Genomic DNA, 57,671 nt, shown 5'->3' on the forward strand with positions numbered 1-57,671 from the left:
CTGATTCCCTTGGGCTTGGGGGCCTTGGCCGTCGTTTTCCCGGCCGTGGCGGGATTTGCCCCAGGGATCATCCAAGGGTTTATCGCGACCCACGAATTCGAAATCGAACTGTTTGCGGTGGCATTGAGCTTCATCGCCTTCTGGCAAAACGCCAGGAAGCTCGCGCATGGCCCTGCTTGCACGATTCGATGATTGGCCTGCAAGAGGCCGTGATTCTAGGCGATTATCCGGGTTCGACCTTCGACGAGGGCCATTTGCCTGGCGCCATCAACATCGTATCGGGCGAGATCCCGACACGCTCACGCGTCGTCGGAGACCGCGGCGGTGCATCGCCCATGAGGGGGTGAGCCCTCAGCCCCGAATCAGCCGCAGGAATTCCGCGCGGGTATCCGGGTTGCTGCGGAACTGGCCGAGCATCACCGAGGTGGTCATGCTCGAATTCTGTTTCTCGACGCCGCGCATCATCATGCACAGGTGACGGGCTTCGACCACCACACCAACCCCGTTGGCGCCGGTGACGGCTTGCACCGCTTCGGCAATCTGGCGGGTCAGACCTTCCTGTATCTGTAGCCGCCGCGCGTACATATCGACGATGCGCGCGATCTTGGATAGCCCGAGCACCTTGCCATTGGGCAAATAGGCGACGTGCGCCTTGCCGATGAAGGGCAGCACATGATGCTCGCACAAAGAATACAGCTCCACGTCGCGCACCAGCACCATCTCGTCCATCTCGGATTCGAACAGGGCGCCGTTGACGACCTCCTCCAAGGTTTGGCGATAGCCGCGCGTCAGAAACTCGAAGGCCTTCGCGGCGCGTTGCGGTGTATCGCGGAGTCCATCACGGTCGAGCGGCTCGCCGGTGGTCGCGAGTATTTCCCGATAATTGGCCTCTAGATCTGTCAGGCTCATAGCTGGTTCTCCTGTCGACGGCATCATGCCGTCATCCGATCGCATAGTGGGCGCCGCCGCACGGGGCGTGGATTATACGCCGAGGTGTCGCTTATGGGTGACGGTCGGTATCTTGCTTGACAGCGGCGATTCCATTTGACTGCTAAACTGCGCTTTCCCATTTTTTCGAGTCCCGAGGATCACCCGTATGAGCAGCGATAAGCCACGCTGGCAGACGATCATCGAAAATCACACGCGCAACGCGGTTGGCAATACCGAGCGCGAGGAACGCCTTGCCCGCTATGCCGCCCGAGAAATGGCGCGTGCGGACCATTTGAGCAAGACCCTCGGCGAGGTGGTTGCCACGATCGACGGCAATCTCGGCAAAGATGCGGAGATGGACGAATTTCTTGGCAACATCAAGACCTACATCCTGCACAACATCAACACAGCCAATCAGGTTGCTTTCCGCGCCCAGCGCGAAGATAGCGACCCGGCCTCCAGCACCCACTAGCGCCAGTTCGCGCGTAGCTGCTCGCGGTTGAGCATCAGCCACTGCAGGGCGATGATGCTCATGGCATTGTCGATCAAGCCCCGCTGCATCTGATCGATGGCCTCATCGGCCGGCACGAGAAATGCTCTGATGTCCTCGCCCTCATCGGCGAGACCGAAGATACCGCCTTGGCCGCGACTCTCCATGCGGGCCGCGAACAGGCTGACCCGTTCGGTGCTCCCGCCGGGGCTCGAATAGTACTCGCAGATCGGCAGAATCTCCTGCAACGCGCAGCCGGCCTCCTCGAGCGCCTCGCGCCGAACCACCGCCTCCGCCTGCTCACCCGCCTCCACCAAGCCGGCGATGATTTCAACCAACCAGGGGCCATGCGGCGAATCGATCGCCCCAATACGAAACTGTTCGACCAGCATCACCTGATCCGTGATCGGGTCGTAGGGCAACACCGCCGCCGCGCGACCACGGACCATCAGCTCGCGCGTGATCGGTTTCCCCATGCCGCCGGCGAACAGGGCGTGGCGCACGCGGTAGCGGACCAGCTCGTAGAACCCCTTGAAGCACTGAACCTTGTCGAGAATTTCCCACTTCATCGCACAATCGCCTTGTCATCGAGAATCCGGGCCCGCCCGGAGGCGAGTTCACGTAAACTAGGCGGCCAATCAAGCACCACCAATATCACACAGCAACATGCCGGACCCGCAACCCACACCGCTCAGCCCGCGACAGCGCCTATGGGCCTACTGGCACGCATTGGTGCACGAGCATGGCTGGGTCCGTATTCTGCTGACCACCAACTACCATGCCGTCGGGCGCCGGGCCTTCCGCTCAGGGCAACTGCCACCCTGGACCCTGGTCAAGTGTATTCGGCGCGACGGCTTGCGCACGGTGGTCAACCTGCGCGGCCCCATCGATACCCCGACACTGGCACTCGAACGCGAGCTTTGCGCGCGCGAGGGCGTCAAGCATGTCGATCTGCGTCTGTTCTCGCGCGACACTCACCGCCCCGAGGCATTACTTGAGGTCAAACGACTGCTCGCCGAGATCGAATACCCGGCACTGTTTCACTGCATGTCCGGGGCCGACCGTGCCGGCTTCATGGCAACGCTATACCTGCACTGGATGGAAGACGTAGCGCTGACGCATACCCGGCAGCTTCGCTTCTGGCCATTCTGGCATTATCGCCATGCACGTACCGGCCTGCTCGACCACTTCTTCGAACGCTATGAACTGGCCCGTCGTATATCCGGCATCAGTCTGGAAGACTGGATTCGTACCGAGTATCGGCAGGAAGACATCCGTGCGAGCTTCCGCAGCAACCGCTGGTTCAATGCCCTCGTCGACCGCATTCTGCGACGTGAATAGCCTACGCAGCTCAGTACCAGTTTTCCTCGCCCTCCGGGCGGGTGCGAAATAGCTTCAACGTCCAAAGATAGTGCGCTGGATGGCGCGTAATCTGCGATTCCAGGGCCTCATTCATGCGCCTTGCATCGCGTGCCGGATCGCCGGTCGGAAAGTCTGCGAGGGGCGGGTCCAGAATCACGCGGTAACACGATGTCGCCGCATCGTAGACCGTCATCGTCGGCAGCACCACCGCGCCGCTCGCACCCGCAAGTCGGCCGATGATCGGCAGCGTGGCTTTGCTCTGGCCGAACAAGGGGACGAATACGGAACGTTCGCGGCCATAGTCCTCGTCCGCAAGGTAATACAACACACCGCCATCGCGCAGCGCGCGTAACAACCCGCGAAGGCCGGATTCACGGGAAATCGGGCGATTGCCGAAGCGGCTTCGCCCATGGCCGATCAGCCAATCCGCCAACACGTTGCCGAAGGGATTGTAGGGCCCGGCCATCGGCACCTCCATAGCCAACCGTGGCGGCGCGATGTCGAGCGCAGCGGTATGCGCCACCATCAGAATCACCGGGTGTCCCGCCTCACGCGCGGCCGTCAAATGCTCCAAACCTTCTATCGCAACCTCGCGTTCGAGGCGCCGACGGCTACCGAACCAGGCCAAGGGGTAGTCCCATATCCCCTGCCCCATCAGCTTGAAATGCTCGCGCAGCAACGCCTCGCGTGCCGTCGCATCGAGCGCTGGCCGGCAGCGTTCCAGGTTGATCAGTGCGACGCGACGCGGGGTGCGGTTGAAGTGCCAAGCCAGTGAGCCCAATCCTCGACCGACGATGCGGCGTAGCCGACGCGGCAGCAGCAGATGGCTGAACTGGATTAGGCCGACGAGGCACCAGCCAGCCCAGTAACGCGGCGCCAGCGGCGGCCGAGTCGGCTCAACCACGAGAATTCCGGACGAGTGCGTTGGCTGAATACACAGGAGTGATGAACATGGCGCGCGATGTTAGCACAGCGGCTCACGACGACAGGATAGCGGTCAATGCGGCTCGACGAAAATCAGGCGGACGCCGACCAGCACCAGCAGGCCGCCTAAGATGCGGCTGAACCAGATCCTGACGCGATGTCGGTGCAATCCCGCGCCCAGTCGGGCGACCGTGACCGCGACGCCGAGATTCCAGAGCGTGCCAGTAAGATTGAACAACAGTCCCAGGAATAGAAAGGCCAGCGCTTTGTGTGGCGCATTGGCCGCGACGAATTGGGGCAGAAATGCCAGAAAGAACAAGGCCACCTTGGGATTGAGTGCATTGGTCAGGCAACCTTGAACAAATACCCGCCATAGACTTGCCGGCGCGAGCCGCCGGCTCTGATCGGCGTCAGCCAGCACCGGCCCTCGCATCAGCCCGATACCCATGTAGATCAGATAACACGCGCCCAGAATCTTGACCACGGCGAAGGCGGTTGCGGACGCCGCTACCAGCGCGGACAGGCCTATCGCCGCGGCCGTCGTGTGTATCAGACAGCCCGCACTGACGCCGATCGACGCCATCGCGCCGGCGCGCCAGCCCTGTTGCAGGCTGCGACTGGTGATATACAGCGTGTCCGGTCCGGGCGTGATGTTCAGCAGCAGGCCGGAGAGCATGAACAACCCAAGATCGTGTATACCGAACATCCGGGCGCCTCGTCGCGTGAATTGCTTTCGGCCGCAACCAACTTTCAGACCGTTCAGGGCGTAGTGACCGCCAACGGCAGATCGAAATGGAAGGTGGCGCCTTGCCCCGGCGTGCTCTCAAAACCAATACGACCACCATGCCGCTCTACAATCTCCTTGGAAATCGCGAGACCCAGCCCGGTGCCGCCCTGCTGACGCGTATCGGAGGCATCTGCCTGGGAAAACTTCTCGAATACGTGCGGTTGATATTCGAGCGGCACGCCGGGGCCATCGTCGCTGACACTGACGCGGACGGCCTGTTCCTCCTCACGCACAGACACTCTCACCTGCCCACCTGCCGATGAATATTTGATCGCATTGGAAAGCAGGTTGGTCAACACCTGAATCAGGCGATTTTCGTCGCCGAATATACGGATCTCACCCAATGTATCGGGCACTCTGGCGAACTCGATGTTGGATTTATCCGCATAAGGCTGATTCGTGCGGAGCACTTTATCGATCAAATCATGCAGGGCGACAGGCGCCATTTTCAGCGACGCGCCCGTCAACTGAATTTTATTGATATCCAGTAAATCGTTCACCAGAAGCTCTAACCGCTGGGTATTCTCGCAAGCGATTCTGGCCATTTCTACGCCATTTTCGGTCAGCGTGCCCAGCTTGCCGCTCGCGATGAGACCGAGCGCACCCTTGATAGACGTCAATGGGGTACGCAGCTCGTGACTGACGACTGCGATGAATTCGTCCTTGAGTCGCTCGGTTTTCAGGCGTTCCGTCACGTCGTTGAAAATAACCACCGCGCCGACGAGCGTACCTTCCTTCCAGATCGGTGTTGTGACGTATTCGACGGGAAAGCTCGTGCCGTCCTTGCGCCAGAGCACCTCGCTATCGACACGACGAACACGCCCGTCGCGCAATGCCATAGACATGGGGCAATCCGCCACGGGATAAAGCGAGCCATCCGGGCGATGATGATGCGTCAGCTCATGCATCGAGCGCCCTAGCAGCTCAGAGGCTGCGAAGCCCAGCATGCTGCTTGTGGCCGGATTAACGAAGGTCGCACACCCATCCAGGTCCAACCCATAAATCCCCTCGCCGGCGGAGTCGAGCAGCAAACGGAGTTGACCCTCCGTGTCCGCCAAAATATCCGCCGTACGATTGATCTGCCAGGCCGCCAGCATCACGAAGGCCATGAGTACCGCCGCCAGCACCACCGCCATCGTCGCAGTCGAATAGGCCTCGGATTGCCAGCCGTCTTCTGTGAGGTAGGTGCCGGCAGCGATGATCAGGAAGGGTACGATCAACACAAAGGGCAGCGCCGAACGCGCAAATCGGCTACCAATGCCGGGAGCCACCAAGACCGCGTAAATCCCCGTTCGCGTCCTATCCACAAATAGCGCGAAGACTAACAAGGCCATCCCTACCAGGGTCTGCGGCGAGGTGCGAATTGTCGGAGATTGCCCGAATAAATGGCTGGCGTTGAACAGATAACCGGCCAAAATCACCAGCACCATGACCAATAACCCGCCAACACAGATATCCACGGCATAATTCAGCCACCGACTGGGATGCTTCTGAAACGCTAGCGGAAATCCCATGAATAGGAAAAACAGGGCGGTCTGCACGGACATGGAGCCAGGCACTGCCGCTGCGGTGTGCGTCATCAAGATCGTATTGATCCACAATGCCTTTCCATTCAAGTGGCCAAGCAGTGCGGCCAAGGCCAGCAAAACGATGAATGCGCTGCCGAATTTCGCATACAGCCGATGGCGATGCGATAAGGCGAGGACTGCCGCGCTCAACAACAAACCCAGCGCGGTATTGGCCTTCATCAGGGACCATGTCGCTGGTAGCCGATTGCCGATCTCCGTGACTTGCCAGGCGACCAGGATGACCGACGCAAGCAAGGCGGTCGTAACCACCGCGACGTGCCGCGCGACACACAAATAAGCCTCACGCCTGGATGAGGCACGAAGCGCTGAGGTGGCCGGCTGATCGGCAATAATCGTTGGCTCATCCATCTTGGTCGAATCCATCATCCCTTTAAGATAGCCAGTCCGTGCGAGGTCGTTACGGCATCGTGCCCCGACACCTCGTTGGTGACGCGATGTTCAGGACACAAGCACGGTTGCTTAGTCTCCGGCCACGCTGGGTGGCTCAAAAATCTCGCGGAATGTGAAGGCCTCGGCCGAGATCCCTTGCTCGCGCAGTAATCCTAATCGCTCCACCGCTTCAGCAACGTTCGGACGGTGGCCTTGCGGCACCCACCAAAGCACCATATAGGCCGCTTCCATGGACTCAAACCAATCACGCCGACGGCGCATGATCTCGGTGTGAGCGGAACGATAGACGAAATCCTTCAGCGCCCCGACATCTACCCATAGCGATAGATTGATCAACATTTGATCGCCCAGCGGCCGCAATGCCGTGGCATCCCCACCCTCGGTCTGCAGGCGCCACACGAAACCTGGCGATTGCTCGGCCAATGTGTTGATGCGGTCGAGATTGGCCACAAAATCGGTCATTTCTGGCGCGTCGAGTGGGGTTTTCATCCGGGCCACATTCAGTTGCGCGAGTATATGCGTCGTCATGGCTTTAACCTTATCTATCCGAACCGGAAGGATAGTGAATCAAATTGTGGAAAACGACCGGTTCAGCCACCATATTGCGATAACCGTGCGCTACGTCTCCGGCGAAGCGGACCGAATCGCCGCCACGCAACGAAACCCAGCCCCCGTCCAACAACAACGCCATTTCGCCAGAAATCACGGTGACGTGTTCGATCACACCGGCTTCGTGCGCCTCCGACAGGTGAGTCGTATCGGCCGGCAGAGTCAGTTCAAACCACTCAAAGCCCAGGCGTGCGTCGAAGCCAAACAATGTTCTGATCCGCATGCGCCCATCGGTCCAAACCGCATGAGTATCGCTGCGACCGATATCCGGCTGCTCAACCCTGAGCGGCGGTGCGATCAAGGCCGAAATCGATAGACTGAAACCCGTCGCGATCTTCCACAACGTGGCCAGCGTGGGACTCGATTCGCCGCGCTCGACCTGACCCAGCATGGCCTTGCTGACACCGGTCGCCTCCGCGGCGCGATCGAGACTCCAACTTCGCGCCAGACGTAGAGCCTTCAGACGCGCACCGATCGCTTCATGGGCCCCCGCCGTATCGGCATCGCTCACCCGACTGCTCATAGACCCATCTCCCGATACTAACCCGACTTTTCAGCATTGTACGTCATAACGCACAATGCTAGGCTGGCCCGAATATGCGTCATAACGCACGCCGTAATCGAGGTTGCCAGTGTCCAAACATTCTTCCATAACCCTGCCCGCTGTTTCGCATGTGAGCGCCGGTTTTGTCGCCGTGCTGGTCGGTTTCGCCAGTGCCGTGGTCATCGTCATCCAAGCCGCGCAGGTTACCGGTGCAAATTCCACCGAAATAGGCTCCTGGATACTGGCCTTGGGGCTTGGCATGGGGCTGACCAGCATCGGGTTATCGTTATATTACCGAGAGCCTGTACTCACTGCGTGGTCCACGCCTGGCGCTGCCCTGCTGGTAACCGGGCTTGGCGGCATCGGCCTTAGCGACGCGACTGGGGCATTTCTGTTCAGTGGATTGCTGATCGTGCTCGTCGGCGTCTCCGGGGTATTTGAGCGCCTGATGCATCATGTCCCCGGATCACTCGCATCGGCCATGCTCGCGGGTATTCTGCTGCAGTTCGGCTTGCAGGCATTCACCGCCATGCATCAGGATTTCAGCCTGGTCGCGCTGATGCTCCTCACATACCTCGTCGGCAAACGCTTGCGCCCCCGTTACGTCATACCCCTTGTACTGATCGTCGGTCTGCTCTATATCGCCTTCAGCGGGCAACTACACGGACACAGCGTTCACCTCGCGCTGGCACGACCGGTATTCACCTGGCCAAGTTTTTCTCTGCCGGTGCTCATCAGTGTGGGTGTTCCGCTGTTTATCGTGACCATGACCTCGCAGAACATCCCAGGCCTGGCGGTGTTACGCGCCAACGGTTACCAGACACCAATATCGCCATTGTTGACCGTGACCGGTTTGGCCACACTGATCCTTGCCCCCTTCGGCGGCTTCGCACTCAATCTTTCCGCGATCACCGCCGCGATCTGCCTGGGCGAAGAAGCCGGAGCCGAACGCAATACGCGCTACCTGGCCACAGTCGCCGGCGGTTTTTTCTATATTCTCATCGGATTGTTCGGCGCGACCATCGCCGCACTGTTCGCCGCACTGCCCCAAGCCTACGTGTTCGCCCTCGCAGGCCTCGCGTTGCTCGGCACGATCGGCAATAGCCTGCACGGCGCACTCAACGATGCCAAGGATCGCGAGGCCGCGCTCGTAACCTTCCTCGTCACCGCTTCTGGTTTGACCTTGCTCGGTATCGGCGGCGCGTTCTGGGGACTCGTTGCGCGTTCTGGGGACTCGTTGCGGGAGTCGCTACGCGGCTGATATTGAACGCGGGACGCACCGGCAGGTGACTAATATTGATTTATCGAAGCGCCACGTACCATTCTCTTTGGTGTTAGCTGAATATTAGTTTTACGATAAGAAATTTAATGAGCATCACCCTCACACTAGATCAAAAATCACCAGGCTGCTTCAGGCTGTACGCAAAATTTTGCCAACCCGAATTTAAAGAGGCCGCCTGAATCGCCACCTGCTCGCAGCCTTAATGTGTGGTTTTATTTGACTCGGCTGATGGTGAACTTGCCAACACTGACACCCAGATCGACACCGTGGCCTGAACCCGCAAGCGCCAGCGACACGGCACCCTTGGTCAGGACTTGCGCGGAACCCGATTTCCCTAGGCCGGCATTGGCCTCGCCCTGTGCGTACGAACCCAGCACATCGTCAATGTGATGCACATCCGTGAAGGTGCCCACGCCATTGTCGATATGGAACTTGCCAGCGGTGAGGCCGACGCCCCGCGCGGTAATTTTCACGTGCATGGAAGATCCGTCAGTGCAAGTCACCAAACCGCCTCCTTCCACGTGCTTGTAGATGGCAGACCAACTGGTGGTCTTGAAGTGCATTTTGCATTCCAGATTGGCTCCGGCGGCCAATGCATACTGCGGTATCACTGAGCTGATGGCGAATATGCTCAACAGGCTGAATAAAGGTAGATAACGTTTAGTCATGATCTGATCTCCATAATATGATTAAATTCATCCTGCTTTAGTATCGAACTCAGCGATCACCTGTAGGCGGATTTGCCTTCTTGTAGACATTCTGATTATTGCGTCGCTTGTCAGAACCGGGCTTTTCGTGTTTCTCAGATTCGTGTTTGTCGTGACGCAGTTTGAGCTTGTTGGATACATCGCGATTTGAATTCATTATGTCTTTGATTCCTTCGCTTCTGCCCTCGTTGTGAGGGCGGGAATGTTGCGCTGACCACAGCGCAGCCTCGTCACTTACGTGCAATTACTGCTACATGAATTGAATTAGGGGGCGTTGGGTCATTGCACCGTTATTTGGGGATATTGCGTCTACCTCGCAGATTCACGTAAACGCGCCTCTTGAATCGGTGCCATCCGCTGTTACAGTGAAGATTGTGCTTGCGCGGCAAGTGTGTCTGTGCGCTGGCGCACCCACCAATGCCTGTCGGGTGTGATGAGCTGAGATGGGCATCGAATGCCGTGCCGATGAATTTTGCCTTGCAATCAAGGTTAGTCGGTGCGCGGCGAGGCAGTTCAATCCGCTTATGGCGAGCATGCGTGGTCGGTTCTGGCTGCGCTTAGTGGATTGTTTTGCTAGAATATTTTCAGTTTCAAAAGCCAAGGGATAGACATGGTTACAGTGCAAGAGCTGATGCAGAACCTGCTGCTCGCGGCCCTGCCTGCGCAACAGTTGTCACAATGGCTGTCGCATCTGGAGCCTGTCAATATGCCCTTGGGCGAAGTGCTCTACGAGTCCGGTAGCAGTGTGACGCACGTCTATTTCCCGACGACGTCTATTGTGTCGCTCCTGTATGTCATGGAGGACGGCGCCTCAGCGGAGATCGCCGTGGTCGGAAACGAGGGCGTCGTCGGCATTTCGTTGTTCATGGGCGGCGAGTCGACCACCAGTCGAGCGGTCGTACAAAGTGCTGGCCAGGGTTTTCGAATTAATGCCCGCCTGCTGATGCTGGAGTTCTCCCGGGGTGGCCCGGTGTTGCATTTGCTACTGCGCTACACGCAGGCACTGATCACGCAAATGGGACAAACAGCGGTGTGCAACCGCCACCACTCGCTGGATCAGCAGCTATGTCGCTGGCTGTTGTTGAGCCTTGATCGATTGCAATCCAACAATCTGATGATGACGCAGGATTTGATCGCCAACATGCTCGGTGTGCGTCGCGAGGGCGTGACCGAAGCGGCGGGCAAATTGCAGCAAGCCGGACTGATCAAGTACCACCGCGGACACATCACCGTGCTGGATCGGGCTGCACTGGAGCAGCGCGTCTGCGAATGTTACGCGGTAGTCAAACGTGAATACGATAGGCTGCTGCCGCAACAGGGCTTGATCTGAGCGTGCAGGCATCAGGAAATAGGCCCAAATCGTCAACATTGTTCTGAATAATGCCTCAACCCTGATCACCCCGGCAGCGGTGAAGCCGAGAACCGAGCGAAAATGGAGTCACGGTGCAGAGCCAGTGCGGAATCATGATTCCGCCCCCTCCTCAGGTTTCGACTGGCCTTCCGGCTTGACATCAGTTTTTGATTTATCTATCCGATTCTGTCGCTCCGCCTGCTCCTGATCATCAACCGATCGACCCTCCCGTCGGCCCTACTCCTTCATCGAGGTCATGCGCCCGTGTGGCGATCTGCTGTGTCAGATCGGAAATCGTTTTGCCCTTGGCTTCAGCTTCCGGTTCGGCCGCAGATCTGGGTTTGGCACCCGACTCAGACTACAGGTCTTCAGTTCTGATTTCGGGTTTAGCCTCAGGTTTCGATTTGTCCCGGGCTACGGGCTTCATATCCGTTTTGGATTCGGACTTAACTTCGAGTTTGGAACCTTGGCCCCAGCTTTCACTGGATCAAGAAGCCGATAGGCGAGTAGTTTCACGGGGTCGGTCACGAGGAACCACAGCAGCGCATAACCCCACACGAACCCGGCCCAACCCCAGCCCAGTGGCGTCATGAATAACCCATAAACCGCGATCAAGGTCGCCACGATTTGGGTTCCAAGCACTGCTATCCATAAAACCCAGGCGGGTCGTATCGACCAAAATGGGCCGCGCGTGCGTGTCTGGAAAATCGTCAGATGTCCGGCGACCGATAGCATCAGATACATCATGGTCTGGAGATGCGGGTGGTCAAGGTGATAGACCCGATCACCCAGGAAAAACAGTCCGAACGCGGCGATGGGGCCGACAAGACCCAGCACCGTGGCAACCCCCAGCACCATGCGCATGTTCCAGGTCTCGGGCTGGTCCTTGTAGTGCACGTTGTCATAGGCAATGGACAGGATGGCGCCGTCGTTAAGTAAGGCAAGCATCACGATCATGACCGCCGTGACCGGATAGAAGTTGAAGATCAGGATCGAGAGCGTCATGAACAACAGCACGCGCAGCGTTTCGGCGATGCGGTAGATCGCATAGCTGTTCATCCGCTGGAAAATCTTCCGACTCTCCTTGATCGCGTCGATGATCACCGTCAGGCCTGGTGTCATCAATACGATGGCCGCTGCCGCGCGCGCTGCGTCAGTCGCGTCCGACACGGCGATGCCGCAGTCGGCTTTCTTCAGCGCGGGGGCATCGTTCACCCCGTCGCCGGTCATGCCGACGATGTGACCGCGTTTTTGTAGGACATCCACGATGTGGAACTTGTGTTCGGGAAACACCTGGGCGAAGCCGTCGGCCGTCTCGATGGACTCGGCCACCTCCGTGCTCTCCTCCTTTTTCGAGTCGTCCAGGCTGGAGGCATCAAGGATATTGGCGCCCATGTCCAGCTTTTTGGCGGTTTCCTTGGCGATGGCCAGCGCATCGCCCGTCACCATCTTGATCTTCACGCCCATCGCCAACGCGGTCGCGATGGTTGCCTTGGCATCTTCCCGCGGCGGATCGAACAGCGGCAATATGCCGACGAGCATCCACTTGCCTGCTTCATCTGTCCGGGCGACGCCGAGTGACCGAAAGCCGCTCGCCGCAAAGTCGTTGACCGCCTTGTCGACGGCAGATTTGATTTCATCGGCATTGGCGGCCAGCGCCAGGATTACCTGCGGTGCACCCTTGGTTAGCTTGAATTGTTTTCCGTCTGCGCCTTTGACGGTCGCTTCGGTGCGCTTGTGCACCGGGTCGAATGGCTGGAAATGCTTGACCTGATAGTCCTTCAGGGCCTTGTCATCTTTCAGGCCGCCCAGCACGGCCAGGTCGATGGTGTCCTTGTCGTCCGCACGCGACGCCAGCGCCGCATCAAGGATGACCTGCTCGGCAGAGACATTGTTCACGCTGAACGGATCGCCCAGTGTGAGTTTGTTCTGGGTCAGCGTGCCGGTTTTATCCGCACACAGCACATCCACGCCGGCCAATTCCTCAATGGCTACCAGACGACTGACGATCGCTTGCTTCTTGGCGAGCAGGCGCGCACCGACCGCCATGGTCACCGACAATACTGTGGGCATCGCCACCGGAATCGCGGCCACGGTCAGCACCAGGGCGAATTGCAAGGTGGTGAGAATCGGATCGCCGCGGAAAACGGCGACGGCAACGCTTGTAGCCACCAGTAATACCGCGAGCATGATCAGGTAGTTGCCGATCTTCAACACCGCCTTTTGAAAATGGCTGACGGTGTGCGCGTCCTGCACCAGTTCTGCGGTCTTACCGAAGTAAGTGTTCGCGCCCGTGGCGTACACCATTGCACTGCTCTCGCCCCGGCGGATGATAGAACCGGAAAACACTGCGTCGCCCGGTTTGCGTTCGACCGGCAAGGACTCTCCGGTCAGCGCAGACTGATCGATCGACGGGGATCGCTGTCCAGCAAACGCGCATCCGCCGGCACAATATCGCCCAAGCGCATACGAATGACATCCCCCGGCACCAGCTCGCGCGCCGCCGGATTGACCCACTTGCCGTCACGGATCACCCGGGCCTTGACCGCCAACTTAGCCTTAAGGGCATCGATGGCATTACCCGCCGAATATTCCTCCCAAAATCCGACCACGGCGTTGGCCAATAAGAGCACCAGGATGATGAAAAAATCCGGCCAGTGCCCGACCACCCCCGACAGGATCACGGCGGCTTCGATCATCCACGGGATCGGACCCCAGAAATAGCTGAGGAATTTCAGCAGCGGATTGGTCTTCCTTTCCGCTATCTCGTTGGGCCCATATTGGCTCAGCCGCTTTGCCGCCTCGGCCTGGGTGAGACCGTCCGGTGACGATCCTAATTGTTTTTCTACGTCCGCCAAGGGCAGGGATTTCAGATCGCCTTTTGAATCGGGCTTCGGAACTGACTTCGCTTCGAGCGTCTTGGACTGGCCGGTATCGGGTTTCATCAGAGGTATTCCTTCTGTTTTTACGCAACCCAAGGTTTCGTGTTTTTCCGCAAATTCGTTGGCATACCCAAGTCCCTACCCTCGCGGTATGAATCCATTACGTGGCAGCAGAAGCCGCTACGCTTCATCCAACCACATGCGCGTCGACCCAGAGGCGTCCGCGTGATCGAAGTCCAAACCAGCTTGCAGAACGCCGCCCTGCCTTATTGCCACTGTTTCCCCTACCATCGCGAGACGCCCGAGGTCAGCGTAGTGTTTAAGGCCGAACTCAGTGTCCTCTTATTCCGCGCGCGGGCTTCCCAGCCGTAAAAATCGGACATGTCGAACGGGATGCGTTTCCTTCCGTGCTGATGGATGAGTCGCTTGAATGCAGGCGCCTGTGTAACCGTCCTTTACCAGCTTCCCGCTGGCGTGAACGGCGAGCAGCTTGTGGCTGTTTTCTTCATTGCGCGGTATGGCAATTTGGTTCCTTTGGCTCACTTCAGGTAAAAGGACGATCCGCGCATCGAATGAGTGTCATGTAGCCTTTCAATGCAATGATGCTTTCCATTTCCAGTTACGAATCTCCGGCATATCCTCGCCATGCTTGTCGATGTAATGCTTGTGTTCGATGAGCTTGTCTTTGAGCTGCTGCTTCAGGTAGATACCCTTGTCTCCGGTCTGCGGCAGGCGGTCAATGACGTCCATCACTAAATGGAAACGATCCAGGTCGTTGAGCACCGTCATGTCGAAGGGCGTGGTGATGGTGCCCTCCTCCTTGTAACCACGCACATGGATGTTGTGGTGGTTGGTGCGTCGATAAGTCAACCGGTGGATCAGCCACGGGTAGGCGTGGTAGGCAAAAATTACGGGCTTGTCCTTGGTGAAGAGTTCGTCGAAGTCGGTGTCGCTCAAACCGTGCGGATGCTCGAGTTGCGGCTGTAACTTCATCAGATCGACGACATTGACGACGCGGATTTTCAGTTCGGGCAGATGTTCGCGCAGGATAGAGACGGCAGCCAGCGTCTCGAGCGTTGGCACGTCCCCACAACAGGCCATGACCACGTCGGGCGCAACGGCCTGGTCGTTGCTGGCCCACTGCCAGATACCGAGACCTTCGCTGCAGTGCTTGACGGCAGCATCCATGCTTAACCACTGAGGCGCCGGGTGTTTGCCCGCGACCACGACGTTAACGTAATGACGACTGCGCAGGCAGTGGTCCATCACCGACAGTAGGCAGTTGGCATCAGGCGGTAAGTAAACCCGAACCACCTCAGCTTTCTTGTTGACGACGTGGTCGATGAAACCGGGATCCTGATGCGTGAAGCCGTTGTGATCCTGGCGCCAGACATGTGAGGTCAGCAGGTAATTCAACGATGCAATTTTACGCCGCCACGGCAAATGCGCGGTGACCTTGAGCCACTTGGCGTGCTGATTGAACATCGAGTCGATGATGTGGATGAACGCCTCGTAGCAGTTGAACAGCCCATGCCGACCGGTGAGCAGGTAGCCCTCCAGCCAGCCTTCGCATTGGTGCTCGCTCAGCATCTCCATCACGCGGCCGGCGGGCGCAAGAAATTCGTCGTTCGACACGGTCGCGGCGTCCCATTGGCGCTGGGTCACCTCAAACAGCGCCTCTAAACCGTTGGAGACTGTCTCGTCGGGACCGAACACTCGAAAATTCCGCTGCTCACGGTTTAGCTTCGCCACATCGCGCAGGAACGGCCCGAGCAGATGCGTGTCACCGACGCCAGGTGCCCCCGGCACAGGCACATCGGCCGCATAGTCGCGGAAATCAGGCATGCGCAGATCGCGCATCAGCATGCCACCGTTGGCGTGCGGATTCGCGCCCATGCGTCGTTCGCCCCTGGGCGCGAGTTCGGCCAGTGCCGCTTTCAGGCGACCCTGTTCATCGAACAGTTCCTCTGGCCGGTAACTCCGCATCCAGTCTTCCAGCAGCTTGAGGTGTTCTGGTTTCTGGTGCGGATGGAGCGGCACCTGGTGTGCATGGAAGGTGCCTTCCACCTGCAGGCCATCGACCACCTTCGGCCCAGTCCAGCCCTTGGGTGATTTGAGGACGATCATCGGCCAGCGCGGACGCGTGGCGTCATTCTGGTTACGTGCATGGTTCTGAATGTGCTGAATCTCTTCAATGGCTTTATTCAGCGCGCCAGCCATGAGTTGATGCATCATTTCCGGCTCATCCCCTTCAACAAAATGGGGTGTCCAGCCGCAGCCGCGCAGAAATTGCTCCAGTTCCTCATGCTCGATGCGAGCCAGGACGGTGGGGTTGCTGATCTTGTAACCATTGAGGTGCAGGATCGGCAGCACCGCACCGTCGGTAATCGGATCAAGAAATTTATTGGACTGCCACGCCGTGGCCAGCGGTCCGGTTTCTGCCTCGCCATCACCGACGACGCAGGCCACGATCAGATCGGGATTGTCGAACACCGCACCGAATGAATGGCTGAGCGAATAACCCAGCTCGCCACCCTCGTGAATCGAACCCGGGCATTCCGGCGAAGCATGGCTGGGTATGCCGCCGGGGAACGAAAATTGAAGAAACAGCTTCTGTAACCCCGCCTCATCCTGGCTGATGTTCGGATAGATCTCGCTGTAAGTGCCCTCGAGATAGGTGTTGCCGACCACGGCCGGACCGCCGTGACCGGGGCCGGAAACGTAGATCATGTTGAGGTCGTATTGTTTAATAATCCGGTTCAAATGCGCGTAGATGAAGTTCTGCCCAGGCGTGGTGCCCCAGTGGCCGAGCAGCATCTTTTTCACATTCTCTATCTTAAGTGGCTGCCTGAGCAGTGGGTTGTCGTAGAGAAAAATCTGGCCAACCGACAGATAGTTCGCGGCGCGCCAGTAAGCGTCGATCTTGTGCAGCAGGTCAGGCGTGAGCGTGTTGGTCGTCATGGTCTATGTTTCCTTCGTTGATAGGACATGGACAACAGATTTGGCAATCATCAATGCCTCGTTGGTGTGGATGACTCGCACTTCGACGAGGCCATTGTCCGCTGAAATCAGCGCTGAGCTCTCTGCGTTTCGCTCATGGTTGAGTTCGATGCCGAGAAAGCCTAATCCGTCGCAAACCCGTTGCCGGACAAGCGACGCGTTTTCGCCAATACCACCAGCGAACACCAAGGTATCCAAACCGCCCAACACCGCTGCGTAGGCACCAATGTATTTCTTTACCTGGTAGCAAAACAGGTCAATCGCTTCCGCCGCACGTACATCCCGCCCTTCGCACGCCAACAGGTCACGCATATCAGAACTGGTCTCTGATACACCGAGCAGACCAGACTGAAAATTGACCATCTCGTTAAATTGCGTCGCACTCATATTCTCGCTGCGCGCCAGATAGCCAAACAGCCCCGGATCCAGATCGCCCGAGCGAGTGCTCATCGGTATCCCTGCAGTCGGGGTAAAAGCCATACTCGTGTCCACGCATTTTCCACCCCCTATCGCAGCCAAGCTCGCGCCATTGCCGAGGTGGGCGAGGATGACCCGCCCGTGCGCCGCTTCAGCTCCCGCCAAGCGGGCCAGCTCTTCCATCAGAAACGCATACGACAATCCATGGAACCCATAGCGCCTCACACCCTGCGCTTCGTAGCGGCGCGGGAGCGGCAACAGTTGCGCCACCCGCGGCAGGTCATGATGAAACGCTGTGTCGAAACACGCCACCTGGGGCAAATCTGGAAACCGATGATGAAACGCCTCGGTCAACATAATTTCTTCTGGCAGATGTTCGGGATCGAAAGGGCTGAGTTCTCTCAGTTCCTCAACCATTTCCGTGGTGATTCGCTGCGCCTCGCTGTATTTAGGCCCACCATGCACCACGCGATGTCCCACCGCGATCAAGGCATCACGACTGAGGCGTTGCTCGATCCAATCCATTAACACTTCCACTGCTGCCTTGTGATCTTGAGCCATCACCGACCGCGAAAAGTTATCCGCCGGCTCCACGCCCTTCACTCGCAAAATAGCCTCGGGCAATCCGATCCGCTCAATCCCGCCCTCCAGCATAAGTTCCAGCGGATCACCCGCCTCGAACAACGCGAACTTGATACTCGACGAGCCACCGTTGATCGTCAGAATCCGTGAATTCGCAGATTTCATAATGTCCTCAAGTGCTTTCCTGTACGCCAGTGTTCCTCAATTTGTTCCAGGGTTTTCCCCTTGGTTTCCGGCACCAGGAAAAACGCAAACAACCAGGCCCCGATGCTGATGGCGCCGTATAACCAAAACGTTGCGGCCTTACCTAGAACCTGCGTAAGTGTCAGGAACGATAAGGCCACCATCAGATTCGCCCCCAATTGACAATCGTGCCCACACTCATGGCCCGGCCACGGATGGCCAATGGATAGATTTCCGAGAGGATAAGCCAGAATATCGGGCCGAGCCCTACAGCAAACGAACCGACATACAACATCAGGCTGGTCACGGCGATCCAGCTCAGGCTGCCAGACAATTGCGGCAGCGAAAACGCCAAACCCAACACACCCAAGCTGATCGCCATGCCTGCCAGACTGATCAAAAGCAGTGGTCGACGGCCAACCCGGTCTATCAGTTGCATCGCCACCAGCGTCAGGACGACGTTGACGACGCCGACACCGACGCTGGCCAGAATCGCCGCCGATGCCGAAGACAACCCGGCGAACTTGAAAATCGTCGGGGCGTAATAGATGACCGTATTGATACCGGTGATTTGCTGTGCGATGGCCAGTCCCACGCCGACGACCATCGCCATGCGCAACAGCGGGCTGAACAATGCGGACCAGTTTCCCTTTTGCTTTTTCACGCTTTGCTGAATCTGATCCAACTCGCACTCGACTTCATCCGGGTCGCGAATCCGTTTCAGCACCGCTCGAGCCTGATCCTCGTGGCCACGAGCCGCTAGCCAGCGCGGGCTGTCGGGGATAAAAAACAGACCCATGCCAAACGCGGCGGCGGGAACCACCGCCATTGCAAACATCCAACGCCATGCCTGCGAAGCGGCGAAGGCGTAGTCCACCAAATAGGAAATGACAATGCCGCAGGTGATCGCGAGCTGATTGATCGAAACCAGTTTCCCGCGAATAGCGACTGGGGCAATCTCGGAAATGTAGAGCGGCGCAACAAATGAAGCGATGCCGATGGCGATACCGGCAATGATCCGGGCTGTAATCAACCACATCGTGCCCGGTGCCAGGGCCGCGCCGACGGCGCCCAGGCCGAAAACAATCGAAGTACCGATCAATAATCGACGGCGGCCCAAGTGGTCAGCCAAAATACCACCGGCTGCCGCGCCGGCCAGTGATCCCAGCAAGACGGAACTGACCACGATTTCTTCCATGCCCGCCGAAAGCGAAAAAGCTTTTTTGATGAACAGAATAGCCCCGGAGATGACGCCGATGTCATAACCGAACAGCATCCCACCTAACGCCGTAATTGCTGTGGCGAGATAGACAAAATATTCCCCATCCGTCCGCGCTTTATTTTCCATGGGTCCCATTCCTTTACGCCCGGTCCATGCCATCCCGGTGCCCCGTCGCAATACGAGCCTTTCAATCTTTACCTTACCAATGGCTGGCGCCCGGCCATTAGCGAGTGAATTTGATCTGTCCACCTGCAAGCACCGACTGGGTCGGAAGCTCGGCGAGAAAAATCCTAAACCATCATTAAGCGTCTTAAATGTCTTGACGCGTTCCCCAATCATCCACCGTCCAATAAATAATGGCTAAAGTTAGCGTTTCGCCGCGCAGAATATTTCAGAGTGGCAGCAACGCAGCTTATGCTTGAATCTCGAGATCAGGTGCAAGGAAAGCATTTTCTCCTTCAGATAGCATTGCATGAGATATCTGTAATTACATTGTCGATGACCGCGATCATGGCGCCCCCCCGGCCCTTTGACGATTTTCAGTTTGCCCAGCTTCCGGATGACAAACTTCTGCCAAGCATTGCCCCTTTTCAGCGACAGTGTGATGACGATGGCGGTAACGACGTACACCAGTGCCAGATAGTAAAGATTCATCCAGTTGCCGATGGCCTAGCCCGAGAGGCCGAAAGCTGAAACCATAAAATCCGGTGATCGGATTCATGGCAAAACCCTGCTAAAGAGGGTTGCAACCGTTAGAAGGTATCGATCGCGGCGAGTCATTACTGTGCGGCAGCGAACATACGAGGGATTACCAATCAGTCAGAGTTCGACACTCACATCAAACTGGACTCCTTGCTTAAACATGGGCATACGCCAAACGCGTAGTAAGGCAAAAAGTCTTCTCAAGACCTAAAGGCGTGATGAAAGCACCCGGTACGGATCAAATCAAACGTTGATGGAGGCCGAATTTGGATGCTGTCAAGATGACCCCTGATGAGCACGATGATTCCGCTGCATTTTCGGTCAGAGGAGGTGTTTAGATTTAATCGATTGATTTTTATAGCGCAAACGATGTCATCCATGATGATGAATCGTGTGCGGTTTCAGCCTGCATCGATACTCTGATGGGCTTGGGATCGACTGACTCACCCGAGCCTAAATGCTGGTCATCTTGAAGCCATTAGTGATTCTTGAGAATCGCGTGATCACCACTGTGTTCCAATTTCTCATTGAGAAGGCCGATTACCTCGGTAGCAACACCGACGATTTGGCTCGTTCCGAAACCACTTTCAGTCATCTCGCGGTAGATCGTCTTGGCGAGGATTTTGGCCAGATGCACGGGGTCCGGACTTAAAGGCGATACCGCCCTTCCCCCTTCTCTTCCAACGCCAGAGCCACCTGCATAAGGCGGGAACGCAGGACGTTCTGCAGTTGCGCGACATGAATGGATTTGCCTACAAATAAGGCAAAAATACTGAGCAAATCCAGATCGCGCCGAATGAAGACACGCTCGTCTAGCGGACTGGACACGTTAAATACACCGATCACCTTGTCGTTCAAAAAGATTGGGGTGGAGACAAGGCTACCTGGGCGATCATGGGCATGACGCGCCACGCTCATGAACGGGGAACGAGCGATATTTTCGATCAGCAACGGCTCGGCAGTCGCGGCAACATGACCAGAAATGCCTTCGTTGAGGCGGGTGAACTGTGCGTACGCCTCTTGCGGTAGCGCACCGTAGTGCGCGTATACACGTAAGCCTGGCTCGTACGGCATCCCATCTGCCACTTCCTCATCGCCAAGTAACATGATGGAGCACATACTCGCGCTCAACAGCTTGGCAGCCATCTCGGCTAACCCACCGAGGGCATCTTCAAGATTTCCGCGTCGCTCAATCAGCTCGGAAGCACCAATCAGACGGACGATAAAATCAGTGTCGTAAGCCATGTTGGACACCTGAGTACAATCGACGAGTTTCACCGAGCAGGTGACGTGCCGTCAGTAACAAAAACCTCTCGTTCATCATAGGCCAGTGACTACTGGCATGTTGAATGTTTTGATACCCACGTACTGGTTTCACGAAACCACGGCCAAGCAGAGCCCTCGGCGAGGATCATGGGATAGTGCCTCCTGGTCACTGCGCGATCGATATTTGCCCATTGGGAACCACAACTCAGACAGGTAGTGCCTTGGGTCTGCCCCGAGCACCTCGTCGTGGCTTGAACAGCGCACGCCGAAGCTAAATGACCCTGTTGCGGCGCACTAACGCTATAAATCACTGACCTGGGATAGCAGCTCGGAGATGGCGGATAACAGTCACTTCAACTTAGCCGATTTTTCCCCGAGCATACTCAGCCTTTTCGCAACAGCAGGATCAGCCCGATCAATAGCGCCAACAATGTCACCCACAGCGTGATGGCAATGCGCGTGGCTTTCACTGCCCGATCTGCCTCCCACCAGGTGGCCGGTCGAATGCCCTGCACTAGAAACGTCGTCACACCGGCAAGGTTCACGCAAACCAGGTTCAGCAGGAACAGCGACAACGCACCCATAGCCAACGCCGGATGCCCGCTGCCCAGCAGCAGCCCGAACGCCACCAGAGGCGGTAACAACGCCACCGCCACCATCACGCCGATCAACGTCGCAGACACACCCGTCGTGAATGCCAACGCCCCCGCCACACCCGACGCCAAGGCCACCACGATGTTGCCCAACCTTACCCCACCACGCGACGCAAGTTGTGGCGATGTCGGGTCCACATGCAGCAGCATGCCGATGATCACCGCCAAGACGATGGCCGTCGCAATTCCGGCCAGAGCTGTCAGGAGCGCGTGCCGAAGCAATGTCAGGTCGCCCAACGTCGTACTGAGTGCCAACGCCATATTCGGCCCGAGCAGGGGCGCAATCACCATCGCTCCGATGATGATTGCCACGCTGTTGTAATACAGACCGATGGCGGCCACGACGGTGGACAACGCCGCCATGGCAAGATAGACCCTCGAAAGCTGCGCGGCATCCTTGATGTCTTCGTACAATTCCTCCCGGCCAATCCGCCCCGGTGTTTTTTCCTCTGATGTCGGTTGCCCAGGCTGGGCCACCGACTCCGGCTCCGCTCGCGGTAAAGTCGCCTCGACAGGCAGAATCACCACCCGGTTACCCGCCTCACCGGTGTACCGTTTCCCCAATAGATCCAGCACAGCTTCGTTCTGTTCCGCATCCAACAAAATCCGCACCAATACTTCCCCGCCCGACAATCGAAGCTGACGATGTTCCAGCACAGATTGCTCTTTAAGAAGCTCGCGGACTTCTTCGCCGTCCTTCTCCTGCAACACCATCTCAATTAGCCGCAGCGCCATCGTGGTGTCACCCTTTTTATTTTCAATTACGGATTTCAGTCATGTCCTGACCGAGCTTGTCGGGCGTTACCCCGTTAACGCGAACACTACCTAGATGGCCGATCATGGCCAAAAAGGACTGTCATGTCCAAGCGAATAAAGTTCAGCAAAGCGTTAAAACGTGAGGTGGGCACGTTGGGTATCGTCCACCAAAGTGGCGAGACTGAAAACCACGGATGGGTGCTTTGGCTCGAAATTCAGCAAACCGCATTGAAGCAATTAGACGAACTCCGCACCCGATAAGGGTTGCAGGATTCATTCCCGTGTGAGCGGGTCCAGGTGCCGTATCTCGGCCTGGCCCGGGTCAGCGCTTTGCGGTTACGCGAGTGTTCAACTTCGTCGACTTCACCATGCTTGTGTATTCGTTGATAGGGGTGAGAATCGTTGCACCCGTCATCGGTTCGCCCACGCGCGTAGCAGCCGGGCACCAAAACGTGGGGGCCGCGTGCGCAGATAGGCTTCTCCTGCCATCTTGATCGCCTCGCCTTGCGTAGGATGCGCATGAACCACCGTGGCCAGTGTGCCCAAACCGATTCCGGCCACCATCGCCAGTGAAATGCCGTTGATCATTTCGCCAGCATGCCGGGCGACGATCGTGGCTCCAAGAATGGTATCTGTCCCTTCCCGGACGTGAATTTTCACAAATCCATTTTCTTCGCCATCGGTGATGGCGCGGTCGTTATCATGCATCGGGACCGTGAAGGTTTTCACTGGAATATTGCGTTCGCGCGCCTGTCGCACCGACATGCCAACGTGGGCGATTTCCGGGTCGGTGTAGGTGCACCATGGAATAGTCAAGCCACTCATGCGCTTGCGCCCAAAGAACAAGGCGTTTTGAACTGCGAGGCATGCCGATGCCTCGGCCATATTGCTGTATTTGTGTTCCAGGCAAACATCCCCAGCGGCGTAAATACGTGAATTGCTGGTGCGCAGAAAATCATCGACATGGACCCCTGTTTCCGGGTTGTAAACCACGCAGGCGGCTTCCAGCCTGAGTGCCCGCACTGCCGGCATGTGACCGATTCCAGTCAAAATTTCGTCGACATCGACGATGGTGACTTGACCGTCATTGACCAGTTCGACGCGTTTGCAGCCTCGTTCCATGCGGGCGCTGACGGCATCGCTATTCAGGTGGATCTCAACGCCATCACGTGCCAGCGCGTCAGACATCATCTGCGCCGCATCACGCTCTTCCTTCGGCAAAAACAAGGGGGCATTGTGGGCAATGATGGTTCTCACACCCAAGCGACTGAATGCCTGCGCCAATTCGCAGCCCAGCGGGCCGCCACCGATGACCAGTAGGCTGCGCGGCGTCGCCGTCAGGTTGAAGACCGATTCGTTGGTCAGGTAACCCACCTCAGTCAGACCCGGGATTTCGGGCACGATGGACCTCGATCCCGTAGCGATCAGCGCCTTCTTGAAGCGCAAACGCACGCCGTCGACTTCGATCGCATCAGCGCCGACAAAGTGTGCGGTGCCGAAATACAGATCAATGCCTTCAGCGCTCAGCCTGGTGGCTGAGTCCTCGCGGCTGATGCGGGCACGGATGCGTCGCAACCGCTCCATGGCCATCTGAAAATCAACCTCGACTGTCCGCGGCGGGACAGCGCCATAGTTTGGGGCGTCGCGCATGTCGGCATACAAACTCGCGGTTTGAATCATCGCCTTTGAAGGCACGCAACCGTAACTCAGCGAGCCGCCACCCAACCGGTGGCGTTCGATCAACGCCACTTTCACGCCAAGCGCTGCTGCGGTGCGTGCGGCGGCCATGCCACCCGGCCCGGCGCCGATGATGAGCAGGTGATAAACGCTGGGCGGCGTCGGGTTGACCCAGTCGGCTGGGCTGGTGTTAGCCAGAAGCGCTTGCTCGTGAGGATCTGCGTCCAGGTCTGTGCCCGCGCTCGTGAGGGGCGACGAGGTCATTTGCATGGCTGCATCGGCGTGGCGATCACAGCCACCCGCCCTTGAATCCGGCACGCCGTAAGCCGGTCTGGAGGATTTTGGACTGTCGGCCCAATTGCCATAAAAGACCGCTACGGTAGTTTTCAATCATCAACACGGTCATCCCCTGGTCCAGCCCAAACTCGCCTTCGGAGATCCAGCAGGCATCACCTGCGGCGTTAAAACTCGCGTTGATACCGCTGGCATGCAAAGCCACGCCCTCATGAGGGGTGTCTACGTGATAGAGATTGCGCATGGCGGGCAGCACAATTTCAGGTGCAAAAGCCAGCGATGCCATAATCGATGTACCCGCGATGGTGCCATCGTCAGGTCCGTACGGAACACCCCGCGCGGCATAGCCGAAAAACCGTTGCTGCTGTCCCCTGATGAGCCGCGGTTCTGCGCTCGGTCCTTCGCCCGCAGAAAGGCCCCAGCAGTCGTCTGCATAGCCCATGAAGGTGTGCGGATTGCGAATGGCGTATTCGCGCTGCACATAGGTGGCACGGCGGCTGTTCTCGAAATAGTCGGATCGCTTCTCGCGCATGAAGCGGTCGCGGATGCCGCGAAAGTCGATCCACACATGGGAGAACTGATGAATGAACAGTGGCCCCGCATAGAGAAAATCGTAGCCGTAGAGGTTCTCCCATTGATAGGTCACCGTCCACGCCTCAAAGCTTGCCGCTGTGAACGGATGCGTTGGCGAACCCAGGCCCAAGACATACAGTAGGATGGCTTCGCTATAGCCCTCCCAACCATAGTGCAAGAAGCCGCATTCAGGCTTCCAGCCTTGGGCGACGGTTTCGCCCTGGTATTGTGCCCAGCGCCAATCCACTCTGAGGTACAAACGCTCGGCCAGTTCGCGCAGTTCCAACTCGGCGGGGGTGCTGGCATCAAAGTAAGTGGCGGCGGTGAGCATTCCGGCGATCAACAAGGCGGTGTCAATTAGCGACAGTTCGGACTGCCAGACACGGACGCCGGTTTCCATGTCGAGAAAATGAAAGTAAAAGCCTTGATAGCCGGTGGCTTCAGGACTTCCCGACTGGTCGCTATGCCAGAAGAATCGCATACTGCTCAGGCAAGCTTGCACGGCAACGTCGCGTTCGATCCAGCCATGCTCGACAGCGACCGGATAAGACGAAAGCGCAAAGCCAACCACAGCAATGCTGGCGGGCGAACCCTGCCGCGTGGTGTCGGCGACCAAACCGTTTCGTGGGTTGCTTGCCTTTGGGAAATAGTTGAAGGCGACCTGTTGCAGGCTATCGAGCATGGCCGCATCGGCGTGTTTCATGGCCTCCGCCGCGATCGTCGAGTCAAGCTGGATTGACGTTTGCTTCATCCCCTTGCCAGCAGATTTGTTGGGGTCGACATCGGACCGGATCTTGGCGTGAATCATTCGGTTTGGCTGGTTACTGCTGTGGCCCCCGGAGCCGCTGGCGCAATGGCGGCATCCACAATTTTTTGCGCCTCCGTGAGAATGCGCTGCAAGTGCTCTGGACCCTGGGTACTCTCGGCATAGATTTTGTAAATATCTTCCGTGCCGGATGGTCGCGCTGCAAACCAGCCGCTGCTGGCCACAACCTTGATGCCGCCAATGGGTGCGTCGTTGCCAGGCGCCTTGTTGAGGACACCCTCGATTTTTTCTCCGGCCAGTTCGGTTGAAGCGATCTGTTGCGGTGTCAATGCGGCCAACTGCTTTTTCTGCAGCGCTGTGGCTGGCGCCTCCACGCGGTCAGCCAGCGGAGGAACGCCGAAAGTTTTGGCCAATGCCTCGTACAGGGCGCCAGGATCGTGGCCAGTACGCGCGGTGATTTCGGCGGAAAGCAGCGCCGCCGTCAGGCCGTCTTTGTCCGTGGTCCAGACTGTGCCATCGCGGCGCAAAAATGCAGCGCCCGCACTTTCTTCACCACCGAAACCCAACGAGCCGTCCAACAAGCCTTTGGAGAACCATTTGAACCCGACCGGCACTTCGACCAGAGCCCGGCCCAGGCGGGCCGTGATCTGGTCGATCAGACGCGTGCTGACAACGGTCTTGCCAACGGCAGCACGCGCGCTCCATTGCGGCCGGTGGCGAAATAGGTAATCGATCGCGACCGAAAGATAGTGATTCGGCATGAGCAAGCCAGCAGCGGGCGTGACGATGCCGTGACGGTCGTGGTCGGTATCGCAGGCAAATGAGATGTCGAAGCGGTCTTTCATCTCAAGTAAGCGCTGCATCGCGTATTTCGACGACGGGTCCATGCGAATCTGCCCGTCCCAGTCCAGCGTCATGAAGCGAAAGGTCGGGTCCACGATCTCGCTGACCACTTGCAAATCGAGTTTGTAGTGCTCCGCAATACGAGCCCAGTAGTGCACGCCTGCGCCGCCCAGTGGATCGACGCCCATGCGGATCTTGGCGCTGCGAATCATGTCCATATCCACCACGCTGCCAAGATCGCCGACATAGGCGGAGAGGAAATCATACCGGTGCGTGGTCGTTGCGCGGAGAGCCTTGGCGTACGGCATGCGCTTCACGCCATCGAGATTATTTTCGAGAAAGTGGTTGGCCGTGACGCCAATCCAATCGGTGATGTCCTGGTCGGCGGGGCCGCCATTGGGCGGGTTGTATTTGAAGCCGCCATCACCTGGCGGGTTGTGCGACGGCGTCACCACAATGCCATCGGCCAGCCCTGTGCTGCGGCCACGGTTGTGGGTCAGGATGGCATGCGAAATGGCTGGCGTCGGCGTGTATTCATCGTTCAAGGCCAGCATCACCTCGACGCCATTGGCCGCCAGAACCTCCAGCGCGCTTGCGTATGCTGGTTCTGACAACGCATGCGTGTCGATGCCCATGAACAGTGGCCCGTCAATGCTATGCGCCTTACGGTATTGGCAGATGGCCTGCGTGATGGAATGCACATGCGCTTCGTTGAACGAAGCGTCGAAGGCCGAACCACGGTGCCCCGAAGTACCGAAGGCAACGCGCTGCGCTGCGACCGTCGGGTCGGGAATATTGACGTAATATGCGGTCACGAGCTTGGCCACATCGACCAGCGATTCGACAGGCACTGGCTTGCCCGCAAGCGGGCTGATCTGGGTACTCATGGCTGTGTTCCCGACATGGCCGATGATTGGCGCTTCAGTTGCTGCCTGGCAGCTGCCACGACGTGCGCAACGTCAAAACCAAAATGCGCTTCGGCGACCTTGCCCGGCGCTGACAAGCCAAACGTACGCATGCCGAGAATGGCCCCGCGTTGCCCTGCATAGCGCTCCCAGCCCAGCGGCGACGCGGCCTCGACCGAGACACGCGCCGTCACCGCTGGCGGTAACACGCTGTCGCGGTAGGCCTCGGATTCAGCCTCGAACAGCTCCCACGATGGCATGCTGACGACGCGGGCCTGGATGCCGTCACGCATCAGTTGTTCCCGCGCGGCAACGCACAACGCCACTTCGCTGCCCGTCGCCAGCAGCAGGACGTCCGGTTTGCCATCCGCCGCGTCGGCTAGCACATAGGCACCTCGCGCGAGGCCTGCGGCACTGGCGTAGTGGCTGCGATCGAGTGTGGGGAGCGCCTGGCGTGTCAGCACCAGGCTGACCGGACGGTCCGTCATCCGCATGATGACCTTCCACGCCTCCACCACTTCATTCGCGTCGGCCGGACGCAACAGCACCATGCCGGGCATCGCCCGAAACGAGGCCAGTTGCTCGACGGGTTGGTGCGTCGGCCCGTCTTCGCCCATGCTGATGGAGTCGTGCGTCCAGATGTAGATCACCGGAAGCCCCATCATCGCGCTAAGTCGGATGGCGCCCCGGCAGTAGTCTGTAAAGACAAAGAAGCTGGCAGCGAAGGCGCGCAGTTTCGACAAGGACAGACCGTTGGCCACGGCGCACATAGCATGTTCGCGAACGCCGAAATGGAGGTTGCGCCCGGCATAGGAATGCGCCGTTTCTTCATGTTCGGCAGGCGGCTCAAAGTCGCCTGCAAAATCAAAGCTCAGATGGGTTTTGGTCGATGGTGACAAATCAGCCGCGCCACCAAGTAGCCAGGGCATATGCGCGGCAAGCGCATTGAGCACCTTGCCCGAAGCGTCTCGCGTGGCGATACCCTTCGGATCAGCCGCGAAACTCGGCAGTGAACTGTCCAACTCGTCGGGTAAGGCACGCTGCTGCATGCGCTCGATTTGCAACGCAAGATCTGGATACTGACTCCGATACGCGTTGAATAACGTCGCCCAATCGGCATGGAGACTGGCGCCTCGCGCGCCGAATTGCGCGCTGAAGTGCTCGGTCACACCATTAGGAACCGCAAATTGCACGTCTGGGTCGAAGCCGAAAAACTCTTTGACAAGCCGTACCTCTGCGTCGCCAAGCGCTTCGCCGTGGGCCTCCTTGGTATCTTGCTTGTGCGGCGAGCCGTAACCAATATGGCTTTGCACGATGATCATCGTTGGCCGGTCTTCGGTGTCGATGAAACGCTGCAAACTGTGCGTCAATGCCTCAAGGTCGTTGGCGTCGGCCACGTGTATAACCTGCCAGCCGTAGGCCTCGAAACGCGCGCCAACGTCCTCTGTGAAGGTGATGGCGGTCGAGCCCTCGATGCTGATGTGGTTGTCGTCGTAGATCCAGCACAAATTGGCGAGCTTCAAATGACCGGCGAGTGATGCCGCTTCGCTGCTGACGCCTTCCATCATGTCGCCGTCCCCGCACAAGGCATACACGTTGTGGTCAAACAGCGCAAAGCCGGGGCGATTGTAGGTCGCCGCGAGCCAAGCCGAGGCGATTGCCATGCCGACGCTGGTGGCCGCGCCCTGCCCCAGCGGCCCGGTCGTGGTTTCGACGCCGGCAGCATCTCCGAATTCCGGGTGACCGGTGCAGCAACTTCCCGCTTGGCGAAAGTGCTGTAACGCGTCCAGAGTGACGGCCTGCCCTTGCGATGCGGTGCCCGTCTCGCTGCCGGACGCGGTCTGCGGCTTCACGCCACACAGAAACAAAAGGCTGTAGAGCAAAGCCGATGCATGGCCCGATGAGAGCACGAAGCGGTCGCGGTTCGGCCAGTCGGGTGCGTTCGGGTCGTAGCGCAGAAAAAGCTGCCACAGACAGTAGGCTGCTGGGGCCGCATCCAGGGGTGTACCGGGGTGGCCGGAGTTTGCCTTTTGCACGGCGTCGATGGAGAGCGTACGCAGCGTGTTGATGCAGAGCTGGTCGAGCTGCGCTGCATCCTTCGTCTCGTCGCCATCACCGGAGTGAACACGCTTCATACGCTGGCTCATGATGCTGCGCCTGACTTGGCGCTGGCGACTCGCGCCAGGCGCCCTCGCTCGAAAACATCAACCCACTCGCGCAGGCGCCCGGCAATTTGTGTTACCGCCGCCGCACGCGTTAGGGTCTTCTTGCGATAAGCGGAGACGGCATCCCAAAAGCTGGTGCGACCCACGGCGAAACCAATGAACCCAGGCACACTTGCAGCTGTCGCAAGCCAACTGCGCACGCTGGCTTCGTCCGCACCGCGGCCAAGCACGATGCAGCTGACCCCGCTGCGCCCACCCCGCCGAACCGCTGCGACCATCCGGACGCAATCGTCGCGTTCGGCAAGTCCCTCAATCTTCCACAGGTCGGGCTCAATCCCTGCATCTTGTAAGGCATGAATCGCTTCGACCATGAGTTGCGGGCGCATCGTCAGGTCATAGGCTGCGCGGTCGCCCTTGAGCCCGGCCAGTTGTTGCGCGGTTGCTGGCACCAACAGTTCGAACATGAAGCAACGCCCACTGGTCTTGCAAACATCGGACAGTTGTTTCAGGCGTTCCGCTTGGCGCAGGTTCAACGCAGGGTCACCCTCGGGGTTGTAGCGCACCAGCACCTTGGCAAACGTCGGATCGAAGACTTCGATATGCTGGGCGAAGTCTTCGCCATATTCGAACTTGAACTCATCCGAGCCACTACTCTCGATGGACAATGCCGTGATGAAGCCGCGCTGGTGCGCATCTCGCAAAATGGCACTGCCAAATTCTTCGTCGACCAGGATGCCAGCCGCATCGCGGGGCACACCCGCCTCAAGTGCCCGCTGGAAGCCTTCATAAATGAGCTGCTTGCTGTCGCAGACGTCTGCGTGCTGCTCTGCGGTCAGCGGTGGCTTGAAGTGAAACATGCCGGTGATATAGGAATGCCGGTGGTCGAATGGCAGTAGATACAGTGCCTGGTCGTCGCCTGTATTCATGATGGCTCCTTGCGTTGGCCTTGGTAACGCCGCATGAGGGTGTTGGTTGAGCTATCGTGAGTCAGCGGCGCGTCGCTGGTGTCGGCCAACTCCGTCACGATGCGCTGCGCCAGAACCTTGCCCAGCTCGACACCCCACTGGTCGAACGAATCGATATTCCAGATGACGCCTTGCGTGAAGACGCTGTGTTCGTACAACGCCACCAAGGCGCCGAGTGCATAGGGTGTCAACCGCTCGGCCAGCAAGGTATTGCTCGGGCGGTTGCCCTTGCATACGCGTTGCGCAACCCGTGCTTCGTCCACACTTTCGGTCATCAGCGCCTGTGCCGTTTTGCCAAACGCCAGGGCCTCGCTCTGCGCAAACAGATTGGCCATCAGTAAGTCGTGCTGATCAGCAAGTGGATTTTGGCTGCGGGAAAAGCCGATGAAATCACACGCGACCAGTCGGGTGCCCTGATGCAGCAGCTGGAAAAACGAGTGCTGGCCATTGGTCCCCGGTTCTCCCCAAACAATGGGCGAGGTAGAAGCACTCACGGCTTGCCCCGTGGCCGTGACATGCTTGCCATTGCTTTCCATCGTCAACTGTTGCAGATAAGCAGGAAAGCGTTTGAGATCATGGGCGTAGGGCAGCACGGCCAGCGTCTCTGCGCCAAGAAAATTGTTGTTCCAAATGGCCAGCAAACCCATCAGAACGGGCATATTGCGGGCCAGTGGTGTGCTGTGAAAATGTTCGTCCATGGCGCGAAAGCCAGCCAGCATGGCGCGAAAATGCTCGGGCCCGACTGCAATCATGGTGATAAGCCCGATGGCGGAATCCATCGAGTAGCGACCCCCAACCCAGTCCCATAGCGCAAACATGTGAGCGGGATCGATGCCAAACGCGGCAACCGCTTCGGTGTTGGTCGATACGGCGACGAAATGGCTGGCAATGGCGCGCTCATCCCCGAGTTGCGCCAAGCTCCAGGCGCGCGCGGCGCGCGCGTTGGTCAGTGTGTCGATGGTGTGGAAACTCTTGGAGCAGACGATGAAGAGGGTTTCGGCGGCCTCCAGGCCACGCGTGGCTTCGACCAGGTCGTTGGGATCGATATTGGAGACAAAGCCCAAGTGCAAACCGGCCTGGCTGTAGTGGCGCAAGGCTTCGTAAGCCATCACCGGGCCGAGTTCGGAGCCGCCAATGCCGATGTTGATCACATTGCGGATAGGCTTACCGGTGTGGCCCCGCCATTCGCCGCTGCGAATACGTTCCGCAAAATCCGCCATACGGTCGAGTACGGCGTGGACTTGGGGCACGACGTTGACACCCTCCACGACGATATTCACATCCGCCGGCGCGCGCAGCGCAGTATGCAACGCGGCGCGTTTTTCGGTCGTGTTGATCGGGTCACCACGGAACATGGCGTCCCTGCGCTCGCGCAGGCCACAGTGCTCAGCCAGATCAACCAGCAATGTGAGTGTTTCGTCGGTGATCCGGTTTTTGGAAAAGTCCAAATAAAGCCCCGCCGCTTCGACCTGCAGGCGTTCTCCGCGCTGGGGATCATCGGCGAAAAACTGGCGCAGGTGCCGCGCACTCATGCTGCGGTGATGATCGACAAGTGCCTGCCACGCGGGAAGTTGAATCAGTGGTAGTGTCGATGGGTTCGGCAAGCGGGACGATGCGGAAGATTCTGTGCGAATCATGACGCGCTGCTCCTCGCAAGATGCGCTGCTTTGGTGCCGATCGCTTGCAAGAGTTGACGCCACGACGCGACAAACGCCTCAGCACCTTCACGCTGCAGGCGCTCGGCCAGGACATCAATGTCGATGCCCTGGCGGTCGAAGTCCGCAAGCACGGCGCCTGCCTCGCCTCCATCCATTGGCAGCACCTGCTTGGCTTGGCCGTGGTCGGCAAAGGCGAGTAATGTTTTTTCTGGAATGGTATTGATGGTATGCGGTGCGGCCAACGCCTCGACATACAAGGTGTCAGACGCCTGCGGGTCTTTCGTGCCGGTGCTGGCCCACAGCACGCGCTGTGCGCTGGCGCCAGCCGCAGCCAGCGCCTGCCAACGGGACGACGCGAGTAAGTCGCAATAGGCCTGGTAGGTCTGCATGGCCACAGCAATGCCGAGACGATTGCGCGATTGCGGTGAAACGGTGTCTTTCACCGCAACATCCCAACGGCTGATGAAAAGCGATGCGACCGAGCCGACATTCGCATCGAGCCCGGCCTCGATGCGCCGCTCGATGCCGCGCAAATAGGCCTTGGCCGCAGCCAGGTATTGTTTGCACGAAAACAGCAGCGTGACATTCACGGGAACGCCGGCAAAGATAGACGCTTCAATCGCCACCAAGCCTTCGGTGGTGCCCGGAATTTTGATGAACAGGTTGGGCCGATTGGCACGCGCATGCAGTTCTGCCGCTTCCTTGAGGGTTTTCGCGGCGTCATGGGCCAGCAGTGGAGACACCTCCAGCGAGACCCAGCCATCCACCCCGGCGCTGGCGTCGAAGGTGGGGCGGAATAAATCGGCCGCCTGGCTCAGGTCTTCCAGCGCCAAATCGAAAAACAGGCTTTCGTCCGATTTGTCATTGTCCGACTGACTGCGAATTGCGGCGTCGTAGGCGGTGGAGTGTCCGATGGCATGCTCGAAAATGGTTGGGTTCGAGGTCAGGCCCGTCACCTGTAAATCGCGTATATAGCCGGCCAGGATGCCGCTGGTGAGTAGCTCCCGCGTAATATTGTCGAGCCAAATGCTTTGGCCGAGATCGTGCAACTTTTGGGTCGAGTTCATGGCGATTCCTGTGTTGAACGACGGGCTGATTTTTGCCCCAGCAACGTGGGGAAATCGATGGCCAGCAAATCACCGATACAATCGATGCTGATGTCGGCCTGCGGATAATGGGCGATGTTCTCCGGGTCGGTAGCGTAATGGCCCTGGCGTGCAAACACGGTTGTCAGGCGCACTCCCAAGCTTTGCTTCATGGCGGCAAGAATGCGGAGCTTGTCGTCCACCATCACATAGTGATGCGCCGGGAAGCGTTGCTGCATCTGGTGAAGCATGCGTTCTTTGTGGAGATAGATCAGCACGCGGCCATCGACAGCGCGCCACAAGCCCGAGCGCTGCACTTTGCGCGGCTGAAACACAACGTCGCCATCGGTCAGCACCACCGTCGTGCCGAATGTTTGGAGTCGCTCGATGACATCTAGCGCGCCGGCATAGAGCCGGTCGGCGAATGGATAGTCGATGAGAAACGTGGACATTTCGAGCAGCCGCGGATCGCTCAGCGCGTCGCTTAGCTCATCCATGCGGTAACGCTGCAAGGCACCCAGGTAATCTGCATAACCCAATTCGCTGCGCAATTGCTCGAAGCATGCCCAGTAGCGTTCAGCGCTGGCATGACCGAAGGCACGTTCCAGGTGCTGCCTGAGATCAAGGATGACACGGTCGTTGTCGAGTAACGTGTTGTCCACGTCCAGCAAAAAAACGATATCCTGCGTCATAGCGTCACCGCACCACTTCTGGGTTATGCCAGCCACCGTCGGCGACAATCAGGCGGTCGGCCTCCTCCGGCCCCCAACTGCCAGTAGGGTAGGAAATGGCACTCGGGTGTTTGGAGAGCACCGGCTCAACCACCGCCCAGGCGGCTTCTACGGTTTCTTCACTGGTAAACAAGGCGTTGTCGCCAAACATGGCGTCGGTGAGCAGGCGCTCGTACGGCGTTTCTTCGCCATCGCCATCTTCTGCCAAGGTCAGTTCACGTTGATCGCCCTCATAGCCCTTGCCAGGGCGTTTGACGCGCGCAGCCAGTGCGATCATCGATGTGGGCGATAGCTGGAAGCGCAGGTAATTGGCCTGCACACCGCTTGCCACGGCGTCCGCGAACAGCGACTGCGAAGGCGGTTGCAATCGAACGAGCACCTCGCAGCTGGTCACGGGTAGTTGCTTGCCAGCCCGCAAATACCAGGGCACGCCCGCCCAGCGTTTGGAGTTGATATGCAGGCGCATCGCGCAATAGGTTTCAACATCCGAATCTTTCGCGACCTGCGGCTCATCGCGATAACCCACGTACTGGCCGCGGACCAAGTCGGCGGGGTGCAAGGGACGCATCGCTTTGAATATTTTCAGCTTTTCGCTGTTGACGGCCGCGAAATCGCGTCTCGTCGGTGGCTCCATCGCCAGCAGGGCTGCAATCTGGAAGAGGTGGTTCTGGATGACGTCGCGTAGGCAACCGGCACTCTCGTAAAACTTGCCACGTCCCAGTACGCCGAAAACCTCGGCAAGGGTGATTTGCACACTGGCCACATGCTGGCGGTTCCAGATGGGTTCGAGAAAGGCATTGGCGAAGCGAAAATAAAGAATGTTCATGATCGCGCCCTTGCCCAGGAAGTGATCAATACGGAAGATGGCCTCGCTGGGAAAGGCGTCGGACGCGACACGGTTGAGTTCGCGCGCCGAGGCCAAGTCGCGACCGAATGGCTTCTCGATGATGACACGCCCCTGCGCAGCCAGCCCCGCCTTGCTCAGCCCCTGTATGACAGTGGCAAACAGTGCCGGTGGAATGGCCAGATAGTGCGCGGGCCGCTGGGCGGCGCCGAGTGCCTGTTTGAGTTTCGCGTAGGTGTCCGCTTCGTTGTAATCACCACTGACATATTGAATTTGAGAGAGCAGTTGGGCCAGTGCGGGCGCATCGTCCACGGCGCCGCCGCGCTCGATGCTTTGCTGTGCATGATCGCGCAATTGCGCAAGTGTCCAGGGTGAAGAAGCCACACCGATGATGGGTCCATTCAGTACGCCGCTCTTGCGCATGGCATAGAGCGCCGGAAAAATCATTTTGTCGGCGAGATCACCGGTGGCGCCAAACACCACAAGCGCATCTGACTGCTGGTTTAAGGCGCGAGCAGGATCGTCATGCATGTCAGGACTTCGCCTTTGGTGAATCTGGATTGAGTTCGACATGACCGCCGAATTCATGCCGCATGGCGGATAGCACGCGATTGGCGAAATCGGCTTGATCGCGCGAACTGAAACGGGCGTAGAGCGCGGCACTCAGCACCGGCGCTGGCACTGCTTCATCAACGGCGGCCTGGATCGTCCAGCGACCTTCGCCGGAGTCTGAGACATGGCCCTCAAAGCTGCTCAAGGCAGGGTCGGCGGCCAACGCCGTGGCGGTGAGATCAAGCAGCCACGATCCAATCACACTGCCCCGTCGCCAGACTTCGGTGATCTCGGGCAAGTTCATGTCGAACTGGTACATGGCCGGATCGCGCAGCGGGGTGGTTTCGGCATTGACGGCGTCGGTCTGTTTCCCCACGTTGGCATTGCGCAAAATATTCAGCCCTTCGGCATACGCGGCCATGATCCCGTACTCAATGCCGTTGTGAACCATCTTGACGAAATGCCCCGCACCATGCGGCCCGCAGTGCAAATAGCCCTGGTCGGCGCTGCCCGCATCTGCGCTGCGCCCAGGCGTCGGCACGGCGGTGCCAGCGCCAGGGGCCAGGGCGGCGAACAAGGGATCAAGGTGTTTGACGGTCGCTGCCTCTCCCCCAATCATCAGACAATAACCGCGCTCCAAACCGGCGACGCCGCCACTGGTGCCGACGTCGACATAGTGCAGACCCAGCGCATGCAATGTGCTCGCGCGGCGGATGTCGTCACGGTAGTAGGAGTTACCGCCGTCGATGACGATGTCGTGTTTGTCGAGCAACGGGGTCAGCTCTGCCAGCGTGTCGTCAACCACGGCTGCGGGCACCATCAGCCAGATGGTCCGCGGCTTTGCCAGCGCCTTGACCAACTGTGGCAGAGTCTTTGCACCCTCAGCGCCCTCCCCCTCCAGTGACGCAATAGCGGCTGCCTGTGTGTCGTGGACGACGCAGTTGTGGCCCGCACGCATCAGCCGGCGCGTCATGTTGGCACCCATGCGTCCCAGTCCTATCATGCCGATTTGCATCGTGATGCTCCTTGTTTAGTGGGGTTCTTGTCGCGTTGAACATTGCACGCTGACACGGTGTTCCAGGCCATCATCAAGCAATGCGAGGACGGCTCCGGGTCGATCAACCCCGTCGATGGACCACCTGGGCTCGCCTTCGATCGCAGCCGATTTCTGCACCGTGATGTGATAGGTGGTTTTCAGGTAGCGGTAATGCACCTGGAATGAAGTCCAGTTTTGCGGCATGCAGGGAATGAAGCGAAGCTGGTCGCCCACGCGTTTCAGACCGAGCAGCGATTCGAGGATGAAGCGGTACATCCAACCGGCCGAACCCGTGTACCAAGTCCAGCCGCCACGCCCGATGTGGGGTGCGTAGGCGTAGACATCGGAGGCCATGACATAGGGCTCTGTTTTGTAGACCGCAATGGCTTCTGGCGAGTTGGCATGCTGAATTGGATTGAGCATGTCGAACAGCTCCCAGGCCCGCTCGGCATCACCAAGCGCAGCGAACGCCATGGCCGTCCAGACGGCACCATGGGTGTACTGGCCACCGTTCTCACGCACTCCGCTGACATAGCCTTGGATGTATCCGGGACTCGGATCAGAGTGATTGAAGGGCGGGGCCAGCAGCTGGATCAATGCGGCGTCGCGGCGCACGAGACGGGTATCGACAGCGTGCATGGCGCAACGTCCGCGCGTTGTTTCCGCTGCGCCAGACAACACGGCCCAGCTCTGCGCGATGGAGTCGATCTGACATTCGGTATTGCTCGACGTGCCCAGCGGTGAACCGTCATCGAACCAACCACGGCGGTACCAGTCTCCGTCCCAGCCGTGTTGTTCGATCGCGTTGCGCAGACGCGTGGCCTCGCTTGCGCAACGGTTGGCGAATTCGGTATCACCGCGTTGCCGTGCCACATCACCAAACTGCGAGAGCACGGTGTGCAGGAAGAAGCCGAGCCAGACACTTTCGCCTTTTCCACCCACGCCCACCAGATTCATGCCATCGTTCCAGTCACCCGAGCCCATGAGCGGCAAGCCATGCTCGCCAAAGCGCAAGCCATGCTCAATGGCGCGCACGCAATGCGTGTACAGACTTGCCTTTTGCTCGGATTTTGTGGGCAATGCGTAGTCGGACACCGCATCAGGCTTGAGAACCGCACCGCCGATGAAGGGCACAATGACATCCAGCACACCATGGTCACCCGTGACTTCGACATAACGGCATGTCGCCAGTGGGAGCCAAAGGGCATCATCCGAGCAGCGCGTGCGGATGCCGCGGCCTCCCGGAGGATGCCACCAGTGCTGAACATCGCCTTCGGGAAACTGTCGGGACGCACTGCGCAGCAAGTGCTCGCGCACCAAGTCCGGAGTGGCATGAACCAAGGCCATCACGTCCTGCAATTGATCGCGAAAACCGAAGGCGCCACTGGACTGATAAAACGCGGTGCGCGCCCAGAGCCGGCAAGCAAGCACCTGATAGACCAGCCAGCCGTTGGCCAGGACATCCAGCGCAGGGTCGGATGTTTCCACCTGCACGACGCCAAGCGTCTGCGTCCAGTACCGCGTCACCGCATCGAGCGCCTCTTGCGCTGCGGTGGCTCCACGCCAACGCTGCACAAAACTGCTGACAGCTGCGTTATTCTCGGCCGCGCCGAGTCGGAAAATAAGTTCGCAGGCTTCCCCCGCCGCCAATGTCTGCGGCACACGGATGGCCGCGCAGGGGTCGAGCGCGAAGCCGACAACTCCGCAAAGCAGCGGTTGTGACATGGCAGCGGGATGACGCAGCGTGCCGTTGGGCCCGAGAAAAGCCAGGCGGTCACCACACACCGTGGCGTTGGCGATGTCGTCAACATCCAGAAACGCAACCCGGCCCGCGAAGTCGCTGTTGTAAGGGTTGCGGGCGAATATCGCGCCGCTGCCAGCATCGATCGCTGTTCCCACAAACATGCTGGTCTTCGCGTGCTCATCGCCCAGCACCCACTCAACATAAGCCGTCACCGAGAGCCGACGAACCACGGTCGTTGTGTTGTGCAGCTTCAGCACGGCGAACTTGATCGGCGCGTCGAGGGCCACATACACGCTGAGTTCCGAGTCGATACCCTGTTCGCTGTGCTCAAACACGCTGTAGCCGAACCCGTGCCGTGTCACATAAGGTGCAGCGCCAGGCGTGGGCAGCAGCGTGGGCGACCAGAACTGGCCACTGTCCTCGTCGCGGATGTAATACGCCTCAGTATTGGCGTCCCCGACAGGATCGTTCGACCATGGGGTGAGGCGATGGGTCTGCGCGTTCTCGCTCCAGGTGTTTGCGCTACCGCTCTCCGAAATGAGACTGCCGAATGACGGATTGGCCAACACATTGATCCACGGCGCAGGCGTCATCTGCCCCGGTGTGATCGTGATCACATACTCGCGCCCATCGGGGCTGAACCCGCCCAAGCCACAGTCCATCAGCAACTCGCGCACAGGCGTCTGCACGGGGAGCGCTGCAGGCGCCTGTAGTAAGGACTTCGTCGCGTTGTCGGCGTTGCCCGCATGGCGATCTGCAGCCGTTGGCGACGGATCTTGAGTCGCACGTCGGCTGGCGAGTTGCTGTGGCAAGGAGCCTTCGTCATCGTGCATCACGATGCGCGATGCCGTTTGCAGAAGAATGCGATCCGGCGGCGACATTTTGCCAGCGTCGAGCAGCCATAGCCCCCCTGGCTGATTCATCAATTCATCTGTATTGCAGGCCTGGCTCGCATTTAGGAGCAGCGCGTGCAGATCAGACAGGCTCGCGCCGTGGTCCTCGCCTTCAGTCAGAAAGAGCGCATCCACCTTCAGACCATGGCTTCGCCAATACGCATGCGCCTGCACGAATGCCTTAACCACATCAACATCGGCCGGGCATTTCACCTGCAACAGCGCGATCGGCAAATCGCCAGAAATCGAATACGCCCATAATGCCGATTGCCCCTGATTGTTGTGCGCGATGATTTCCGGGGCGGCACGCATGGATGCGTTGGCGTAAATCAGGGAGCTGGCAAGTTCCGCATACAACTGCGCGTCAACTTGGCTTGCACCCAGCCGATGCAGGGTTTCTTGCCCACGCCTTGCTGCATCCACAAGAATTTGATCAGCGGCGGCGCCACTTTGATAACGCTCAATGCTTTGCAGGCAGTCATTGCGTGTTGGCGCCACGCCGCAGAGCCAATGCACGACAACGGTTTCGCCAGGCTCAAGTTCGATCGGATAACGAATCGACACGGCAGCATCAAGCACCGAGCCGGAGCGTCCGGAGAGCGTTGCGCCAGGGTCCATGGCTTGTGGATGGCCCACAGTCCGTCCACGTCCGATAAAATCTGCGCGATCCGTGTTGTAAGACAGATCTCCCAACGCCGGTTTCGATGCCTGCAGCAGGTGAAATGCCGAGGCTGGTTGGTCCTTGGCACCGCTCACCCGGCGGGTGCATAAAATGGCCTGCTGTGCGGGCAATATCTCCGTTTCCACAAACAGCTTTTCAAATGCGGGGTGTGTGGAATCGGCAGCATTCGACGTCAGCACGATTTCCGCATAACTCGTGAGCTCAATCGCTCTCTTATCGGACGATTGATTAGTAATTCTAATTATGCGGAGTTCGACGTTATCGACCGGTGAGATCGCGACTTCCGTTTCAACGCATATGCCGTAATCAAGACGGCGAATAACCGCAAGCCCTTCCGAGAACTCTGTTTCGTAGATATCTCCCAGTTTCAAAGTCGGCTGATATGTCGTCGACCAGACCTGTCCACTCGCGAGATCGCGAATATAGCAAAACGATCCCCAGTTATTGCAGGTCGCATCGTCACGCCAACGAGTAACCGCAATATCCTTCCAGCGGCTGTAACCACCACCCGCGCTTGTGAGCATGATGTGGGATTCATCACTCGACAACAAATGCACGTCAGGGCACAAATAACTCAAGTTGCGGCATGAATCTGCCTTGACGATCCGAAAGTTTCTCATTGACTACCTCTGCATGGTTTCAGTGAGCATTCCGGAAAAGCGTGCGCTGAGGCCTCGAATCTTGTTGACGTTGTTCCTTGGCCGCACCGTTTAAAAATAAGGACTGTCAACCAAATCGATTCATCGTGCCTGGATTGGTTTTTTTCATCCAAAGCGCCCTAGATTGGCGGAACGCCGAGATGAGACATCTGATCATCAGTAAATTACGGCAGAACATTTCATGGAACAGTACGCTACCGCACGTAAGAGATATTTATTCTTGATTAGGGCAACGCTGAATATAAGCAGTAACAATCAATCGACCTTCAAATCTGATCGATTTTGCCTCTGGCCAGACAGATGGATCCTGGTTTTCTGAACTGAAGGTATTCACTACTTTCGTACCTGGGGGCGAGTTCTTGGCCCTCGACGGGCCATCAGGCGAGTACTTGGGTTCACGACAGGCACAGGTTTACTAACCCGTGAGCCGCGAAACTACGGTTGGCATTCTTGTCCAAATCTCGGTGACGCGCCGGGTCGAGATTGCCGAATTTGCCATACTCAATCCATCTTGCTGACTAGATCATCGACCTTCGGTGCGTAATAGACGTTCTGCAGGATTCGCTGGTCTCTCTATCCCAAAATCTTGGCCGAATCCATCACGCCGAACTTCTTCGCCAGGCGTGATAGCCTCGCGTTACGTAACGTGAGCGTGCGAATAATCGATATCCACCTTTTACGGAACAAGCACATCAATTTGCCGAGACGACAAGCCCAATACGGTGTTGTCGTCGGTTTAACCGGTGGATGGCCACATCTGATCGATGAGTCCCAGCGCGCGCTTCGATAGGGATACGTCCCGGAGCGGCCATTCTTGGTCATAGGGAGATGGGCATGCGCCCTTCCCAATAGACGGCCACGTCAATCCAGCGAGATCACCAGCCTGTATCACTGTCTCGATAGCGATTAGCCGCTCAATTCCGTCCGTAGAAAGCCTATTATTGCGAGCCAATGGGGTCGCCAGCTTGCGCACTCTAGTCAGCGGATTCTCTTTTGCCCAAGCCCCTTCACGCAAACCAATGCTGAAGGCGTTGCTCAGGAAGTTCCATTCGCGCAGAACGGTTCCTGGCGAGACCTGTTTCAGGCGCCGGTCGCGCCAGGCAGCCAGGTCGGACGGGGTAATGTTACGCAACATGATCCTGGCCAGCGGATCATCCTGGCAGTTGGCAATCAACTGCAGGTTTTCCCAAGGTGCGCCACGCTTGTCGGGCGTCACCTCATCTTGCTAGCAGCACAGCAGGTCTCCGACGGTCTTATCGGCAGGGATTCGCCCTATCGCCGTATCGTCGAGTTCGACCTCCATCCGCAGTGCCTAGGCCTAGGCTTGGGCTTGGAATTCAGAATTCGCGTATTGACACTGCCTTGGCCGATATATCAATACAAAGCCATTATTTCTACAGATTTGGCGGAAGAGGTGGGATTCGAACCCACGAACGGTTACCCGTTGCCGGTTTTCAAGACCGGTGCCTTCAACCGCTCGGCCACTCTTCCGGGTTTATCTCGCTTGCTGATGGCCTTGCGGCGGATGTCTCATCTTCGATGGAGAGCCGAACCGCTGTGGCGCGGCGCCAAGGATACCCGAACTGGTTTGCCAGGCACAGTGGGGTTATTCTCGCGATCCGTGCCCACCGACCGGCTGCATTGCCTCAATACTCGTACTCTCACCGTGAATCCACCGCTTGATCCACCATCTCCCCCGATCACCGAGCTGCCCGATGACTTCTGGGTAGGTGCCGCTGACGGTACCGACCCGAATGCGCTTCGACGGGTCGCCACGCGCTTCGGCATCACGCCTGCCTCGGCGCCACACGTCTCCAGCTACGGAATCTGGCTGGATGAACTCGGTTGGGCGTTACATGCACCCATCGCACTTGGGTTTACGCCACTGCGTCTGGATTTTTCGGCCGGCGCGACCGGATTGCGATTGCGGCAAGCCGGGCGTCGACAGCCGCTGGGGCGCGCAATCGGCCTCAAGCCAGGCATACGATTGCACGTCGTCGACGCCACCGCAGGCTTGGGTCGCGACGGCGCGGTGCTCGCGCAGCTCGGCTGCGAGGTGACGATGATCGAACGCTCGCCGGTGATGGCGCTATTGCTGCGCGACGGCTGGGATCGTACCGCTCCGGCGGAGGCGCACACCCGCGTGAGCGTGTATTGCGACGATGCCCGCCATGCGCTGGATCAGCTCGCGAGCCTGCCGGATGCCGTGTATCTCGATCCGATGTACCCACATCGCGACAAATCGGCGCTGGTCAAGAAGGAGATGCGCGTGATCCGCGATCTCGTCGGCGACGATCCAGATGCCGGGGAGCTCCTGCTGGCGGCGCTCGATTGCGGCGCACGACGCGTCGTGGTGAAGCGCCCTCGCGGCGCGCCGACGTTGCCGGGGCCGGCCCCGTTGCGACATATCGAAGGGCCGAACACGCGATACGACATCTACGCCCCACACGATTCCGCTGTGACTCAGCGCCCGATCACTAACACCCCATCGCCATCGAAGCGATAAGGCGGAACGGTCAGATTGCGCTGCGCATCCTGGCCGGCATACACACGACCGGCAACGTCGTAACGCGTACCGCCACAGCTATCGCGCAGATCCACGGGCGCCGACATTTTTACATCCAGCGCAAGGGCACACCCATAGGTCGTGCCGTAGTCGTAGGCGACGAACCAATCCGGGCGCAAGCTACGCAGCCGATTACGCAACGCCGGCGGCAATCCGTCGCGAGTCGACCGCGGATCATACAGACGCGCCGCCGACATCGTACGCAAAGCCGCGAGCATGGCCGGCGTGCGATGAAGGATGAATATCCGACGACCGGCCCACTTCACTACCTTGTAAGTGCCAGGTGGGATTTCGCGTAGTTCGATGCGCACAACGGCCTCCTCACCATCGGGCGTTCCAAACAATGAGGCCGTCATCACGTAGACACCGGCGCCCAGCAGGGCTGCGAACATCAGTTTGAGGGCGACGCGCAGATACAAGCGTCGCCGTTGATTGGTGTAGGATCGCTCCCATTCACTCATCAGGCAGGATCTCACGCATGTCAGGACGCCCACAGAAACGCACCTACATCGGCATCGATCAGGACAAATTCGGTGGCATGACCCCAACCGGCGCGATCGTCAAAGATGCCTGGATTTTCGGCCTACTGCAGGAAACCGAAGATACCTGCGCGGGCTGGGATGCCGGGCGGATGCAAATACTCTACGACAAGACCAGCGAGTTGTGGGCCCAGTATCACTATCGCGTCGAAGCGTTGCCGGAAGACATCCGGGCACGCCACGAGCGCATCCACCGCGAGGCGATGGCGCGCGCGCGCGCGCTAGGCTGGGCGCCCGACTCCATGATCGAGGAGGACGAGTCCTAGGCGGCTCAGTCGCGTAGATTTTCGAACTGCAGCGGCCGACCCCAGTCGCCAGCACGCAACAATGCCATGACTTGCTGAAGATCATCCCGATTTTTGCCGGTGACGCGCAACTTGTCACCCTGGATCGCCGCCTGCACCTTGAGCTTGCTGTCTTTGACGGATTTGACCATACGCTTGGCGGTGTCGGTATCGATGCCCTGCTTCACCTCGACGAGCAATGTCGCGCGGCGGCCGGTTTCGGTCAGCTTGCCGCGCTCGATGCAACGCACGTCGATGCCGCGCTTGGCGATTTTCTTGAGCAGAATGTCCATCATCTGTTCGATCTGAAACTCGCTCTGTGCTTCCAGCTGCAGACCGCCTTCGTCGCCGGCTTGTTCGACCTGGGCCTCGGCGCCCTTAAAATCGTAGCGAGTATCGATCTCGCGGTTGGCCTGATCGACGGCATTGGCGAGTTCGTGCTGATCGACCTCGGAGACCACATCAAAACTGGGCATTTCGTTTCACCTGAATTATCCAAACCCGTACTATACGAAAATCGTCAGGAGTCCTCACAATGAACCGAAGCTTTGTCGCGCTGGGCGCCGCCCTGGGCATGATCTACGTGATAATGGGCGCGGTCAGCGACCACGTGGTCCACGCCGAGGTGGATGCCCACCTGTTTCGCATCTTCAACATAGCCCTGCGCTTCGAGATTGGTCATGCCCTTGGCCTGATCTTGATTGGTTTGACCGCAGCGCACCTCGGACGCAGCCGCCTATTGACCATCGCGGGCTGGCTGATGTTTGCAGGTACGCTGATGTTCAGCGGCAGCCTGTATCTCATCGTACTCACCGGCCATCCGGGGCTCGGCATCATCACACCGTTCGGCGGTAGTGCGCTGATTCTGTCCTGGCTGCTGTTTACACTCGCGGTTATCAAAGGCCCTGCGAAGGCATGACCCTCGCCCATCCACTCAAGGCAACCCCATGACCGAAATGACATTCTCACTGCGTGCCGAGCAGGCACTGGAAGCCCTGCTGGAGCGCATCAGCGAGCACGATATACTCGCGGATCTCGACGCAGATCTCGTCGACGGTGTGCTGCGCATCGATTTTGACAGCGGTGCTGTACTCATCATCAATCGCCAGGAACCGGTACAACAGCTCTGGCTGGCCTCTCCCGAGGGCCCGGCGCACTTTGGCCTCGATGCCGAACGCGCCGAATGGCTCAATCACCGTACCGGCGAATCGCTGACCGCAACACTCAGTCGGGTTTTCAGTCAGCAGATGGGCTCACCCGTCACGATCGTCGGCCCGCTCTAGAAATGCGAGATCTAGACTCGGGCGTCGTCAATCAGACGCTCGGTGATCTCCGCCAGAACCAGTCGACGCGGCCTCCGTTCGCATTGACCTTCCAGCCAGCGGATGGCCTCGGCGCCCGCCGGCTGGACACATAGGCGCCACGACGCCCAGCGGTACACAAACGGAGACATCAAGCGAAACGCCAGATAGCCGATTGTCGCCACGGCCAGCGCATACCAGGCAGCATCGCGGTACCATAACCACATGGCCAGCCCATAAGCGCAAAATGCCAGAGCGGCAATGGTGATCTTGGCACGCCGCATCGTCCGCATCAGAATGGTGAGACTGTCGGCGTGACGTTGAAGGTCGATTTTGTTCATGCGCGCATCATAACAAGGCACCAGAGGAGTCAGAGTATGGCGACTGCACAGTCAGCCGAATCAGCCTGGCAATGGCATGTACGTCTACCACGCAACGACGACGGCCGCGACTTCTGTGTGGGCGATCTTCATGGCATGTTTCCACTGCTGGAGCACGCCCTCACCCAGCTTCGCTTCGATCCCGCACGCGATCGCCTGATGTCCGTGGGTGACCTGATCGATCGCGGCCCGGAATCCGCGAACGTCGTAAATTTCCTCGGCCGATCCTGGGTACATGCCGTGCGCGGCAATCACGAACAGATGCTGCTGGACAGCGAAGGCGACCCCGCGCTGGAGGCCGATTGGACGATGGGTTGTGGTGGCGACTGGTGGCTGGCGCTGCCTGAAGTAAACCGGAAACGTTGCCGATCAGCGATCTCGGCCCTGCCCTATGCGCTAGAGATCGAAACCCGACTGGGTCTGGTGGGCATCGTCCATGCAGATGTCCCCCAGGACATGATGTGGACGCAATTCGTTGATCGTTTGGGTATCGACCCCGATGTACGCGAACACGCGCTCTGGTCGCGTACACGCATCGGTCGTGTGCGCCGAGGTGAGGCAGTGCCCCCGGTGCCGGGTATCGATCTGCTGGTCTGTGGACACACGCCACTGAATGCAGCCCAACAGGCGGGCAACGTACACTTCATCGATACCGGTGCGGTCTACGCCATGCGCTTCCAGCAAGCCAGCCTGACGCTGCTCGAAATACAACCGGAATGGCGCGTCCACAGTTTTCCTGCCAACACACCGGTCAAGCGCGTTAGCGCTACACCTTAACCCGCCTGGGCCTGTCCGATCACCGCCCAAGCCTCATCAATAAGCGTAGGCGCGACCTGCGGCTGATGGGCGCCTTCGCTTAGGGTGCGTCGAAAACGCCGTGCGCCCGGCAATCCCTGCACCAGCCCCATCAGATGCCGCGTCATATGCGCCAGCGGCACACCCTGCGCGTGTTGACGCTCGCAATACTCCCGATAGGCCGCCAGCACCCCCTCGCGCGATGGCTTCACCGCCGGCGGTGGGCAACCGAAAACGCGCGTGTCAGCCTCGGCCAGCAACCAGGGATTGTGATAAGCCGCGCGCCCGACCATCACCCCGTCTACCTGCGCCAACTGCTCGATGGCCTGGTCAAGATTCAGAATTCCGCCGTTGATGATGATCTCCAGCGCCGGATAATCCTCCTTGAGTCGATATACGCGGGGGTAATCCAGTGGGGGGACATCTCGATTCTCGCGCGGACTCAAGCCCTTGAGCCAGGCCTTGCGCGCATGGATCGTAAAGCTGCCGCAACCGGCCTCCGATACGCGTTCGACGAAACCACATAGCGCCTCGTAGCTGTCCTGGTGGTCGATACCGATGCGCGTTTTCACCGTCACCGGCAAACGCGTGGCGCCACGCATGGCAGCCACGCATTCGGCGACGGTGTCCGGCTCCGCCATCAGGCAGGCACCGAAGCGCCCCGCCTGCACTCGGTCACTGGGGCAGCCGACGTTGACATTAATCTCATCGTAACCATATTGCTCCGCCAGGCGTGCAGCAGCGGCCATCTCGCTCGGGTCGCTGCCACCAACTTGTAGGGCGACCGGATGCTCCTCATGGTTGTAGTTCAGCAAGCGGGCGGCATCGCCGTGCACTAGCGCGGCACTGGTCACCATTTCCGTGTACAGCAGCGTGTGTTGCGAAATCAGTCGCAGCAAATAGCGCGCGTGACGGTCCGTGTAATCCATCATCGGCGCCACGCTGAGTCGTCGGCTTATGTTCTGATGCATTTCAATCACGATCACCGCCATAACGCGTCTTGAGGTAGGCGAATACGGCTCGCAGGCCCATGGCCTCACCACCACGAGGGCGCCCTGGCCTCGCTCGCAGATTCCAAGCCATCAGGTCGATATGGACCCAGTCAAGGGTCTTCGGCACGAAGGCATCGAGAAACAGGGCGGCGGTGATCGCGCCGCCAAAAGGCGAAGTGCTGCAATTGAGCAAATCGGCGATACCGCTGTCGAGCTGGCCGCGATATTCCTCGACCAGGGGCAGGCGCCAAAGAGGATCCTGCGCCCATGTGCCGGCCTCAACCAAGGCATTCGCGACCGCATGGTTGTGCGTAAAAAAAGCTGGCAGTTCAGTGCCCAAAGCCACGCGCGCCGCACCGGTCAGGGTCGCAAAATCAATAATCAGGCTCGGCGCGCCATCGCTGGCCTCGGCCAGTGCGTCGCACAACACCAGACGGCCTTCGGCATCGGTATTGTCGATCTCGACGGTCAATCCCTTGCGTGTTTTCAGTACGTCGCCGGGCCGGAAGGCATCGCCGGAGATCGCGTTTTCCACCGCAGGCACCAGCACGCGTAAGCGAATAGGCAAGTGCTCGGACATGATCAGCCGGGCCAGCCCCAGGACATGCGCGGCACCACCCATGTCTTTTTTCATGTGCCGCATGCCGCTGGCGTTCTTGAGATCGAGTCCACCGGTATCGAAACACACGCCCTTGCCGACCAGCACCACTTCCGGGTTGTGCATCTCGCCCCAGCGCAGGTCGATGAGCCGGGGTGGGTGCACGCTGGCGCGCCCGACCGCATGAATCGCAGGGTAACCCTGGCTGAGCAACGCGTCGCCGACGATGACCTCACAAGTAGCATCAAATTCGTGCGCGAGCGCACATGCAGCGGCGGCAAGCTGTGCCGGCCCCATGTCTTCGGCGGGCGTATTCACCAGATCGCGCACCAACGAACAGGCTGAAATCGTCCGCACAGCCTCATCGAACACCGTATCGCTTTCGATCAGCAATCGCGCTGGCGCACGCTTGGACGCCTTGTATCGCTGGAAACGATAGGCGCCCAACCCCCAGCCAGTGGCCAGACGCGCGAGTGCGGTGCCTTCAAAACCTTCAAGGCGATAATCGCGCGCTGGCAGGCGATACGGGAGATCGCCCAATGCCCAGTGGTCCTCCGGGTCATCGAGCGTCACCACGACACTCAGGCCTCCATCCACATCGGGCAGCAGGCTGAAGGCTCGGTGCGCCGGTTTGAAATCGCTGGCACTCAACCACTGCCCCAGCGCCTCGGGTTGAGCCGCAAGCCAGCCTGCATAGGCCTCGGTCGTCACCACGTGAATCACCGCAGGCACGTCGCCGTCGCGCACCGACCGGGCGAGCCCAGGCAGGGTCATTTCCATACACGCTCCTTGGGAATCTGTCGCCGAAAACCGTCTATGTTAGACTGCCCGCCCTTCGGTTTCACCTGCCCTCGAGAAAGACCGCCTCATGACAAAGGCACTATCAATCCGCAATTTACGTAAGGTCTATGCGCAAGACATCGTCGCGCTCAAGGGCATCGATCTTGATGTTGAGGAAGGCGATTTCTTTGCCTTGCTTGGCCCCAACGGGGCTGGCAAATCCACCACCATCGGCATCTCCAGCTCGCTCGTCAACAAGACCTCCGGCGAAGTGCGCATTTTCGATTGCGACCTTGATACGCAGAAGTCACAGGCCAAGACCTTCATCGGCCTCGTGCCGCAAGAATTCAATTTCAATCAGTTCGAGCCGGTTGAGGAAGTGCTCATCAATCAGGCTGGCTACTACGGCATCGACCGTAGCAAAGCGCGCGTACGTGCCGAACGTTATCTTAAGCAACTGGGGCTTTGGGAGAAGCGCCGTCAAATGGCGCGCAACCTGTCCGGCGGACAGAAGCGGCGTCTGATGATCGCGCGGGCGTTGGTGCACGAACCCCGACTGTTGATTCTCGACGAACCCACGGCAGGTGTGGATATCGAGATACGCCGCTCGATGTGGGCCTTTCTGCGCGAAATCAACGCGCAGGGCACCACCATCATCCTGACCACGCATTATCTGGAAGAGGCGGAAAATCTCTGCCGCAATATCGCCATCATCGATCACGGCGAGATCGTTGAAAACACCAGCATGAAACAGTTATTGGCCAAGATGATCCACGAAACCGTGGTTCTGGACGTGGCGACACCATTGGGGACATTACCCGAACTCGCCGGCTACCGCTTGCGCGGCATCGACACCCTGACACTGGAGGCCGAGATCACCCGGGAGCATGGCCTGACCGAGCTTTTCAGTAAGCTCAACGAGTACGGCATACGCGTGACCAGCATGCGCAACAAGAGCAATCGCCTGGAAGAATTATTCATGGCGTTGGTTGGTGAGGGCGAATCCGCCAATCGCCGCAACGTGAGTTAGGAAATACCGCCGTGCAAATACGCAGTCAATACATCGCGCTCAAGACCATCGTGGTTAAGGAAGTGCTTCGCTTCAGCCGTATATGGGTACAGACGATCGTACCGCCGGTGGTCATGACCACGTTGTACTTCATTATCTTCGGGCAGCTCATCGGCCATCGTATCGGCCAGATGGATGGCTACAGCTATATCCAATACATCGTACCCGGTCTGGTGATGATGGCCATCATCACCAACTCATACTCGAATGTCGTGTCGTCGTTTTTCGGCGCCAAATTTGGACATTACGTGGAAGAGATGTTGGTGTCTCCAATCCCCAACTACTTGATCCTGCTGGGTTATGTGCTGGGTGGTGTCGCACGCGGACTTGTAGTCGGACTTGCCGTCACCTTGACCTCGCTGATATTCACCCACCTGCGAGTGGAAAACCTGCTGGTCACGGTCAGCATCGCACTCCTGACCTCCATATTGTTCGCGCTCGCCGGCTTCATCAATGCCGTGTTCGCGAAGAGTTTCGACGATATTTCCATCGTCCCGACCTTCATACTGACGCCACTGACCTACCTTGGGGGCGTCTTCTACTCGATCAACCTGCTGCCAACCTTCTGGCAACGTGCCTCAATGGCCAATCCGGTGCTGTATATGGTCAACGCCTTCAGAGACGGAATTCTCGGCACATCGGACATACCATTGTGGACGTCATATACCGTGATCGTGGGCTTCATTGTGATACTTGCCGGTGTCGCGCTGACGCTGCTCAATCGCGGAGTCGGCATCCGTCACTGAAGCTCGGAACACGCCATCGCACAGCAATGCTAGATATATCAAAGTGTATGGGTCGGCCGGTCCGACTTGAGCATGCCGGCCAGGGCGTTTTCAATGCGATTACGCACCTTGCCGTTGTCCTGATCGCTGAACTGCACCCCGATTCCTGAAAGCCGCCCGCCTTGCGAACCCTTCGGCGTAATCCAGATGATACGCCCGGCCACCGGGAGCTTTTCGCCGTCGTCCAGCAATGTGATGAGCATGAACACCTCATCGCCCAATTGATAGTGGCGTTGGGTGGGAATGAATAGGCCGCCATTCTTCACGAAGGGCATGTATGCCTGATAGAGCGCACTCTTCTCGCGAATCGAAAGCGTCAGGATGCCTTGTCCGACGGACATGTGTTCTACCTCGTGCACAAATTTACTGCTTGACGGCCGCACGGTAGCGGATGAGAAGTGCCTCGAGCTGCAACGCGGCATTAAGCCCATTGCCCAACAGGCCGTGTAGGCGCTGCGTCTGATCAAGGCATTCGAACAGCCTTGCTAAGTCTAACCCTTCCCTGCAGGCAAGCAACTCCCTCTCAAAATCTGGGTTTTCGCGCACGCCAGCGCCATTGCCGACACGGATCAGATCGCGCAGCCAGGCTGCGAGCGTGTCCAACAAGGTCCGGCTGATCGTATCCGCCAGTTCATCCGCCAGCTCGCCCACATCGGCTCGACCCTTGACCAGTTGCCCAAGCCCCTCGATCAGACGCGCCCGCTGCTTCAGGCCGGCTTCGTCGGCATATTCCAGTGCGGCGAGTGGAGCACCGTTGGCGCGCGCCAAGGCAACGGTCGCGCGCCCCGCCTCACCCAGGCGTTCGTTCAACCATACGCGTGTCTCAGCAACTGCGGGTGCGCCGAAACGCAGAGACTGGCAGCGGCTGCGAACGGTCGCTGGTAGACGGGTCGGGCGATCCGTCACCAACATCAGCAAAGCGGCCGAGGCGGGCTCTTCCAGCGTCTTCAGCAAACTGTTGGCAGCAAACACGTTGAGCGCGTCGGCCGGTTGCACGACCACAACTCGGCGGCTTTTCAAGCTTGGGCTGAACGTCAGGAATTCGATCAGGCCGCGAACCGCATCGATGCGAATGGGCTTATCCGGTGATTCCGGCTGGACCAATAGGCGGTCGGGGTGCGTTCCCGCCACATAAAGCTGGCAACTCCGACAAACTCCACAGGCTCGTCCCTCCCCCGTCGGTTGCTCGCACAATATAGCCTGGGTCAAACTCAGTGCGAAGGCCATCTTGCCGAGCCCCGGAATACCGCTCAGGAGCAGCGCGTGCGGCAGACGCCCTTGTGCAATCTGTGCCTGCAATTGCGACCATTGCTGCCGCTGCCAGGGATAGGGAGCGTCGCTCATACGCGATCGCCCTCCTCCGGTTCAGCACGTACCGCCGCATGCAATGCGAGTAGCACCTCGTGAATGTCGGCGCTGACGAGCGCCGGTGAACGCGCCGCGTCGATGACCCGGAAGCGCGCGGGAAAAGCCATGGCGCGGTGCAGATAGGCCTCGCGTACACGCTCGAAGAAGTCTCTGGCTTCGCGTTCGAAACGGTCATAACCACCGCCACGTCCGGCCACGCGCTCGAACCCCAGCTCGACCGGTGCGTCAAGCAACAAGGTCAGATCCGGCTGCAGTTCCCCCTGCACCCAATGTTCCAGGCTCTCGATACGGGCCGAAGCCAAGCCGCGGCCCATACCTTGATATGCGTACGTCGCGTCCGTGAATCGGTCGCAAACCACCCAGTCCCCACGGGCGAGCGCGGGTCGAACGACTTTCGCCAAATGTTCGTTACGCGCCGCGAATACCAGTAAAAGTTCGGTATCGGCATCCATGCCTTCGCCAGCCTCGCCCTTGAGCAATCCACGAATGCTCTCGGCGAGCGGGGTCCCGCCAGGCTCACGTGTAGCGACGACGCGGTGACCGAACGATTCGACCAATTCGCGTACGTAAGCGAGTTGGGTGGACTTACCAACCCCCTCGCCACCTTCCAGCGTGATGAAACGACCCTGTGACATCAACTCGCGCCTCCTGCCTTGGCTTCACCGGCCGGATAGCGTGCCGCATTGCCGCCCAACTGGTATTTGATCACCGCCTTCTGCTGCTCGGCATAGGTCTTGGAGAAAACGTGTGTACCTTTGCCCGTCGCCACAAAATACAGATAATGGCTATCCGCCGGATGCAGCACGGACTGGATGGCCGCGCCACTGGGCAAGGCAATCGGCGTCGGCGGCAATCCGGCATGTACGTAGGTATTGTACGGGGTGTTGCTGCGCAGTCCCTTGAACGTCAGATCGCCGTGATATCGCTTTCCCAAACCATAAATCACGGTCGGATCGCTTTGCAGGCGCATACCCAAACGCATGCGATTGATGAAAACGCTGGCCACCAGCGGACGCTCTTGGGCCGAGCCAGTTTCCTTCTCGACGATCGAAGCGAGGATCAGGGCATCGTAAGGGGTTTTAATCGGTAGATTCGCTGCGCGACCGGTCCAAGCGCTGTCCAGATCCCGTTGCATTGCTCGGTAGGCGCGATGCAGGATCGACAAATCACTCGCCCCATTGCTGAAAAAATAAGTATTGGGGTAGAACCAACCTTCCGGCGACATCCCCTTCGGCCCACCCATGCGATGGATCAAATCGGCGTAATCAGCGGGTTTGAGGGTGTGCTCGATATGCGGGTCGGCATTGAGCACTCGCATCACTTGTGCAAAAGTCCAGCCATCGACCAAGGTGATGCTGTATTGCACCGTCCGCCCGCTAACCAAGGCATCGAGCAGATCGAGGGGTGTCATGCCTTCACGTAAGGCGTAATCCCCACTCTGTATGTGCCCCGCCTGCCTCGTGAAACGCGCGTACAGCAACCACCAGTTGGGTCGGGGCAGAATATGCAGGGCGTGGAGCCGAATGGCCACCTGCCGGGCCGTGCTACCAGCCGGCACCTTGAATTCGGCCGATCCAGTGGCAAGTGATAACGGCGTATGCAGATAGCGCCAGCCCATTCCCAGCGGAATCGCCAGTATCAGCACGAGAACGAGTGCCAACATCGGCACCGGTTTGCGCATCAGCATGCGCCTTCCTGCACGGCCTGCGACAGCTCGCGCATCAACGACGGAATCTGCATATCATGATTTTCCAAGCGGCGCACAGGCCAGAGACCTATGACGCTGTTACACACGAACAGACCCTCCGCGCTTTGCAGGCGAGCCGGCGCGAGTACCTCGATACGGGTCACGATGCCTTGAGCAGCGGCCCAGTCGAGGATGCGTGCACGCATGATGCCCGCGACGCCGCAACGGCTCAAATCAGGCGTCCGCAGTGTATCACCTTCAATCCAGAACACATTGCTCATCGTCCCCTCGACAACCCATCCGTCCGTGTCCGACAGCAAGCCTTCAGCAATGGCTTCATCGTCCCACTCCGCACGCGCGAGCACCTGATGCAGACGATTGAGGTGTTTGATGCCAGCCAGTGCCGAATCGATGGGTAGACGTGTTCGGCAATGACGCAGTGCAACGCCTTGCTCGGCGTATGTCGCCGGATAGGTTGGCCAGGGATGCAACGAGACGATCCAACGCGGTGTAATCTTACTCGGCGCACGATATCCGCGTCCGCCGTCGCCCGCAGTCAGTACCAGCTTGAGTACGTGTCGTCCCAGTGCCGGAGCATCCGTGAGCAATGCCGTTTCCAATCTATCGCGGTCAGGCGCCGGTAGCCCGAGACGTCGGCAGCCTTCGACGAGGCGCTGCCAATGCCTTGGCCAATGCGGCAAATGACCTGCGCGTAGCTCCATGGTCTCGAATACGCCATGACCGTAGGCCAGTCCTCGATCGGTGGCTGGTATCGTTTTCTGCATTCTCTTGCCCTGTTGCGGTTGCGCTGTCACTCCGCCTACCCCAGGGCTCGGATCAAACCTTCCGCCTTGTGCCGGGTTTCGGCAAGCTCGGCTTCCGGCTGGGAATCGGCGACGATCCCAGCACCGGTACGAAAACGTAACTCGCCGTCGTTCCACTCCAGTGTGCGGATCAGGATATTGAGGTCCATACGACCATTGTCGCCAAGATAACCAATGGCGCCGGTATATGCCCCTCGCGCGGCGCCCTCCAGCTCCCGCAGTATCTGCATGCAACGTATTTTGGGACAACCGGTGATCGTGCCGCCGGGAAACACCGCACGGATCAACTCGCTGGGACGTAGGCCAGCGCGTGGGCGAGCACGCACGTTCGAGACGATATGGTGCACGTGGGCATAGCTCTCCGTCACCATCAGCTCATCGACTTCCACCGTGCCTGTGCGGGCAACCCGACCGAGGTCGTTGCCCTCCAGATCGATTAGCATGACGTGTTCGGCGCGCTCCTTCGGGTGTGCGGCAAGCGCCTCCAGCAAGGCTCGGTCCGAGTCGGCATCTGCCCCTCTCGGTCGCGTTCCGGCAATCGGCCGTGTCGACAACCAGCCGTTCTCATGTGCGATCAGGCGTTCCGGAGAGGAGCTTACGATAGCCTGCGTGCCCAGCGTCGCCAGTGCCGCGAACGGTGCGGGATTGGTCCGCCGCAGGCGCGCATAAACTTCGGCGGCTCGATGCCCGGCGGCACTCGTCCCGGTCCAGGCTCGCGACAGATTGACCTGGAACACATCGCCCTCGCGGATATAACCTCGGATGCGCTCGACGCCGGCCAGATAATCCGCAGCGGGCGCCTCATCCAGCGTTAATCCCAGCGGCGCCATATCGGCAATGGCCGGGAGCTCCATCGAGCGTTCGGCATCCTGCACAATCGCCGTCAGCAGGGATTCCCTGCCGGGCGCGGTCACCGCATACAGCCGCCCTTGTGCATGATCGCGAATCACCGCCGCCGGGCAGTATTGTGCTGCTGCTGCCGGCCAGCCCCAGGGATGAGCAGGCGCCTGCCCCAGCACGGGCTCCAGCCCATAGGCAAGCTCGTAGCCAAGATAGAGAAACCAGCCGCCGGTAAAGGGCGGCTCATCCGCCGATATCTTTCGTCCGAAGGGTTGACCGCCAACCGAATCCAGCCAGTCTGCAAAACGGGTGCCGTCGGGGTCGACGAAGGTGCGCTCAGGAAACGCGAACAGGATGTCGTAGCGGCCACGGGCGCCATCACGGGTGACGCTCTGCAGCAGATGCGGGTATCGCTGCGCATCAAGCCGGTGGAGGGCAAGCAGATCGTCCGGCCCGCGCAGCGGGCGCTGCGCGGGCATGATCAAATTTTCCGGAACAATAATGATCCGTTGGTGCCGCCGAAGCCGAAGGAATTCGACAGGGCGCAGTTCACCTGAGTCTCGCGCGCCGTATTCGGCACGTAGTCGAGATCGCAGCCCTCGTCTGGATGATCGAGGTTGATCGTCGGCGGGAGCACTTGGTCACGCAGCGCGAGAATCGAAAAGACAGCCTCGACACCACCGGCGGCGCCAAGCAGGTGTCCGGTCATCGATTTGGTGGAACTGACCGCCAAATGCTCAGCGTGGTTGCCGAAGGCGCGCTTGATGGCATCGCTCTCGGCCCTGTCGCCCACCGACGTGGAGGTACCGTGCGCGTTGATGTAGTCGACCGCCTCGGCATTCATACCCGCATCGCGCAGGGCGAGCTTCATGCATCGCGTGGCGCCTTCGCCGGAGGGCTGAGTCATGTGATAGGCATCTGCGTTGAGCGCGTAGCCAGCCAGTTCGCAATAGATGCGGGCACCGCGTGCCATCGCGTGTTCGTAGGATTCGAGCACCAGGACACCGGCACCGTCACCGATGACGAAACCGTCCCGATCACGGTCCCAGGGACGACTGGCCCCGGCCGGATCATCATTACGTGTGGATAAGGCACGTGCAGCGGCAAAGCCCGAGATGCATAGCGGCGTCGAGGCCATTTCCGCCCCGCCCGCAACCATCACATCCGCATCGCCGTACGCAATCATGCGCGCGGCATCGCCGATGTTGTGGGTTCCGGTCGTGCAGGCCGTGACGATTGCGATATTCGGCCCTTTGAACCCGTACATGATAGACAGGTTGCCGGACACCATATTGATCAGGCTGCTGGGAATGAAGAAGGGCGAGACCTTACGTGGTCCACCGTTCATCAAGGCGATATGACCCTTCTCGATACCCGGCAACCCGCCAATACCGGAACCGATAGCTACGCCGATACGCTCAAAATCGAGCTTCTCGTCATCGGCTTCGATCCCCGCGTCACGGATCGCCTGAATCGCCGCCCCCATACCGTAATGGACAAAAATATCCATTTTTTTCTGGTCTTTGGGGGTGATGTATTCGTCAACATCGAAGTCGCGCACCGCGCCGGAAATTTTGACGGGCGAATCCACGGCATCGAAGTGATCGATGTGCGTGACCCCGCTACGACCGGCCAGGATGTTCTCCCAGGCAGTTTCAAGCTTCGAGCCCACGGGTGAAACAATCCCGAGACCGGTGACGACTACGCGCCGCTTCGACAAGGCAGTATCCCTCTTCTATTCCCTTGCAGTCCCCTGCGGCCGGCACCCGGCGACCGCATTGTCGGGGGGATACCGGCTCGCGCGGATATGACCGCGGTTATTTCAGATGCGCGTTGATGTAGTCGATCGCCTGCTGCACGGTGGTGATCTTCTCGGCCTCTTCATCGGGGATTTCGCACTCGAACTCTTCTTCGAGGGCCATCACCAGCTCGACCGTATCCAAGGAGTCGGCGCCAAGATCGTCGACAAAGGAAGAATCGTTCTTGACGTCCTCCTCTTTGACGCCAAGCTGCTCGATCACGATCTTTTTGACGCGCTCTTCAACGTTGCTCATGCTCGTTATTCCCCTGTGTAAAAAAAATGCAGCCGTCGGCTGCGGGCGGTATTTTAGAGAAACCTCAGCCATACCGCCACCTATGTGCGGCGACTGGCTTACGCCATGT

At 58.9% G+C, this 57,671-nt stretch carries 55 protein-coding genes, 1 tRNA gene and 1 pseudogene (2 of these 57 cut by a window edge); 14 read left to right on the plus strand and 43 right to left on the minus strand.

Annotated elements, in window-relative coordinates; genetic code table 11:
- Together BI364_RS08875 and BI364_RS17895 are read left to right on the plus strand one after the other, a co-directional pair.
- A protein-coding gene (locus BI364_RS08875; protein ID WP_156782681.1) for a hypothetical protein crosses the window boundary here: on the plus strand, positions 1–192 show its end. 324 nt of this gene lie to the left of the window's left edge; only the last 192 of its 516 coding nucleotides appear in the window; its start codon lies off the left edge, out of view; the stop codon is at positions 190–192.
- Entirely contained in the window at positions 189–347 is a 159-nt protein-coding gene (locus tag BI364_RS17895) for a rhodanese-like domain-containing protein (protein WP_156782682.1), read from the plus strand. The genes BI364_RS08875 and BI364_RS17895 overlap by 4 nt, the downstream gene beginning before the upstream one ends.
- A gap of 4 nt (positions 348–351) precedes the next feature.
- Here the strand turns inward: BI364_RS17895 and folE are convergent, their stop codons facing one another.
- Positions 352–909 (minus strand): GTP cyclohydrolase I FolE, encoded by a 558-nt coding sequence (gene folE, locus BI364_RS08880; RefSeq protein WP_070078436.1) that lies wholly within the window; start codon positions 907–909, stop codon positions 352–354.
- Between the two features lie 187 nt (positions 910–1,096).
- On the opposite strand from folE, the gene BI364_RS08885 reads away from it, so the two are divergent.
- Positions 1,097–1,402, plus strand: a complete 306-nt coding sequence (locus BI364_RS08885) for a hypothetical protein (RefSeq protein WP_070078437.1) — start codon at positions 1,097–1,099, stop codon at positions 1,400–1,402.
- Here the strand turns inward: BI364_RS08885 and BI364_RS08890 are convergent.
- Positions 1,399–1,989, minus strand: coding sequence for an NUDIX domain-containing protein (locus BI364_RS08890; protein ID WP_070078438.1), 591 nt, complete (start codon positions 1,987–1,989; stop codon positions 1,399–1,401). The genes BI364_RS08885 and BI364_RS08890 overlap by 4 nt on opposite strands.
- Before the next feature lie 97 nt (positions 1,990–2,086).
- On the opposite strand from BI364_RS08890, the gene BI364_RS08895 reads away from it, so the two are divergent.
- The gene (locus BI364_RS08895) at positions 2,087–2,761 is read left to right on the plus strand and encodes a tyrosine-protein phosphatase (protein WP_070078439.1); all 675 of its coding nucleotides are present in this window, start codon (positions 2,087–2,089) and stop codon (positions 2,759–2,761) included.
- A gap of 10 nt (positions 2,762–2,771) precedes the next feature.
- On the opposite strand, the gene BI364_RS08900 is transcribed toward BI364_RS08895, so the two are convergent.
- The 5 genes from BI364_RS08900 to BI364_RS08920 form a co-directional block, all read right to left on the minus strand.
- A complete protein-coding gene (locus BI364_RS08900) occupies positions 2,772–3,686 on the minus strand; it encodes an LpxL/LpxP family acyltransferase (RefSeq protein ID WP_197495646.1) in 915 nt (304 codons plus the stop codon).
- A 93-nt stretch (positions 3,687–3,779) separates the two neighbouring features.
- Positions 3,780–4,412 carry a LysE family translocator gene (locus BI364_RS08905; protein WP_070078441.1) on the minus strand — a complete coding sequence of 211 codons (633 nt, stop codon included), beginning with the start codon at positions 4,410–4,412 and terminating at the stop codon, positions 3,780–3,782.
- Positions 4,413–4,465: 53 nt separating this feature from the next.
- Positions 4,466–6,430 carry a sensor histidine kinase gene (locus BI364_RS08910; protein ID WP_197495647.1) on the minus strand — a complete coding sequence of 655 codons (1,965 nt, stop codon included), beginning with the start codon at positions 6,428–6,430 and terminating at the stop codon, positions 4,466–4,468.
- Positions 6,431–6,541: 111 nt separating this feature from the next.
- Positions 6,542–7,000 carry a DUF3291 domain-containing protein gene (locus BI364_RS08915; protein ID WP_070078443.1) on the minus strand — a complete coding sequence of 153 codons (459 nt, stop codon included), beginning with the start codon at positions 6,998–7,000 and terminating at the stop codon, positions 6,542–6,544.
- 10 nt (positions 7,001–7,010) lie between these two features.
- Entirely contained in the window at positions 7,011–7,604 is a 594-nt protein-coding gene (locus tag BI364_RS08920) for a helix-turn-helix domain-containing protein (RefSeq protein ID WP_070078444.1), read from the minus strand.
- Between the two features lie 109 nt (positions 7,605–7,713).
- Here BI364_RS08920 and BI364_RS08925 point away from each other — a divergent pair, with 109 nt between their 5' ends.
- The gene (locus BI364_RS08925; RefSeq protein ID WP_233279472.1) at positions 7,714–8,886 is read left to right on the plus strand and encodes a benzoate/H(+) symporter BenE family transporter; all 1,173 of its coding nucleotides are present in this window, start codon (positions 7,714–7,716) and stop codon (positions 8,884–8,886) included.
- Positions 8,887–9,119: 233 nt separating this feature from the next.
- Here BI364_RS08925 and BI364_RS08930 read toward each other — a convergent pair whose 3' ends face one another.
- Positions 9,120–9,575 carry a hypothetical protein gene (locus BI364_RS08930; protein WP_070078446.1) on the minus strand — a complete coding sequence of 152 codons (456 nt, stop codon included), beginning with the start codon at positions 9,573–9,575 and terminating at the stop codon, positions 9,120–9,122.
- A 649-nt stretch (positions 9,576–10,224) separates the two neighbouring features.
- Between BI364_RS08930 and BI364_RS08935 the strand changes: the two genes are divergently transcribed.
- Entirely contained in the window at positions 10,225–10,944 is a 720-nt protein-coding gene (locus BI364_RS08935) for a Crp/Fnr family transcriptional regulator (protein ID WP_070078447.1), read from the plus strand.
- A 444-nt stretch (positions 10,945–11,388) separates the two neighbouring features.
- Here the strand turns inward: BI364_RS08935 and BI364_RS08940 are convergent, their stop codons facing one another.
- Together BI364_RS08940 and BI364_RS18930 are read right to left on the minus strand one after the other, a co-directional pair.
- The gene (locus tag BI364_RS08940) at positions 11,389–13,374 is read right to left on the minus strand and encodes a plasma-membrane proton-efflux P-type ATPase (protein WP_267887979.1); all 1,986 of its coding nucleotides are present in this window, start codon (positions 13,372–13,374) and stop codon (positions 11,389–11,391) included.
- A complete protein-coding gene (locus BI364_RS18930) occupies positions 13,356–13,910 on the minus strand; it encodes a cation-transporting P-type ATPase (RefSeq protein ID WP_197495649.1) in 555 nt (184 codons plus the stop codon). Before BI364_RS18930 ends, BI364_RS08940 begins: the two co-directional genes overlap by 19 nt.
- Before the next feature lie 162 nt (positions 13,911–14,072).
- Here BI364_RS18930 and BI364_RS17900 point away from each other — a divergent pair, with 162 nt between their 5' ends.
- Positions 14,073–14,219 (plus strand): hypothetical protein, encoded by a 147-nt coding sequence (locus BI364_RS17900; protein ID WP_156782683.1) that lies wholly within the window; start codon positions 14,073–14,075, stop codon positions 14,217–14,219.
- A 219-nt stretch (positions 14,220–14,438) separates the two neighbouring features.
- On the opposite strand, the gene BI364_RS08945 is transcribed toward BI364_RS17900, so the two are convergent.
- The 19 genes and pseudogenes from BI364_RS08945 to BI364_RS09035 form a co-directional block, all read right to left on the minus strand.
- Positions 14,439–16,808 carry a phosphoketolase family protein gene (locus tag BI364_RS08945; protein ID WP_070078448.1) on the minus strand — a complete coding sequence of 790 codons (2,370 nt, stop codon included), beginning with the start codon at positions 16,806–16,808 and terminating at the stop codon, positions 14,439–14,441.
- A gap of 3 nt (positions 16,809–16,811) precedes the next feature.
- The gene (locus BI364_RS08950) at positions 16,812–18,011 is read right to left on the minus strand and encodes an acetate/propionate family kinase (RefSeq protein WP_070078449.1); all 1,200 of its coding nucleotides are present in this window, start codon (positions 18,009–18,011) and stop codon (positions 16,812–16,814) included.
- Positions 18,008–19,590, minus strand: a pseudogene (locus BI364_RS08955) (sugar porter family MFS transporter). Before BI364_RS08955 ends, BI364_RS08950 begins: the two are co-directional and overlap by 4 nt.
- A 27-nt stretch (positions 19,591–19,617) precedes the next feature.
- On the minus strand, positions 19,618–19,905 hold the full coding sequence (locus tag BI364_RS08960; protein ID WP_070078450.1) for a hypothetical protein: 288 nt from the start codon (positions 19,903–19,905) through the stop codon (positions 19,618–19,620).
- Between the two features lie 696 nt (positions 19,906–20,601).
- Positions 20,602–21,198, minus strand: a complete 597-nt coding sequence (locus BI364_RS08965; protein ID WP_083251280.1) for a GAF domain-containing protein — start codon at positions 21,196–21,198, stop codon at positions 20,602–20,604.
- 404 nt (positions 21,199–21,602) lie between these two features.
- A complete protein-coding gene (locus BI364_RS08970; RefSeq protein ID WP_070078451.1) occupies positions 21,603–22,607 on the minus strand; it encodes a TIGR00341 family protein in 1,005 nt (334 codons plus the stop codon).
- A 432-nt stretch (positions 22,608–23,039) separates the two neighbouring features.
- Entirely contained in the window at positions 23,040–24,575 is a 1,536-nt protein-coding gene (locus tag BI364_RS08975; protein ID WP_207644987.1) for a mercuric reductase, read from the minus strand.
- A gap of 19 nt (positions 24,576–24,594) precedes the next feature.
- Complete coding sequence (locus tag BI364_RS08980) at positions 24,595–25,980, minus strand: glucoamylase family protein (protein ID WP_233279473.1); 1,386 nt, start codon at positions 25,978–25,980, stop codon at positions 24,595–24,597.
- Positions 25,977–27,668, minus strand: coding sequence for a phosphoglucomutase (alpha-D-glucose-1,6-bisphosphate-dependent) (gene pgm / locus BI364_RS08985; RefSeq protein WP_070078452.1), 1,692 nt, complete (start codon positions 27,666–27,668; stop codon positions 25,977–25,979). Before pgm ends, BI364_RS08980 begins: the two co-directional genes overlap by 4 nt.
- Positions 27,665–29,833 carry a transketolase gene (gene tkt, locus BI364_RS08990; protein ID WP_083251281.1) on the minus strand — a complete coding sequence of 723 codons (2,169 nt, stop codon included), beginning with the start codon at positions 29,831–29,833 and terminating at the stop codon, positions 27,665–27,667. Before tkt ends, pgm begins: the two co-directional genes overlap by 4 nt.
- Positions 29,830–30,777, minus strand: a complete 948-nt coding sequence (locus tag BI364_RS08995; RefSeq protein ID WP_070078454.1) for a 2-deoxy-5-keto-D-gluconate 6-phosphate aldolase domain-containing protein — start codon at positions 30,775–30,777, stop codon at positions 29,830–29,832. Before BI364_RS08995 ends, tkt begins: the two co-directional genes overlap by 4 nt.
- Positions 30,774–32,453 (minus strand): glucose-6-phosphate isomerase, encoded by a 1,680-nt coding sequence (gene pgi, locus BI364_RS09000; protein ID WP_070078455.1) that lies wholly within the window; start codon positions 32,451–32,453, stop codon positions 30,774–30,776. Before pgi ends, BI364_RS08995 begins: the two co-directional genes overlap by 4 nt.
- Entirely contained in the window at positions 32,450–33,541 is a 1,092-nt protein-coding gene (gene tal / locus BI364_RS09005; RefSeq protein WP_070078456.1) for a transaldolase, read from the minus strand. The genes pgi and tal overlap by 4 nt, the downstream gene beginning before the upstream one ends.
- Entirely contained in the window at positions 33,538–34,251 is a 714-nt protein-coding gene (locus BI364_RS09010; RefSeq protein ID WP_070078457.1) for an HAD family hydrolase, read from the minus strand. The genes tal and BI364_RS09010 overlap by 4 nt, the downstream gene beginning before the upstream one ends.
- 4 nt (positions 34,252–34,255) lie before the next feature.
- Entirely contained in the window at positions 34,256–35,665 is a 1,410-nt protein-coding gene (gene zwf, locus BI364_RS09015; RefSeq protein WP_070078458.1) for a glucose-6-phosphate dehydrogenase, read from the minus strand.
- Position 35,666: 1 nt separating this feature from the next.
- Positions 35,667–36,701, minus strand: coding sequence for a phosphogluconate dehydrogenase (NAD(+)-dependent, decarboxylating) (gnd, locus tag BI364_RS09020; protein WP_070078459.1), 1,035 nt, complete (start codon positions 36,699–36,701; stop codon positions 35,667–35,669).
- Between the two features lie 15 nt (positions 36,702–36,716).
- Positions 36,717–40,661 carry a GH36-type glycosyl hydrolase domain-containing protein gene (locus BI364_RS09025; RefSeq protein WP_083251282.1) on the minus strand — a complete coding sequence of 1,315 codons (3,945 nt, stop codon included), beginning with the start codon at positions 40,659–40,661 and terminating at the stop codon, positions 36,717–36,719.
- A 775-nt stretch (positions 40,662–41,436) separates the two neighbouring features.
- Positions 41,437–41,916 carry a phage integrase gene (locus BI364_RS09030; RefSeq protein WP_156782685.1) on the minus strand — a complete coding sequence of 160 codons (480 nt, stop codon included), beginning with the start codon at positions 41,914–41,916 and terminating at the stop codon, positions 41,437–41,439.
- Positions 41,917–42,103: 187 nt separating this feature from the next.
- Positions 42,104–42,191: transfer RNA gene (locus tag BI364_RS09035), tRNA-Ser, on the minus strand.
- Positions 42,192–42,366: 175 nt separating this feature from the next.
- Between BI364_RS09035 and BI364_RS09040 the strand changes: the two genes are divergently transcribed.
- A complete protein-coding gene (locus BI364_RS09040) occupies positions 42,367–43,206 on the plus strand; it encodes a class I SAM-dependent methyltransferase (protein WP_070078462.1) in 840 nt (279 codons plus the stop codon).
- On the opposite strand, the gene BI364_RS09045 is transcribed toward BI364_RS09040, so the two are convergent.
- Complete coding sequence (locus BI364_RS09045) at positions 43,164–43,727, minus strand: Rieske (2Fe-2S) protein (protein WP_070078463.1); 564 nt, start codon at positions 43,725–43,727, stop codon at positions 43,164–43,166. The genes BI364_RS09040 and BI364_RS09045 overlap by 43 nt on opposite strands.
- A gap of 17 nt (positions 43,728–43,744) precedes the next feature.
- Here BI364_RS09045 and BI364_RS09050 point away from each other — a divergent pair, with 17 nt between their 5' ends.
- Positions 43,745–44,071, plus strand: coding sequence for a hypothetical protein (locus BI364_RS09050; protein WP_070078464.1), 327 nt, complete (start codon positions 43,745–43,747; stop codon positions 44,069–44,071).
- A 5-nt stretch (positions 44,072–44,076) separates the two neighbouring features.
- Here BI364_RS09050 and BI364_RS09055 read toward each other — a convergent pair whose 3' ends face one another.
- Entirely contained in the window at positions 44,077–44,565 is a 489-nt protein-coding gene (locus tag BI364_RS09055; protein WP_070078465.1) for a YajQ family cyclic di-GMP-binding protein, read from the minus strand.
- A gap of 59 nt (positions 44,566–44,624) precedes the next feature.
- Here BI364_RS09055 and BI364_RS09060 point away from each other — a divergent pair, with 59 nt between their 5' ends.
- Positions 44,625–45,008: a DUF423 domain-containing protein gene (locus tag BI364_RS09060; RefSeq protein ID WP_070078466.1), complete on the plus strand. Its 384-nt coding sequence runs from the start codon at positions 44,625–44,627 to the stop codon at positions 45,006–45,008.
- A gap of 28 nt (positions 45,009–45,036) precedes the next feature.
- Positions 45,037–45,372 (plus strand): iron donor protein CyaY, encoded by a 336-nt coding sequence (gene cyaY, locus BI364_RS09065; protein WP_070078467.1) that lies wholly within the window; start codon positions 45,037–45,039, stop codon positions 45,370–45,372.
- Between the two features lie 11 nt (positions 45,373–45,383).
- On the opposite strand, the gene BI364_RS09070 is transcribed toward cyaY, so the two are convergent.
- Positions 45,384–45,731, minus strand: a complete 348-nt coding sequence (locus tag BI364_RS09070) for a hypothetical protein (RefSeq protein ID WP_156782686.1) — start codon at positions 45,729–45,731, stop codon at positions 45,384–45,386.
- Positions 45,732–45,767: 36 nt separating this feature from the next.
- Here BI364_RS09070 and BI364_RS09075 point away from each other — a divergent pair, with 36 nt between their 5' ends.
- Positions 45,768–46,547: a metallophosphoesterase gene (locus BI364_RS09075; RefSeq protein WP_070078469.1), complete on the plus strand. Its 780-nt coding sequence runs from the start codon at positions 45,768–45,770 to the stop codon at positions 46,545–46,547.
- Here BI364_RS09075 and dusA read toward each other — a convergent pair.
- Together dusA and BI364_RS09085 are read right to left on the minus strand one after the other, a co-directional pair.
- Positions 46,544–47,536 (minus strand): tRNA dihydrouridine(20/20a) synthase DusA, encoded by a 993-nt coding sequence (dusA, locus tag BI364_RS09080; protein ID WP_070079988.1) that lies wholly within the window; start codon positions 47,534–47,536, stop codon positions 46,544–46,546. The genes BI364_RS09075 and dusA overlap by 4 nt on opposite strands.
- Position 47,537: 1 nt before the next feature.
- Complete coding sequence (locus BI364_RS09085) at positions 47,538–48,935, minus strand: leucyl aminopeptidase family protein (protein ID WP_233279474.1); 1,398 nt, start codon at positions 48,933–48,935, stop codon at positions 47,538–47,540.
- 88 nt (positions 48,936–49,023) lie between these two features.
- Here BI364_RS09085 and BI364_RS09090 point away from each other — a divergent pair, with 88 nt between their 5' ends.
- Positions 49,024–49,965, plus strand: a complete 942-nt coding sequence (locus BI364_RS09090; RefSeq protein WP_070078470.1) for an ABC transporter ATP-binding protein — start codon at positions 49,024–49,026, stop codon at positions 49,963–49,965.
- Positions 49,966–49,976: 11 nt separating this feature from the next.
- Positions 49,977–50,750 (plus strand): ABC transporter permease, encoded by a 774-nt coding sequence (locus BI364_RS09095; protein WP_070078471.1) that lies wholly within the window; start codon positions 49,977–49,979, stop codon positions 50,748–50,750.
- Between the two features lie 38 nt (positions 50,751–50,788).
- Here BI364_RS09095 and BI364_RS09100 read toward each other — a convergent pair whose 3' ends face one another.
- The 9 genes from BI364_RS09100 to fabG form a co-directional block, all read right to left on the minus strand.
- Entirely contained in the window at positions 50,789–51,130 is a 342-nt protein-coding gene (locus tag BI364_RS09100; protein WP_070079990.1) for a PilZ domain-containing protein, read from the minus strand.
- 22 nt (positions 51,131–51,152) lie between these two features.
- Positions 51,153–52,133 (minus strand): DNA polymerase III subunit delta', encoded by a 981-nt coding sequence (locus BI364_RS09105; protein ID WP_070078472.1) that lies wholly within the window; start codon positions 52,131–52,133, stop codon positions 51,153–51,155.
- A complete protein-coding gene (gene tmk / locus BI364_RS09110) occupies positions 52,130–52,792 on the minus strand; it encodes a dTMP kinase (RefSeq protein ID WP_070078473.1) in 663 nt (220 codons plus the stop codon). The genes BI364_RS09105 and tmk overlap by 4 nt, the downstream gene beginning before the upstream one ends.
- Positions 52,792–53,844: an endolytic transglycosylase MltG gene (mltG, locus tag BI364_RS09115; protein ID WP_156782688.1), complete on the minus strand. Its 1,053-nt coding sequence runs from the start codon at positions 53,842–53,844 to the stop codon at positions 52,792–52,794. The genes tmk and mltG overlap by 1 nt, the downstream gene beginning before the upstream one ends.
- Positions 53,838–54,629 carry an aminodeoxychorismate lyase gene (gene pabC, locus BI364_RS09120; protein ID WP_070078474.1) on the minus strand — a complete coding sequence of 264 codons (792 nt, stop codon included), beginning with the start codon at positions 54,627–54,629 and terminating at the stop codon, positions 53,838–53,840. The genes mltG and pabC overlap by 7 nt, the downstream gene beginning before the upstream one ends.
- A 35-nt stretch (positions 54,630–54,664) precedes the next feature.
- Positions 54,665–55,987 carry an aminodeoxychorismate synthase component I gene (locus BI364_RS09125; protein ID WP_070078475.1) on the minus strand — a complete coding sequence of 441 codons (1,323 nt, stop codon included), beginning with the start codon at positions 55,985–55,987 and terminating at the stop codon, positions 54,665–54,667.
- Between the two features lie 2 nt (positions 55,988–55,989).
- Positions 55,990–57,228, minus strand: a complete 1,239-nt coding sequence (fabF, locus tag BI364_RS09130) for a beta-ketoacyl-ACP synthase II (protein WP_070078476.1) — start codon at positions 57,226–57,228, stop codon at positions 55,990–55,992.
- 97 nt (positions 57,229–57,325) lie between these two features.
- Positions 57,326–57,562 (minus strand): acyl carrier protein, encoded by a 237-nt coding sequence (acpP, locus tag BI364_RS09135; protein WP_070078477.1) that lies wholly within the window; start codon positions 57,560–57,562, stop codon positions 57,326–57,328.
- A 98-nt stretch (positions 57,563–57,660) separates the two neighbouring features.
- Positions 57,661–57,671, minus strand: the end of a protein-coding gene (fabG, locus tag BI364_RS09140; protein ID WP_070078478.1) for a 3-oxoacyl-ACP reductase FabG. The gene runs 733 nt beyond the window's last position; 11 of the gene's 744 nt are visible here — the last part of the coding sequence; its start codon lies beyond the right edge, outside the window; it ends in the stop codon at positions 57,661–57,663.

The sequence above is a fragment of the Acidihalobacter yilgarnensis genome (genome assembly GCF_001753245.1).
GTDB lineage: Bacteria > Pseudomonadota > Gammaproteobacteria > DSM-5130 > Acidihalobacteraceae > Acidihalobacter > Acidihalobacter yilgarnensis.

Bases quoted from the DNA above. Each gene is read 5' to 3' on its own strand.
- BI364_RS17895 (WP_156782682.1), top strand. From the start codon at position 189: ATGATTGGCCTGCAAGAGGCCGTGATTCTAGGCGATTATCCGGGTTCG.
- folE (WP_070078436.1), bottom strand. From the start codon at position 909: ATGAGCCTGACAGATCTAGAGGCCAATTATCGGGAAATACTCGCGACC.
- BI364_RS08885 (WP_070078437.1), top strand. From the start codon at position 1,097: ATGAGCAGCGATAAGCCACGCTGGCAGACGATCATCGAAAATCACACG.
- BI364_RS08890 (WP_070078438.1), bottom strand. From the start codon at position 1,989: ATGAAGTGGGAAATTCTCGACAAGGTTCAGTGCTTCAAGGGGTTCTAC.
- BI364_RS08895 (WP_070078439.1), top strand. From the start codon at position 2,087: ATGCCGGACCCGCAACCCACACCGCTCAGCCCGCGACAGCGCCTATGG.
- BI364_RS08905 (WP_070078441.1), bottom strand. From the start codon at position 4,412: ATGTTCGGTATACACGATCTTGGGTTGTTCATGCTCTCCGGCCTGCTG.
- BI364_RS08910 (WP_197495647.1), bottom strand. From the start codon at position 6,430: ATGGATGAGCCAACGATTATTGCCGATCAGCCGGCCACCTCAGCGCTT.
- BI364_RS08915 (WP_070078443.1), bottom strand. From the start codon at position 7,000: ATGACGACGCATATACTCGCGCAACTGAATGTGGCCCGGATGAAAACC.
- BI364_RS08920 (WP_070078444.1), bottom strand. From the start codon at position 7,604: ATGAGCAGTCGGGTGAGCGATGCCGATACGGCGGGGGCCCATGAAGCG.
- BI364_RS08930 (WP_070078446.1), bottom strand. From the start codon at position 9,575: ATGACTAAACGTTATCTACCTTTATTCAGCCTGTTGAGCATATTCGCC.
- BI364_RS08935 (WP_070078447.1), top strand. From the start codon at position 10,225: ATGGTTACAGTGCAAGAGCTGATGCAGAACCTGCTGCTCGCGGCCCTG.
- BI364_RS18930 (WP_197495649.1), bottom strand. From the start codon at position 13,910: ATGAAACCCGATACCGGCCAGTCCAAGACGCTCGAAGCGAAGTCAGTT.
- BI364_RS08945 (WP_070078448.1), bottom strand. From the start codon at position 16,808: ATGACGACCAACACGCTCACGCCTGACCTGCTGCACAAGATCGACGCT.
- BI364_RS08950 (WP_070078449.1), bottom strand. From the start codon at position 18,011: ATGAAATCTGCGAATTCACGGATTCTGACGATCAACGGTGGCTCGTCG.
- BI364_RS08960 (WP_070078450.1), bottom strand. From the start codon at position 19,905: ATGAATCTTTACTATCTGGCACTGGTGTACGTCGTTACCGCCATCGTC.
- BI364_RS08965 (WP_083251280.1), bottom strand. From the start codon at position 21,198: ATGGCTTACGACACTGATTTTATCGTCCGTCTGATTGGTGCTTCCGAG.
- BI364_RS08970 (WP_070078451.1), bottom strand. From the start codon at position 22,607: ATGGCGCTGCGGCTAATTGAGATGGTGTTGCAGGAGAAGGACGGCGAA.
- BI364_RS08975 (WP_207644987.1), bottom strand. From the start codon at position 24,575: ATGCAAATGACCTCGTCGCCCCTCACGAGCGCGGGCACAGACCTGGAC.
- BI364_RS08980 (WP_233279473.1), bottom strand. From the start codon at position 25,980: ATGATTCACGCCAAGATCCGGTCCGATGTCGACCCCAACAAATCTGCT.
- pgm (WP_070078452.1), bottom strand. From the start codon at position 27,668: ATGAGTACCCAGATCAGCCCGCTTGCGGGCAAGCCAGTGCCTGTCGAA.
- tkt (WP_083251281.1), bottom strand. From the start codon at position 29,833: ATGAGCCAGCGTATGAAGCGTGTTCACTCCGGTGATGGCGACGAGACG.
- BI364_RS08995 (WP_070078454.1), bottom strand. From the start codon at position 30,777: ATGAATACAGGCGACGACCAGGCACTGTATCTACTGCCATTCGACCAC.
- pgi (WP_070078455.1), bottom strand. From the start codon at position 32,453: ATGATTCGCACAGAATCTTCCGCATCGTCCCGCTTGCCGAACCCATCG.
- tal (WP_070078456.1), bottom strand. From the start codon at position 33,541: ATGAACTCGACCCAAAAGTTGCACGATCTCGGCCAAAGCATTTGGCTC.
- BI364_RS09010 (WP_070078457.1), bottom strand. From the start codon at position 34,251: ATGACGCAGGATATCGTTTTTTTGCTGGACGTGGACAACACGTTACTC.
- zwf (WP_070078458.1), bottom strand. From the start codon at position 35,665: ATGCATGACGATCCTGCTCGCGCCTTAAACCAGCAGTCAGATGCGCTT.
- gnd (WP_070078459.1), bottom strand. From the start codon at position 36,701: ATGCAAATCGGCATGATAGGACTGGGACGCATGGGTGCCAACATGACG.
- BI364_RS09025 (WP_083251282.1), bottom strand. From the start codon at position 40,661: ATGAGAAACTTTCGGATCGTCAAGGCAGATTCATGCCGCAACTTGAGT.
- BI364_RS09045 (WP_070078463.1), bottom strand. From the start codon at position 43,727: ATGAGTGAATGGGAGCGATCCTACACCAATCAACGGCGACGCTTGTAT.
- BI364_RS09050 (WP_070078464.1), top strand. From the start codon at position 43,745: ATGTCAGGACGCCCACAGAAACGCACCTACATCGGCATCGATCAGGAC.
- BI364_RS09055 (WP_070078465.1), bottom strand. From the start codon at position 44,565: ATGCCCAGTTTTGATGTGGTCTCCGAGGTCGATCAGCACGAACTCGCC.
- BI364_RS09060 (WP_070078466.1), top strand. From the start codon at position 44,625: ATGAACCGAAGCTTTGTCGCGCTGGGCGCCGCCCTGGGCATGATCTAC.
- cyaY (WP_070078467.1), top strand. From the start codon at position 45,037: ATGACCGAAATGACATTCTCACTGCGTGCCGAGCAGGCACTGGAAGCC.
- BI364_RS09070 (WP_156782686.1), bottom strand. From the start codon at position 45,731: ATGAACAAAATCGACCTTCAACGTCACGCCGACAGTCTCACCATTCTG.
- BI364_RS09075 (WP_070078469.1), top strand. From the start codon at position 45,768: ATGGCGACTGCACAGTCAGCCGAATCAGCCTGGCAATGGCATGTACGT.
- dusA (WP_070079988.1), bottom strand. From the start codon at position 47,536: ATGCATCAGAACATAAGCCGACGACTCAGCGTGGCGCCGATGATGGAT.
- BI364_RS09085 (WP_233279474.1), bottom strand. From the start codon at position 48,935: ATGGAAATGACCCTGCCTGGGCTCGCCCGGTCGGTGCGCGACGGCGAC.
- BI364_RS09090 (WP_070078470.1), top strand. From the start codon at position 49,024: ATGACAAAGGCACTATCAATCCGCAATTTACGTAAGGTCTATGCGCAA.
- BI364_RS09100 (WP_070079990.1), bottom strand. From the start codon at position 51,130: ATGTCCGTCGGACAAGGCATCCTGACGCTTTCGATTCGCGAGAAGAGT.
- BI364_RS09105 (WP_070078472.1), bottom strand. From the start codon at position 52,133: ATGAGCGACGCTCCCTATCCCTGGCAGCGGCAGCAATGGTCGCAATTG.
- tmk (WP_070078473.1), bottom strand. From the start codon at position 52,792: ATGTCACAGGGTCGTTTCATCACGCTGGAAGGTGGCGAGGGGGTTGGT.
- mltG (WP_156782688.1), bottom strand. From the start codon at position 53,844: ATGCTGATGCGCAAACCGGTGCCGATGTTGGCACTCGTTCTCGTGCTG.
- pabC (WP_070078474.1), bottom strand. From the start codon at position 54,629: ATGCAGAAAACGATACCAGCCACCGATCGAGGACTGGCCTACGGTCAT.
- BI364_RS09125 (WP_070078475.1), bottom strand. From the start codon at position 55,987: ATGCCCGCGCAGCGCCCGCTGCGCGGGCCGGACGATCTGCTTGCCCTC.
- acpP (WP_070078477.1), bottom strand. From the start codon at position 57,562: ATGAGCAACGTTGAAGAGCGCGTCAAAAAGATCGTGATCGAGCAGCTT.